At 70.4% G+C, this 51,520-nt stretch carries 53 protein-coding genes and 1 pseudogene; 32 read left to right on the top strand and 22 right to left on the bottom strand.

The annotated features are described in order from the left end of the window. Positions 1-818: sensor histidine kinase (locus V7E45_RS08665; RefSeq protein ID WP_333773508.1), on the bottom strand; the 818-nt coding region annotated here is incomplete at its 3' end. Positions 819-1,061: 243 nt separating this feature from the next. On the opposite strand from V7E45_RS08665, the gene V7E45_RS08660 reads away from it, so the two are divergent. Next, a complete protein-coding gene (locus V7E45_RS08660; protein ID WP_333773507.1) occupies positions 1,062-1,709 on the top strand; it encodes a DUF1707 SHOCT-like domain-containing protein in 648 nt (215 codons plus the stop codon). 95 nt (positions 1,710-1,804) lie between these two features. On the opposite strand, the gene V7E45_RS08655 is transcribed toward V7E45_RS08660, so the two are convergent. Further along, positions 1,805-2,725 (bottom strand): GNAT family N-acetyltransferase, encoded by a 921-nt coding sequence (locus V7E45_RS08655; protein WP_333773506.1) that lies wholly within the window; start codon positions 2,723-2,725, stop codon positions 1,805-1,807. 411 nt (positions 2,726-3,136) lie between these two features. Between V7E45_RS08655 and V7E45_RS08650 the strand changes: the two genes are divergently transcribed. Beyond that, positions 3,137-3,523 (top strand): hypothetical protein, encoded by a 387-nt coding sequence (locus V7E45_RS08650; RefSeq protein ID WP_333773505.1) that lies wholly within the window; start codon positions 3,137-3,139, stop codon positions 3,521-3,523. Positions 3,524-3,832: 309 nt separating this feature from the next. On the opposite strand, the gene V7E45_RS08645 is transcribed toward V7E45_RS08650, so the two are convergent. Next, entirely contained in the window at positions 3,833-4,723 is an 891-nt protein-coding gene (locus tag V7E45_RS08645) for a helix-turn-helix transcriptional regulator (protein ID WP_333773504.1), read from the bottom strand. 224 nt (positions 4,724-4,947) lie between these two features. Here V7E45_RS08645 and V7E45_RS08640 point away from each other — a divergent pair, with 224 nt between their 5' ends. The 10 genes from V7E45_RS08640 (at position 4,948) to V7E45_RS08595 (ending at position 17,095) form a co-directional block, all read left to right on the top strand. Further along, positions 4,948-5,271 (top strand): carboxymuconolactone decarboxylase family protein, encoded by a 324-nt coding sequence (locus V7E45_RS08640; RefSeq protein ID WP_333773503.1) that lies wholly within the window; start codon positions 4,948-4,950, stop codon positions 5,269-5,271. 31 nt (positions 5,272-5,302) lie between these two features. After that, positions 5,303-5,704, top strand: coding sequence for a (R)-mandelonitrile lyase (locus tag V7E45_RS08635; RefSeq protein WP_333773502.1), 402 nt, complete (start codon positions 5,303-5,305; stop codon positions 5,702-5,704). Between the two features lie 33 nt (positions 5,705-5,737). Next, positions 5,738-6,760: a zinc-dependent alcohol dehydrogenase family protein gene (locus V7E45_RS08630; RefSeq protein ID WP_333773501.1), complete on the top strand. Its 1,023-nt coding sequence runs from the start codon at positions 5,738-5,740 to the stop codon at positions 6,758-6,760. Between the two features lie 277 nt (positions 6,761-7,037). Further along, positions 7,038-8,552: an MFS transporter gene (locus V7E45_RS08625; RefSeq protein WP_333773500.1), complete on the top strand. Its 1,515-nt coding sequence runs from the start codon at positions 7,038-7,040 to the stop codon at positions 8,550-8,552. A gap of 423 nt (positions 8,553-8,975) precedes the next feature. Further along, on the top strand, positions 8,976-10,238 hold the full coding sequence (locus V7E45_RS08620) for a phenylacetate--CoA ligase family protein (protein WP_333773499.1): 1,263 nt from the start codon (positions 8,976-8,978) through the stop codon (positions 10,236-10,238). Continuing rightward, positions 10,235-11,518: an MFS transporter gene (locus V7E45_RS08615; protein ID WP_333773498.1), complete on the top strand. Its 1,284-nt coding sequence runs from the start codon at positions 10,235-10,237 to the stop codon at positions 11,516-11,518. Before V7E45_RS08620 ends, V7E45_RS08615 begins: the two co-directional genes overlap by 4 nt. Further along, a complete protein-coding gene (locus tag V7E45_RS08610; protein WP_333773497.1) occupies positions 11,515-12,651 on the top strand; it encodes a GNAT family N-acetyltransferase in 1,137 nt (378 codons plus the stop codon). The genes V7E45_RS08615 and V7E45_RS08610 overlap by 4 nt, the downstream gene beginning before the upstream one ends. Continuing rightward, on the top strand, positions 12,648-13,814 hold the full coding sequence (locus V7E45_RS08605; protein WP_333773496.1) for a LuxE/PaaK family acyltransferase: 1,167 nt from the start codon (positions 12,648-12,650) through the stop codon (positions 13,812-13,814). The genes V7E45_RS08610 and V7E45_RS08605 overlap by 4 nt, the downstream gene beginning before the upstream one ends. After that, the gene (locus tag V7E45_RS08600) at positions 13,811-16,345 is read left to right on the top strand and encodes an acyl-CoA reductase (protein WP_333773495.1); all 2,535 of its coding nucleotides are present in this window, start codon (positions 13,811-13,813) and stop codon (positions 16,343-16,345) included. Before V7E45_RS08605 ends, V7E45_RS08600 begins: the two co-directional genes overlap by 4 nt. 159 nt (positions 16,346-16,504) lie before the next feature. Next, complete coding sequence (locus tag V7E45_RS08595; protein WP_333773494.1) at positions 16,505-17,095, top strand: DUF4232 domain-containing protein; 591 nt, start codon at positions 16,505-16,507, stop codon at positions 17,093-17,095. A gap of 43 nt (positions 17,096-17,138) precedes the next feature. On the opposite strand, the gene V7E45_RS08590 is transcribed toward V7E45_RS08595, so the two are convergent. From V7E45_RS08590 to V7E45_RS08580, 3 genes are all read right to left on the bottom strand, one after another. Continuing rightward, a complete protein-coding gene (locus V7E45_RS08590; RefSeq protein WP_333773493.1) occupies positions 17,139-17,951 on the bottom strand; it encodes a restriction endonuclease in 813 nt (270 codons plus the stop codon). Positions 17,952-18,218: 267 nt separating this feature from the next. Beyond that, the gene (locus V7E45_RS08585; protein WP_333773492.1) at positions 18,219-18,692 is read right to left on the bottom strand and encodes a hypothetical protein; all 474 of its coding nucleotides are present in this window, start codon (positions 18,690-18,692) and stop codon (positions 18,219-18,221) included. A 206-nt stretch (positions 18,693-18,898) separates the two neighbouring features. Then, entirely contained in the window at positions 18,899-19,243 is a 345-nt protein-coding gene (locus tag V7E45_RS08580) for a hypothetical protein (protein ID WP_333773491.1), read from the bottom strand. 302 nt (positions 19,244-19,545) lie between these two features. Between V7E45_RS08580 and V7E45_RS08575 the strand changes: the two genes are divergently transcribed. After that, positions 19,546-20,112, top strand: a complete 567-nt coding sequence (locus V7E45_RS08575) for a phosphatase PAP2 family protein (protein ID WP_333773490.1) — start codon at positions 19,546-19,548, stop codon at positions 20,110-20,112. 133 nt (positions 20,113-20,245) lie between these two features. On the opposite strand, the gene V7E45_RS08570 is transcribed toward V7E45_RS08575, so the two are convergent. Continuing rightward, a complete protein-coding gene (locus V7E45_RS08570; protein WP_333773489.1) occupies positions 20,246-20,626 on the bottom strand; it encodes a hypothetical protein in 381 nt (126 codons plus the stop codon). Positions 20,627-20,864: 238 nt separating this feature from the next. After that, on the bottom strand, positions 20,865-21,488 hold the full coding sequence (locus V7E45_RS08565) for a TetR/AcrR family transcriptional regulator (RefSeq protein ID WP_333773488.1): 624 nt from the start codon (positions 21,486-21,488) through the stop codon (positions 20,865-20,867). A 204-nt stretch (positions 21,489-21,692) separates the two neighbouring features. Here V7E45_RS08565 and V7E45_RS08560 point away from each other — a divergent pair, with 204 nt between their 5' ends. Further along, on the top strand, positions 21,693-22,274 hold the full coding sequence (locus tag V7E45_RS08560) for a hypothetical protein (RefSeq protein ID WP_333773487.1): 582 nt from the start codon (positions 21,693-21,695) through the stop codon (positions 22,272-22,274). Positions 22,275-23,028: 754 nt separating this feature from the next. Here V7E45_RS08560 and pyrE read toward each other — a convergent pair. Beyond that, positions 23,029-23,559, bottom strand: coding sequence for an orotate phosphoribosyltransferase (pyrE, locus tag V7E45_RS08555; protein WP_333773486.1), 531 nt, complete (start codon positions 23,557-23,559; stop codon positions 23,029-23,031). A gap of 304 nt (positions 23,560-23,863) precedes the next feature. Here pyrE and V7E45_RS08550 point away from each other — a divergent pair, with 304 nt between their 5' ends. Next, positions 23,864-24,568: a cysteine hydrolase family protein gene (locus V7E45_RS08550; protein ID WP_333773485.1), complete on the top strand. Its 705-nt coding sequence runs from the start codon at positions 23,864-23,866 to the stop codon at positions 24,566-24,568. 339 nt (positions 24,569-24,907) lie between these two features. Here the strand turns inward: V7E45_RS08550 and V7E45_RS08545 are convergent, their stop codons facing one another. Next, positions 24,908-25,465, bottom strand: coding sequence for a GNAT family N-acetyltransferase (locus V7E45_RS08545; protein WP_333773484.1), 558 nt, complete (start codon positions 25,463-25,465; stop codon positions 24,908-24,910). 385 nt (positions 25,466-25,850) lie between these two features. Here V7E45_RS08545 and V7E45_RS08540 point away from each other — a divergent pair, with 385 nt between their 5' ends. Beyond that, entirely contained in the window at positions 25,851-26,513 is a 663-nt protein-coding gene (locus V7E45_RS08540) for a Type 1 glutamine amidotransferase-like domain-containing protein (protein ID WP_333773510.1), read from the top strand. Here the strand turns inward: V7E45_RS08540 and V7E45_RS08535 are convergent. The 7 genes from V7E45_RS08535 to V7E45_RS08505 all read right to left on the bottom strand — a co-directional run bounded on the left by V7E45_RS08535 (position 26,510) and on the right by V7E45_RS08505 (position 30,434). Next, positions 26,510-26,722 (bottom strand): hypothetical protein, encoded by a 213-nt coding sequence (locus V7E45_RS08535; protein WP_333773483.1) that lies wholly within the window; start codon positions 26,720-26,722, stop codon positions 26,510-26,512. The genes V7E45_RS08540 and V7E45_RS08535 overlap by 4 nt on opposite strands. Positions 26,723-26,799: 77 nt before the next feature. Next, the gene (locus V7E45_RS08530; RefSeq protein WP_333773482.1) at positions 26,800-27,012 is read right to left on the bottom strand and encodes a SpoIIE family protein phosphatase; all 213 of its coding nucleotides are present in this window, start codon (positions 27,010-27,012) and stop codon (positions 26,800-26,802) included. Positions 27,013-27,067: 55 nt separating this feature from the next. Continuing rightward, positions 27,068-28,114 carry an ATP-binding SpoIIE family protein phosphatase gene (locus V7E45_RS08525; RefSeq protein ID WP_333773481.1) on the bottom strand — a complete coding sequence of 349 codons (1,047 nt, stop codon included), beginning with the start codon at positions 28,112-28,114 and terminating at the stop codon, positions 27,068-27,070. Then, positions 28,102-28,521, bottom strand: a complete 420-nt coding sequence (locus V7E45_RS08520; protein WP_333773480.1) for an ATP-binding protein — start codon at positions 28,519-28,521, stop codon at positions 28,102-28,104. The genes V7E45_RS08525 and V7E45_RS08520 overlap by 13 nt, the downstream gene beginning before the upstream one ends. After that, positions 28,518-28,886: an STAS domain-containing protein gene (locus tag V7E45_RS08515; RefSeq protein WP_333773479.1), complete on the bottom strand. Its 369-nt coding sequence runs from the start codon at positions 28,884-28,886 to the stop codon at positions 28,518-28,520. Before V7E45_RS08515 ends, V7E45_RS08520 begins: the two co-directional genes overlap by 4 nt. After that, positions 28,883-29,731: an STAS domain-containing protein gene (locus tag V7E45_RS08510; protein ID WP_443055980.1), complete on the bottom strand. Its 849-nt coding sequence runs from the start codon at positions 29,729-29,731 to the stop codon at positions 28,883-28,885. The genes V7E45_RS08515 and V7E45_RS08510 overlap by 4 nt, the downstream gene beginning before the upstream one ends. A gap of 223 nt (positions 29,732-29,954) precedes the next feature. Further along, positions 29,955-30,434: an ATP-binding protein gene (locus V7E45_RS08505; RefSeq protein WP_333773478.1), complete on the bottom strand. Its 480-nt coding sequence runs from the start codon at positions 30,432-30,434 to the stop codon at positions 29,955-29,957. Positions 30,435-30,728: 294 nt separating this feature from the next. On the opposite strand from V7E45_RS08505, the gene V7E45_RS08500 reads away from it, so the two are divergent. From V7E45_RS08500 to V7E45_RS08455, 10 genes are all read left to right on the top strand, one after another. After that, positions 30,729-31,685 carry a serine hydrolase gene (locus V7E45_RS08500; RefSeq protein ID WP_333773477.1) on the top strand — a complete coding sequence of 319 codons (957 nt, stop codon included), beginning with the start codon at positions 30,729-30,731 and terminating at the stop codon, positions 31,683-31,685. A 182-nt stretch (positions 31,686-31,867) separates the two neighbouring features. Then, the gene (locus V7E45_RS08495; protein WP_333773476.1) at positions 31,868-32,656 is read left to right on the top strand and encodes a helix-turn-helix transcriptional regulator; all 789 of its coding nucleotides are present in this window, start codon (positions 31,868-31,870) and stop codon (positions 32,654-32,656) included. Positions 32,657-32,820: 164 nt separating this feature from the next. Continuing rightward, positions 32,821-33,375 carry a DoxX family protein gene (locus tag V7E45_RS08490; protein ID WP_333773475.1) on the top strand — a complete coding sequence of 185 codons (555 nt, stop codon included), beginning with the start codon at positions 32,821-32,823 and terminating at the stop codon, positions 33,373-33,375. A gap of 151 nt (positions 33,376-33,526) precedes the next feature. After that, a complete protein-coding gene (locus tag V7E45_RS08485; RefSeq protein WP_333773474.1) occupies positions 33,527-33,913 on the top strand; it encodes a nuclear transport factor 2 family protein in 387 nt (128 codons plus the stop codon). A gap of 237 nt (positions 33,914-34,150) precedes the next feature. Then, a complete protein-coding gene (locus V7E45_RS08480; protein ID WP_333773473.1) occupies positions 34,151-34,786 on the top strand; it encodes an HAD-IA family hydrolase in 636 nt (211 codons plus the stop codon). A gap of 469 nt (positions 34,787-35,255) precedes the next feature. After that, positions 35,256-35,693 (top strand): phage holin family protein, encoded by a 438-nt coding sequence (locus V7E45_RS08475; RefSeq protein WP_333773472.1) that lies wholly within the window; start codon positions 35,256-35,258, stop codon positions 35,691-35,693. Then, the gene (locus V7E45_RS08470; RefSeq protein ID WP_333773471.1) at positions 35,690-36,112 is read left to right on the top strand and encodes a DUF3618 domain-containing protein; all 423 of its coding nucleotides are present in this window, start codon (positions 35,690-35,692) and stop codon (positions 36,110-36,112) included. The genes V7E45_RS08475 and V7E45_RS08470 overlap by 4 nt, the downstream gene beginning before the upstream one ends. Before the next feature lie 507 nt (positions 36,113-36,619). After that, positions 36,620-39,013: an Orn/Lys/Arg decarboxylase N-terminal domain-containing protein gene (locus V7E45_RS08465; RefSeq protein WP_333773470.1), complete on the top strand. Its 2,394-nt coding sequence runs from the start codon at positions 36,620-36,622 to the stop codon at positions 39,011-39,013. Between the two features lie 206 nt (positions 39,014-39,219). Next, positions 39,220-39,615 (top strand): GNAT family N-acetyltransferase, encoded by a 396-nt coding sequence (locus V7E45_RS08460; RefSeq protein ID WP_333773469.1) that lies wholly within the window; start codon positions 39,220-39,222, stop codon positions 39,613-39,615. A gap of 167 nt (positions 39,616-39,782) precedes the next feature. Continuing rightward, positions 39,783-40,928, top strand: coding sequence for a serine hydrolase domain-containing protein (locus V7E45_RS08455; protein WP_333773468.1), 1,146 nt, complete (start codon positions 39,783-39,785; stop codon positions 40,926-40,928). Between the two features lie 20 nt (positions 40,929-40,948). Here V7E45_RS08455 and V7E45_RS08450 read toward each other — a convergent pair whose 3' ends face one another. Both V7E45_RS08450 and V7E45_RS08445 read right to left on the bottom strand, forming a co-directional pair. Then, positions 40,949-41,320 (bottom strand): STAS domain-containing protein, encoded by a 372-nt coding sequence (locus V7E45_RS08450; protein ID WP_333773467.1) that lies wholly within the window; start codon positions 41,318-41,320, stop codon positions 40,949-40,951. Positions 41,321-41,599: 279 nt separating this feature from the next. Further along, the gene (locus V7E45_RS08445; protein ID WP_333773466.1) at positions 41,600-42,715 is read right to left on the bottom strand and encodes an FAD-dependent oxidoreductase; all 1,116 of its coding nucleotides are present in this window, start codon (positions 42,713-42,715) and stop codon (positions 41,600-41,602) included. Positions 42,716-42,797: 82 nt separating this feature from the next. On the opposite strand from V7E45_RS08445, the gene V7E45_RS08440 reads away from it, so the two are divergent. After that, positions 42,798-43,478, top strand: a complete 681-nt coding sequence (locus V7E45_RS08440) for a TetR/AcrR family transcriptional regulator (RefSeq protein WP_333773465.1) — start codon at positions 42,798-42,800, stop codon at positions 43,476-43,478. Positions 43,479-43,507: 29 nt separating this feature from the next. Here V7E45_RS08440 and V7E45_RS08435 read toward each other — a convergent pair. The 3 genes and pseudogenes from V7E45_RS08435 to V7E45_RS08425 all read right to left on the bottom strand — a co-directional run. Further along, positions 43,508-43,629 (bottom strand): annotated as a pseudogene (locus V7E45_RS08435) (alpha/beta fold hydrolase); the annotation flags it as partial. 98 nt (positions 43,630-43,727) lie between these two features. After that, positions 43,728-44,573: an RNA polymerase sigma factor SigF gene (locus V7E45_RS08430; protein ID WP_333773464.1), complete on the bottom strand. Its 846-nt coding sequence runs from the start codon at positions 44,571-44,573 to the stop codon at positions 43,728-43,730. Positions 44,574-44,820: 247 nt separating this feature from the next. Beyond that, positions 44,821-45,885, bottom strand: a complete 1,065-nt coding sequence (locus tag V7E45_RS08425; protein WP_333773463.1) for a sodium:calcium antiporter — start codon at positions 45,883-45,885, stop codon at positions 44,821-44,823. Positions 45,886-46,164: 279 nt separating this feature from the next. Between V7E45_RS08425 and V7E45_RS08420 the strand changes: the two genes are divergently transcribed. The 5 genes from V7E45_RS08420 to V7E45_RS08400 all read left to right on the top strand — a co-directional run. Further along, positions 46,165-47,058 carry a Rieske 2Fe-2S domain-containing protein gene (locus V7E45_RS08420; protein ID WP_333773462.1) on the top strand — a complete coding sequence of 298 codons (894 nt, stop codon included), beginning with the start codon at positions 46,165-46,167 and terminating at the stop codon, positions 47,056-47,058. A 207-nt stretch (positions 47,059-47,265) separates the two neighbouring features. Next, positions 47,266-47,829 (top strand): hypothetical protein, encoded by a 564-nt coding sequence (locus tag V7E45_RS08415; protein ID WP_333773461.1) that lies wholly within the window; start codon positions 47,266-47,268, stop codon positions 47,827-47,829. 388 nt (positions 47,830-48,217) lie between these two features. Next, entirely contained in the window at positions 48,218-48,781 is a 564-nt protein-coding gene (locus tag V7E45_RS08410; RefSeq protein WP_333773460.1) for a hypothetical protein, read from the top strand. 144 nt (positions 48,782-48,925) lie between these two features. After that, positions 48,926-50,788 carry a SpoIIE family protein phosphatase gene (locus V7E45_RS08405; protein ID WP_333773459.1) on the top strand — a complete coding sequence of 621 codons (1,863 nt, stop codon included), beginning with the start codon at positions 48,926-48,928 and terminating at the stop codon, positions 50,786-50,788. A 151-nt stretch (positions 50,789-50,939) separates the two neighbouring features. Continuing rightward, positions 50,940-51,520: type III effector protein (locus tag V7E45_RS08400; protein ID WP_333773458.1), on the top strand; the 581-nt coding region annotated here is incomplete at its 3' end.

Below are 51,520 nucleotides of genomic sequence, written 5' to 3'. Positions count from 1 at the left end.
GCCCCGGCCACCTCGGCCACCCCGCTCGCTCCGGCCGCTCCGCCCGTCGTCACAGCCGTCCCGTCCGCGCCGTCGTCGGCCGCGTCGGGGCCGAACGCGCGTAGCAGCAGGCGTAGTTCGCCGAGTGCCGAGCGGGCACCTGTTTCGATGGCGCGCAATGCCTGGCGGGCCTGGTCGGGTTTCTGGATGAACACGTCGTCGGCCGCGGCCGCCTGGACGACCATCACCGACAGGGTGTGGGCGACGACGTCGTGGACCTCGCGTGCGATCCGTGCGCGTTCCTCGACCACGGCCCGGCGCGTCTCCGCTCTCGTCCGTTCCTGCTGCGCCCTGCGCCACTGGCCCGCCATCCACGCCAGAGCCACCGTCAGGAGGTAGACGGCCAGGCCGGCGGGGCCACCCGCGCGAAAGGCCAGCGGGGCCGGCAGGCACATCGCCGCCAGCGCTCGTACCGAAATCCGGCGCGGCCTGGTGGCCGACAGCACGCACAGGGTGATCTGCGCCGCGAGCAGCGCCCCGGTGAGGGTCACCGCGGGCAGCAGCGCCCACACCGCCAGCCCCGTCACCGCGTTCACGGCCAGCACGGCGGCCGGGGCACGCGTCTGCCATCTCAGGGCGCAGACCTGCGTAAGGACCAGGATCACGGCCGCGGGCAGGCGCGGGCCGTGTTCCGCCCCGGCGACGAGCACCGAGGTGCCGAGGACGGTGAGGACCACGGCGGCCGACGCCCACCACAGCCTCCGGGCCGCCCCGGCCGGCAGCCCGCCCGGCGCCTGCCCGGCGAAGGCGCCGTCCGGGTATGTGTTGCTGCCATCCACGCCCCGACCCTACCCAGGGGAGCGCGGCGAACCGGTGCTGCGTGCCCGCTGGCATCGCCCCCTTGGGGTGAAGGGGCGCCCGACCGGATTCATGTCGCGATATAGCGCTAGTCTTCTCCTCGCGTCGCCGACCGCGCCGCGCGGAGACGTTCGACAGGTCCAGGACGGCCAGGACCAGGAACAGAACCCGGTCCAGGTCCGGGTCGGGTCCGGGTTCCACCACGATCGGAGCAGGACGGAAACATGTCGGGAGAGATCTCACCCACCGGGCAGCGCCCCGGCGACGGCTCGTCGCCCGGGCTGCGTGCCTCTCACGCGGACCGTGACCGGGTGGTGGACGTGCTGCGGATCGCGGCGGGAGACGGCCTGCTGAGCGCGGACGAACTGGACGAGCGCCTGGAAGCCGCCCTGTCGGCACGGACACTGGGCGAGCTGGCCCCGCTCACCGCCGACCTGCCGCCCGCCGGTGTGATGGGTGCCGAGGTCAAGGACGTGATCCGGATCGAGCAGGTCCACAGCGGCCCCGTCGAGCGCGCGGGACGCTGGGTGGTGCCGCGCAGGCTGGAGCTCGCGGTGACGTTCTGCGAGGTGACGCTCGACTTCACCGACGCCGTGATCACGCACGACACCCTGTGTATCGACGTGGCCATGACGGGCAAGACACTGACACTGGTCACCGGACCGGGCATCGAGGTCGACACCGACGGCCTTCAGCTGGTGCACGGAAAGGTCAAGCACCGCCAGGTTCCGTCCGCTCCCGGCACGCCGGTCAGGTTGCGCGTGGAGCTGGTCGGCCAGAAGGCTCACGGCCGCGTGGTGGTTAGGCCCCCACGCCGGACCTTCGGGCAGTGGCTGCTGCGTCGGCCCGCGCGCCATTCCGCGGGCGACTGACACCGCCGTGTCGCACCGTCGGCGGGTCGGCCGCTTGAGGGCCGGCTCCCCCACCGTCCTGATCGCGTCCGTCCGCGAGTGACGGCGCGCCCACCTCACTGAGCGGGCCGCAGGCTCTTGCGGTAGACCGTGGAGCTGTGTCGAACCGTCATGCCCACACGTAGGTACAGGGCGAGCGCCCCGGTATCGGAGTGCGTCGCGAGCGTGCAGGTCCGCCGGCCCTGCCGGTGGAAGGCGCGGAAGACATGACGCAGCAGCAGGCGGGCGATGCCCTGGTTGCGGTGGTCACGGTGTACGGCGACCTCCTCGATGTAGCCATCGCCGCTCTCCGGTAGGTCCAACGATAGGGCGGCGCCGACCAGTTGGGTGCCGCTGAACGCCAACGCCGACATCGCGGGGGCGAAAGTGGGGTGTTCGACGGTGTGTTGCGCCCACTCGGAATAGGACTCGCGCCGCTGTTGCCATTCGTCGAAGGCATCCTCGATGAGTTGGTGCGCGGCATGCTCGTCACCGGAGCGAAACGGCCTCACCGTGACGCCCGCAGGCGGTTCGGGTACCGCCGGCTCGTCGGGCATGGCGAACTCCAGCAGCCATTCGGTCACCATCGGCTCGTATCCGCGCGAGCGCAGCAGTGCGACGGCATGCGTGTCGTCGTCCGGGACGGTCTGGACGATCTGCCCGCTCCCTGCCTGACGGGCCCTGGCCTCGGTCCAGTCCAGGAGCGCGGTGCCCAGACCGCGGCCCCGATGCCGGGGGTGGACGTCCACTTCGGAGCGCCGGTTCACCCAGGCACGAGCGGCCGGCCGACCCGCCTGGTCGTGGATCAGCAGGGTGTCCAGCTCGGGGATCAGTCCCGGCCGGGCGAAGACGGCAGCGATGGCCCCGGGGTCGGTCCGCACTCGTCCGTGCAATTCGCGCTCGCAGGCCGAGACGAGACGATGAATGGCGCTGATGTCATGGGCCGTCGCCGGGGCTGCCCGGTAGCCCGGAGGTAAGGCAGGCACGAGGTCTGGCATGGGCGGACCCTCCCGGGACGTCGAATCCGGCACGCTCTGGCGGTCTTTCGGCCAGGCGCAGCACCGCGACAGTGTTCCGCTCGAACCGCGGCGGATCAAAGCATTATCAAGACCGGCGCCGACGTCGGCACCTGCCCGTCGGCACTTCCCCGGTGACCGAACAACTGGTGCCGGGAACCTTCCCCGCGCCGCCACCGATGCGCGCGTGCACGCCCGTGTCCCCGAGCGGCGGTCTTGCCGTGTGCCCGCCCCATCCGCAACGCCGCGCATCTGTCAAGTCCCGACATGGAGTGTCATGACGGGCTGGGCAGGCAGCGGGCCTACTGGATGCAGCGGGGCCGCCGGACAGGACAGCCCCTCCCCACCGGCCCCGGCCGGTACCTCCCCCCTATGGATGAAGGAGCACCTCTGATGTCTGCCACCGTCACCACCCCCCGTATCTCCCACAAGCGTCGTCTGGCCCTGCTGGTGGCCACGACCGGCCTGGCGGTGGGCGGTGCCCTGATCCCGGCCGGCGCCTTCGCCGCCACCCCGGCGCACGCCGCACCCGCGACAGCGTTCCACGGCCCGCACGGCCACGGCTCCTCCACCACCAAGACCACCACGACCGAGACCACCACCAAGAACCGTCACGGCACCACGACGACCAGGACCACCGAGACGACCACGACCACCAAGACGCGGCGCGGCACCACGACCACCAAGAGCACGACAACCGAGACCACCACCAAGGGGCGGCACAAATTCCACCAGCACGACCAGGGCATAGCGGGTGGCGGCCCGGTCAACGGCCAGTAGACACGAGGGCGAAACAGTCCGGTGGCCGTGGACGGGAGCGAATCCCGTCCACGGCGCACCGGCCACTCGTGGCCGCGGGTGCGGGGGCCGTCGTACTGCTGTTCGGTGACGGGCTCGGCCCACCAGGTCCCCGGGGTGTCGTCGCCGGTGCCCTCCCACAGGGCGATGCGGTCCGTGAAGCGGTCGGGGGCGGCGCCGTGCCAGTGCTCCGCGGCGGGAGGGCAACCGACGGTCCGGCCGGCGCGGGCTTCGAAGATCCTGTTGCCGTCGCGGGTGCCGATCACGGCATCCGGCGGCCGGGGGAACGGTTCAGTGGCTGCCGGCGCGCTCCGTGTCTGCAGGTGCGGAGGCGTCTTCGGTGGCCGCCCATGTGGCCAGCAGCCGCAGTGTGTCATGGGCCGGGGTGTGCGGGGTGGCGCTGTACGCGGTCAGGGTCAGGCCGGGCTGCGCGGGCAGTTCCATGGCGTCGAAGTCCAGGGTGATCTCACCGACGGCCGGGTGGCGGAAGGCTTTGCGGCCGGTGTGGTGCAGGCGCACGTTGTGCTTGGCCCACGCGGTGCGGAACTCCTCGTTGCGGGTGACGAGCTCACCGATCAGCCCGGTCAGGTCGCTGTCGCCGGGAGCCCGTCCGGCCTCGGTGCGCAGCAGGGCCACCGTCGTGTTCACGGACTGCTCCCAGTCGGGGAAGAGATCCCGGCCGCTCGGGTTCAGGAACTGGAAGCGGGCGATGTTGACCGGGCGCGGGGCCTCATCGGTGAACAGCGGAGAGTACAGGGCGTGGCCGAGTCGGTTGACGGCGAGGATGTCGAGGCGGCCGTTGCGGATGAAGGCCGGGGAGTCGGTCATGGAGTGAAGGACGCGCAGGACACTGTCCGGGAGCGGGCCTCGGACTCGTTTGGTACGGCGGGCGGGACGTCTGGCGACGGCTCGGGCCAGGTCGTGGAGGTGGGCGCGTTCGGCCTCGTCGAGCCGCAGGGCATTGGCGACGGCGCCCAGGACTTCCTCGGAGGCTCCGGCGAGGTGGCCGCGTTCCAGGCGGACGTAGTAGTCGACGCTGACACCGGCGAGCATCGCGACTTCCTCGCGGCGCAGCCCGGGCACGCGCCGGTTGCCGCCGTACGCGGGAAGTCCGGCCTGCTGCGGTGTGATCTTGGCGCGGCGGGAGGCCAGGAAACCGCGGATGTCACCTTCGGTACTCACGCGTTCCAGGCTAGGCGGGCGGCCGCGGACGAGGGGGGTTCTGTCAGTACCTGTAACGGCCGTACCTTCCACACGCGCGTGACCTGCGGTTTCCTCGGTAGGGGCCGCTGCTGCGGCCCCCGGCGGGCACCCCGGAGGCGAGGCCCCGGGCTGCCGGGACGGGCATCCGACCACAGAGTGGGAGTGCCCGGTTCCATACCGCTCGCGACTGAAGGAGTCGCCCTATGGCGAAGCAGTCCGCGCCCCAGGAGCTGGCCGGTATCGCGCCCAAGCTCGTCGAGGTCACCAACGAGGTTCTCTTCGGCGACGTCTGGGAGCGGCCCGGGCTCTGCCCGCGGGATCGCAGCCTGGTGACCGTGAGCGTGCTGGCCGCGCTCTACCGCGGCGAACAGCTCGGCTACCACCTGCGCGTGGCCCTGGGGAACGGGCTGAGCGTGGAGGAGCTGTCCGAGGCGATCACGCACCTCGCCTTCTACGCGGGATGGCCGAACGCCATGACCGCGATCACCCTTCTCAAACAGGTCGCCGACGAGCAGGCCACCGCCTGACCAGGCGTCCTACGACAAGGAGAACCACCCTATGGAATTGTTGGACAAGCAGCCGACGATGAAGCTCCCTGCCCAGTGGTTCACCGGCGACGCGTGGGCGGACGTGATCTACCGCGGTGAGGAGCCATCCCGCGCCCGCGCGAACGCGGTGCGCTTCGCGCCCGGCGCCCGGACCGCCTGGCACAGCCATGGCCTGGGCCAGACCCTCTACATCGTGGAGGGCGTCGCCCTGATCCAGTCTCGCGGCGGCGAGATCCTCGAAGCCCGTCCGGGCGACGTGATCTGGACGCCGCCCGGCGAGGAGCACTGGCACGGTGCCGCGCCGGACCACTTCATGACGCACATCGCGCTGTGGGAGACCGATGAGGTCGACTGGCTCGAGCACATCGGCGACGACGAATACGCCGGCCCGCGCATGAGCACCCGCCGCTGATCCGAACCCGGACAACCTTTAAGGAGCACCATCATGCGCGGAGCCGTTCTTCACGCTCCCGGAGACGTGCGCTTCGAGGAGCGTGCCGACCCGGAGATCATCAATCCGACGGATGCGGTCATCCGCACCGCCGCGACCTGTGTGTGCGGCTCGGATCTGTGGGACTACCGCGGCATCAACCCGGTCGAGCAGCCGACCCCGTTCGGCCACGAGTACGTCGGCATCGTCGAGGAAGTCGGCAGCGATGTGAAGACACTGCGGCCGGGTCACTTCGTCATCGGCTCCTTCTTCGCCTCCGACAACACCTGCGCCAACTGTCGCAACGGCTACCAGAGCAACTGCCTGCACCGCGAGTTCGTGGGCGCGGGCGGCTGCCAGGCCGAGAAGATCCGCATTCCGCTCGCGGACGGCACCCTGGTCGCCACGCCCGACCAGCCGGCCGAGGAGCACATTCCCAGTCTGCTGGCCTGCTCCGACGTGATGGGCACCGGCTGGTACGCGGCGGTTGCCGCCGAGGTGCGGCCCGGCGACACGGTCGCGGTGGTCGGCGACGGCGCGGTCGGCCTGTGCGCGGTCATCGCCGCCAGGGAACTGGGAGCGGCACGGATCATCGCCATGTCCCGGCACGAGGCCAGGCAGAAGCTGGCCCGGGAGTTCGGGGCCACCGACATCGTCGCCGAACGCGGCGAGGAGGGCATCGCCCGCATCGAGGAGATGACCGGCGGGATCGGCGCCGACCGGGTCCTGGAGTGTGTGGGCACACAGGAGTCGATGCACCAGGCGCTGCGCTCGACACGGCCCGGCGGCAACGTCGGCTTCGTCGGCGTCCCGCACGGTGTGGCGGTCGACGGCACCGAACTGTTCTACTCCCACGTCGGCCTGCGCGGCGGCCCCGCCCCCGTCCGCGAGTTCCTCCCCGACCTGATCGATCGCGTGCTCACCGGCCGCATCAACCCCGGCAGGGTCTTCGACCTCACCCTGCCGCTCGAACAGGTCGCCGACGCCTACCGGGCCATGGACGAACGGCGCGCCATCAAGGCGCTCCTCAAGCCCTGAACCGACCGTTCACAGCACGCCGCGTGAGTCGACCGTGGCCGGTCGGCGCTCGCTCGGGGCGGACCTTCACGGTGGGCCTGGCGCAGACCACCGACGGTACCGAGGTCCGGGCTCGCGGCGCGGCGGCCGGAGTCGTCCGGGAGCGCCGTCGGGCGCAGGATGGATTGGGTGCGGGCTTCCCACCCGCAGGCGTCCGGGCTGCCGACCCGGGTGTGTCCCACGCCCGGTGGGGGAACTTGGCTCGCCCGGGGTGCGGCCCCCGGTGAGAGGAGCCCAGGTGACGAAGTCGGCGGCAGCGGGCGGCCGGGAACCGGGCGCCCAGGAGGCCGGGTACGAGCCGGATCCGCGCCGGTGGCGGGCCCTGTGGGTGACTCTGGTGGCCGGCTTCATGAGCCTGCTCGACGTGACGATCGTGGCGGTGGCGCTGCCCACCATCCAGCGTGACCTGCACGCTTCCCCCGCGCAGGTGCAGTGGGTGGTGTCGGGGTACGCCCTCACCTTCGCTCTCGCCCTCGTCACCGCCGGCCGGCTCGGGGACGCCCTCGACCGGCGCCGCATCTTCCTGCTGTCCCTGAGCGGCTTCGTGATCTGCAGCGCGGCCTGCGGATCGGCCCCCGACATCACACTGCTGGTCGTGGCCCGCCTCGCGCAGGGCCTGGCGGCCGGCTTCATGGCGCCCCAGAACTCCGCGCTGATCCAGCAGATGTTCCGCGGCGCCGAACGCGGCCGGGCCTTCGGATTCTTCGGCGGCACGGTGGGCATATCCGCCGCCGCCGGCCCGATCACCGGCGGCGCCATCCTGGCCCTGACCTCCGGCGACCAGGGCTGGCGGTGGATCTTCTACGTCAACCTGCCCATCGGCGTCCTGGCAGTCCTCCTGGGCCGCCGCCTGCTGCCCCACACCCGGCGCTCCGGCCGGGCACACGTCGACGTGCCCGGGGTGCTGCTCCTCGGCGCCGGGGTCCTCGCGCTGATGTACCCGCTGGTCCAGGCGGACTCAGGCGGCATCGCCAGCCTGTGGTGGCTGTTCCCGGTCGCCGCCGCGGTGCTCGCCGCCTTCGTCCATCGGCAGCGCCGGCTGGTCGCCCGGGGCGGCCAGCCGCTGCTCGACCCGCGGCTGTTCAGCACTGTGCGCGGTTACGCCGTCGGCGCGGGCGTCGGCACGCTGTACTTCATCGGCTTCAGCGGGGTCTGGCTCGTCTTCGCCCTCTTCTACCAGCACGGCCTCGGCTTCTCACCGCTCAGGTCGGGCCTGGCCGTGACCCCCTTCGCCGTCGGCTCCGCGAGCGCGGCCGTCGTCGCGGGCAGGCTGGTCGAACGCTTCGGCCGACTGCTCACCGTCTGTGGCCTCACCGGCGTGATCCTCGGCCTGGGCGGCACCGCGCTGCTGCTCCGCTACGCCCCCGTCCACACCGCTCCCTGGCTGGCCGCCCCGGTCCTGCTCCTCGGCGGCATCGGCAGCGGCTTCGTCGTCTCCCCGAACCTCACCATGACTCTGCGCGACGTTCCCGTACGCATGGCGGGCGCGGCGGGAGGCGCCCTGCAGACCGGCCAGCGGCTCGGCGCCGCGGTGGGCACCGCGGCCCTGCCGGGCCTCTTCTACCTGGTGCTCGGCAGAAGCGGCGACTATCGCGGTGCCCTCGTCGTCACCCTGGCCGCCGCCCTCGCCGGCATGGCAGCCGCCCTGTTCCTCGCTCTGTTCGACTGGGGCCGCGACCGGCACGAACGCCGCCCGCGCCGCACATGCCCGGACGAGATCGCCAACAACCCCATGCACACACGCCAGACCTGACCACCGCGACCCGAGCGAGCCAGCTTCTTCGCGCGGGCGGGCCTGTGCGAGTTCGCCAAGCTGATCCGGCACGGCGCATTCCGCCCTGGCTACCTAGGCGAGCGCCACTCCATAAGTCCTGCTTGAGTCTTCCTCAACATGCCTTTATATCCGCGCCATTGTTGTGACCACCGTCTCCGGTTCCGGCGGAACCGAAGGCTCGCCAAATGCATCCACAGGCATTCAAGCCCCTTCCATAAAGCGCCAGTTGGCGCAAGTGGTGGTCCGAATGGTGAGATACGCTTGTTCTGTGGACGCCCCGCTCACCTGCGGCGCGCTCTCTTTCTTCACATCCCTCGCGACCCGGTCCGTGTCACCGGATCTCCTCCGTCGCGCCCGTCGGCCTTTTCCCTGCCGACGGCTCACGTCTTCGAGCAGGAATTGATGCCCGTTCAACCAATCGCGGAGCTCATACGTTTCGCCCGCCGAAACTCCCCCTTCTACCGTGAGCTCTACTCCCCGCTCCCCGATGAAGTGGCTCATGTCACGGACCTTCCGGTGGTGCCGCAGGCCGAATTCTGGCGGGCCAATTCGCCCCGGGACAACCGGCTGCTGACCGCTCCACTGGACGAAGCCGTCGTGTTCCGCAGCGGCGGAACCACGGGATCGCCGAAGTTCTCCTACTACACCCGCACGGAGTGGCGGGAGTTCACCGCCACGTTCGGCGCCGGGCTGGTCCCCGCCGGACTGCGCCCTGGCCATCGGGTGGCGGACCTCTTCTACGCGGGTGACCTGTACGCGAGCTTCAGCTTCGTCCTCGACTCGCTGCACCGCTCCCCCGTCGCCAACGTCCGCCTGCCCATCGGCGGCGCGGCGCCCTGGGAATCGACCGCGGCCGCCCTGGAGGAGTTCCGGGTCCAGGTCGTCGCCGGCACACCGACCACCCTGTGCTCGCTCGCCGAGCGCCTCACCCGCGCCGGGCGGACGCTTCCGGACGTGGAGATCCTGTTCTTCGGCGGAGAATGCCTCTTCGGCGACCAACTTCCGCTGCTGAAGGCCGCGTTCCCGAAGGCCGAGCCTCGCTCCCTCGGTTATGCGAGCGTCGACGCCGGGCTCCTCGGAGCAGCCGTGCCCGGCGAGGACCCGCGGGTGCACCGGGCGTTCACCCCCGACACACTCGTCGAGATCCTCCGCGACGACAGCGACCGGCCCGTCGACGGCGACGGTGTGCCGGGGCGGCTGGTCGTCACCAGCCTGTGCCGTCGGCTCATGCCCATCCTGCGCTACCCGGCGGGCGACCGGGCGGAGTGGGTGGACCGGGACGCCGGTGTCTTCCGCATCCTCGGGCGCGCCGAGGAGGGTGTGCGGGTCGGCCCCGTCTCCCTGCACACCGAGGACGTCCACGACGTCGTCACGGCCGCCGACACCTCGGGCGAGGTGACCGGTGTCCAGCTCGTCGTGCGACGCCGGGACGGCCGGGACGGTCTCGTGCTGCGGCTCGCGGTCGCCGAACCCACTGCTGGACATGCCGGGTTGGGTGCGGCCGTCGTGGCGGGGGTGCTGGCCCAGCGCCCGTTCTACGCCGACGCCACGACCGCCGGGCACGTGAACCCGCTCGCCGTCGAGTGGGTGCGGCACCGCGACCTGGCGGTCAACTCCCGCTCCGGCAAGCTCGTCCGGGTGCTCGACGAACGGCCGCACTCGTGAGCGCGACGCCCGCGCCCGCGCGGCGCCTGCCGCTGGTCCTGCGCAACCCCTCCTTCGGGAGGGTCTGGGCCGGTCAGCTGCTCACCCAGGCCGCAGGCAGGATGTTCCAGGTCGGCGTGGTCTGGTGGCTCGTGGGGTACGCGGGCGGCCCGCACCGCGGTCTCGACTCGGGCCTCTTCCTCATGGTGAGCACCCTGCCCGCGGTGGCGCTCGCCTCCGTGGTCGCCCGCATCGTCGAACGGCACGCGCACCGCACGGTGCTGGCCGGTGCGGCGGCCGCCGCGGGCGTGGTGGCCGCGGCGGCCGCCGTCGTGGCCCACGCCGGCACGCTGCCCGTGGTCGCCGCCTACGGGGTCGGGCTGGCGCTGGCCGGGTGTCAGGCGGTGTTCGATCCGTGCCTGACCACGTCGGTGCCGGAACTCGTCGAGGACGCCGACATCGAGGCGGCCACCGGCTTCGAACTGTCCACGCAGTCCATGGCCGGCCTGTGCGGCGGCCTGCTCGGCCCGCTCGTCGTCGACGCCGGCTCGCTGGCCACCGTCGTCGCCGCCTGCGCTGCCGCGTACCTGCTCGCCGCCCTGCTGGTCGCCTCCGCGCGTTTCCCGCACCCCGCGGTGCCGGACGCACCCGCGGCCGGCGCGGCCCCAGGACGGCGCACGCTGCGCCAAGTACTGGCCGGACTGCCGTTCATCCGCCGTGTCCTGGTCTGCTTCGCCGCCGCCAACGTCTTCACCACGGCCGTCTACGTGGTGATGCCGCTGTACACCCGGGAGGTGCTGCACGCGAGCGGCTCGATGGTCGCCTCGCTGGAGGCGGCCCTCGGTGCGGGCACTCTGGTCGGGTCGTTCACCGGCGGTCGCCTGCCTGGCCGCCCGGTCGCCGTGGGCAGCGTGTGCCTGGCGGTGATGGCGGCGGCCCTCGGAGTGCCGGGCCTGTTCGCCCACCCCGCGGCGGCGGCCGGTTCGATGGCCGTGGCCGGCTGGTGCGTCGGAGTGATCGGCGTGCGGTTCGTGGCACTGTTCCAACGGCTGGTACCCGCCGACGACAAGCCTGGCTTCTTCGCCGTCATGCAGGCGCTGCTGGGCGCGACGTTCCCCGTGTCGTCACTCGTGTTCGGCGCGCTGGGCGACCATCTGAACGCCCGGACGCTGTGCCTGGCTCAGGGCGCCGGGCTCGTGCCCGTGGCGCTGGCGTTGTGGTGGCTCGGCGGCCGTGCCGACGGCGCCGCGCGGCGGGCGGCCGCCGCACCGGCGACGGTACCGGCGGGAGACGCGTCATGACCGTCGTCCTCTCCCCCGCACACGTCCAGGACATCGCGGACCTGCGGCAGTTGTACTTCGAGGTGTACGGCCACGGCTATCCGGTGCCGCTCGGCAGCGACCCGGCCGTCATGCGCCGGCTGATCACGGACGGCACCGCGCACTGGCTCACCGCCCGTGCGCCCGGTGGCGCCCTGGTCGGCTCCGCCGTCGTCGTCACCGAGCCGGGCAGCCGCATCGGCAAGCTGGTCGGCCTCGCGGTGCACCCCGGCCACCGCGGCGGCGGGCTGGCCTCCCGGCTGACCGGCGCGGTGTGCGAGGAGGCGTTCGGCACCGGCCGCCTGGACTCGGTGTACGCCACCGTCCGCGTGGTCACGGCGGGCCCTCAGCACGTCGTCGTGCGCAACGGTTTCCGGCCGCTCGGCCTGCTGCCGAACGCCGTCGAGGTCGACGGATGCGAGACGTTGGCGCTGTTCGCCCGCTACGCCGACGGCGTGCTGGAGCGGCGCGCACCCGTGGCTGCCGTGCCGGACGGGTTGTCGGCGCTGCTCGCCGCCGCCTCGACCGGTGTCGGCATCGATTACGGGAGCACGCGGGGCGCCCCGGGCCGGGGAGCGGTGCCCACGGCCGCCGGGGCCGAGCCGATCGAGCTGATCACGGCTCCCGGCTTCGTGCGGCGGCGCTTCCTTGAGCTCTTCCCGCAGCCGGGCGACCGCTTCTTCCCGCTGCACACGCCCAACGCGGTGCTGGCCGCCGCGGACGGCAGCTTCGAGGCGTACGCCGACCTCGACCCGGTCGCGGGCAGCTGCGCCCTGGTCGCCGTCCACCCCCGCCCGTCCGCTGTGGCCGGAGCCCTCGAAGGGCTGATGGTCACGCTCACCCGGGCGGGCGCCGACTACGCCGAGACACTGCTGCCGCTGGCCGACACCGAGGCCCTGGAGGTCTTCCTCGCCTCGGGCTTCGTACCCAGCGCGCTCTACCCGGCGATGCGGCGCATCCACGACCGCCTGCACGACTACGTGGTGCTCTCGCGCACCAGCCGTCAGATCGACTTCCGCACGACAGCCGTCAGCCCGCTGCTCCGGCCGTACCTCGGCGCCTACCTGAGTGCCTGGACCTCCACCTACCTGCCCCTTCACGAGGTGTCCCGATGAAGCCCCATCTCGCTCCCGTCGAGGTCCCCGACCCGGCGGCGCTCGGCCACGTACAGCAGTTGTGCGACCTGGCGGAGCCGTACGCCCATGGCGAGGCCGCCGACGAGCTGTTCGCCACGGCGATGGCCGAGACCAACGCCTGGCACGCCGGCCGCTCCCCCTTCTTCGCCGCCCTCCTCGGCGACCCGGCCGAGGCCGCGGCGCCCACCGTCGGCAGCGGGGTACGCACCCCGCTGGTGCCCGCCGCGTTCTTCAAACGCCATGAGGTGCTGTCGGTCCCGCGCGAGGAGGTGTTCCTGCACCTGACCTCCTCGGGCACCTCCGGCCAGAAGTCACAGATGTTCTTCGACGAGTGGACCATCCGCTCGGCGCAGCGCATGGTGGCCCGGATCTTCGACCACTACGGCTGGATCACCCCCGACCAGCCGGTGAACTACCTGCTGTACAGCTACGAGCCGGCACCGGCACTGAAGCTGGGCACCTCGTTCACCGACAACTACCTGTGCGACTTCGCCCCGGCCCGGCACACCACGCACGCGCTGCGGCACACCGGCACCGGCCACGAGTTCGACGTGAACGGATGCATCGCGGCACTCCACCGCTACGCCGAGGACGACGTGCCGGTGCGCATCCTGGGCTTCCCCGCGTTTCTGTACTTCACCCTGGAGCGGATGCGGGCGATGGGCCTGCCACCGCTACGGCTGCCCGAGGGTTCCCTGGTGGTGCTCGGCGGCGGCTGGAAGGGCCACGCCGACCGGCAGATCGGCAAGGACGCGTTCTACGCCGAAGTGACCGAACGCCTCGGCATCCCCGGCGACCGCGTCCGCGACACCTTCGGCTCGGTCGAGCACTGCGTGCCCTACGTCGAGTGCGCCGAGCACCGGCTGCATGTGCCCGTGTGGTCGCGCGCGGCGGTGCGGGACACCGCGACGCTGCGCCCGCTGCCGTACGGCGAACGCGGCTTCCTGCACCTGGTCAGCCCCTACATCACCTCGGTGCCCGCGCACAGCGTGGTGATGGGCGACCTCGCGTCGCTGCACCCGGGCGGGGAGTGCCCGTGCCCGCTGTCCACCGACTGGTTCACCGTGCACGGTCGTGCCGGGGTGAGCCGCAACCGCAGCTGCGCCGTCGCCGCCGCCGAACTGATGAAGGGAATGTCGTGACCACCACCTCCGTACTCCATCTCTGGCAGGGCGAGTTCGTCGACGAGGCAGAGGCCGGCCGACGGCTCGACACGCTGGCTGAGCTCGCCGGACGGGTCCTGACCCGCCCCCTGCCCACCGACGTGGTGCTCGATGCCTGCGCCGTGGTCGGCCGCGACCTGACCGATCCCACGTCCGCGCTGTACGTGCGGCTTGCCGGTCAGCTGCCCGCCGGGCAGGCCCGGGCCGTACTGGGCGAACTGGCGGCCGCGCTGACCCGGGAGGCGCTGGAGCGCAAGCTGCGGCGGGAACTGGGGGGCTTGCGCCCGGAACGGCTCACCCGGCCCGACGCCCGCGAGACGGTGTACGAGGCGTGGGCACCGGTCGGTCTGCTGGTGCACATCGCGCCCGGCAACGCCGCGGCCGTGGCACCGCTGAGCGTCGTCGAAGGGCTGCTGGCCGGCAACGTCAACGTGCTGAAGACAAGCAGCTCGGACTCGGACCTCGCCCTGGACCTGCTCGCCGCCCTCGGTGCCGCCGATCCCTCCGGGTTGATCGCCGAGCGCGTCGTCGCCCTGCGTTTCCCGTCCTCGCGCCGAGCGTGGCTTGAGGCACTGTGCGAGCAGGCGGACGCCATCGCGGTGTGGGGCGGCGAGGACGCGGTCCGCGCGGCCGACGAACTGGCCAGGCCCGGCTGCCGGGTGGTCGCCTGGGGTCACCGGATCTCCTTCGCCTACCTGACCCGGCGGGCCGCGTCCGAGGACGGCGTCCTCGACGCCCTCGCCGAGGACGTCTGCCGACTGGAACAGCAGGCCTGCTCAAGCCCGCAGGTGATCTACCTCGACACCGAGGGCACCGAGGGCACCGAGGGCACCGAGGAACTGTTCGCGTTCGCGGCCCGGTTCGCCGAGCGGCTGGCGAAGGTCTCCGGCGAGCGACCCGCGCCCGCACCCGGCCAGGCCGAGCAGGCCGAGATCACCACCGTGCAGCAGCTCGCCCTGCTCGAACAACACCTCGGCCTCACCCGCGTGTTCGCCGCCGAGGACGGTTCCTGGCGGGTCCTGGCCGACACCCGGCCCGCACTCGACGCCTCCCCGCTCCACCGCAGCGTCCTGGTGAAACCGCTGCCCCGGCACGCGGTCACCGCGACACTGCGGCCCATGCGCCGCTACCTGCAGACGGCGGCGGTCGCGGGCGACCCCGCAGAGGTGGCCGCCCTCTCCCGCGCGATGTTCGCCGCGGGTGTCACCCGCATCACCCCGGTCGGCTCCATGCTGGAAAGCTACGAGGGCGAACCGCACGACGGTGTCTACGCCTTGCAGCGCTACAGCCGCAGGATCAGCCTGCGCCCGACGGACACGGACTTCGCGACCGTCGCCTGCCCCGACGACCTGATCTCCGCGCCGGTACTGCCCCCCGCGCCCGTCGCACCGCTGCTGGGCAAGGAGGGCGTACAGCGTGCCCTCGCCACCCTGGACCCGCGCCACGCACACCTGTACTTCCGCAGTGGAGGCTCGACGGGTGCTCCGGCGCTGTCGGTGTTCACCTGCGACGACTACGACAACCAGATGCTTGCAGCGGCCGACGGACTGCTGACCGCAGGCTTCGACCCGGCCCACGACAGGGCGGCCAACCTGTTCTACTGCGGCGGCATGTACGGCAGCTTCATCAGCTTCTTCTCCATCCTGGAACGGCTGAACGCCACCCAGATCCCGATGGCCGCGGGTCCCGACCACGCCATGGTCGCCGACGCACTGATAGCCCACGGCGCGGACACCCTCTTCGGTATGCCCTCCTACCTGTGGCAGCTGCTGCACGCCGAGGGCGACCGGCTGCGCGCGTACGGCGGGATCCGGAAGGTCTTCTACGGCGGCGAGCACTTCACGGCTGAACAACGCCGCGTCCTCACCGAGGAGCTCGGAGTTCGGGTCATCCGCTCCGCGGCCTATGGCAGCACCGACCTCGGCCCCCTGGGCTACCAGTGCGCCTCCTCCGAGGGCTCCGTCCACCACGTACTGACCGACCTGCACACACTGGAGATCCTGGACCCGTACGAGGACCGGTCGGTGGCACCGGGCGAGCCGGGACGGCTCGTGTTCACCTCCCGGGCACGAGCCGGCCAGCGACTGGAACGCTACGAGATCGGAGACCTGGGCCGGGCCGTGCCGGGACCGTGCGCGTGCGGCAGCCACGTGCCCCGCCTGGAACTGCTCGGCCGCTACGGCGACGTCGTACGCGTGGGCACGTACTTCGTCAACTACCGACGCATCGTCCAAGCGGCACAGGAGCGACTCGCTTACCACGGCGAGGTACAGATGGTCGTCGAGACCGGCACCGACCGGGAACGGCTGACCGTCCGCCTCGACGAGCAGTACGCCACCGACCCCGAGAGCGCCCGGACCGCTCTCGCTCGTGAGGTGACGGAACTCGCCTCAGCCGTGGAGGAGGGGCTGCTGACCCTGACCGTGCAGACCGTAGCCAGGGACGCGTTCGAGCACACGGCGACCAGCGGGAAACTGCGCACGGTGATCGACCTGCGCCGGCGACGCTAGCCGGGGCCGGGCGCCGAGACCGGGGCGGGGGCCGGGCTGTGGCGCGATGCGGCGCGCCGCAGCCCGGCGCGAAATCGACCGAACTTTCTCCGCACCGCCGGCATCAGACCTTTGAGAAGGCCGACCGCAGGGCGACGACCAAGGGGAAGAAGGCTCATCATGACGAAGCAGCACCGCGACCACCTGCTGCGCACCGCCGAGGACACCCGCTTGCACCTGCGGGTCCACCCGCACCTCGTGCGCGCGGCACTCGCCGCGATGACCGCCGCCGGGGTGGGCGTGGCCGGCGCCGGACTCGCGCAGGCCGCCCCGGCCACCACGCCGACCTGCTCCGTCTCGGCCCTGACCGCCTCCTTCGGCCAGGGCCTGGCGGGCGGCATGAACCACCAGGGGGCGGTCCTCGAGCTGAAGAACACCGGTGCCCACACCTGCCTGCTGCGCGGCTACCCCGGTCTCGGCCTGGAGAGCTCCGCTCACCGGGCACTCCACTCGACGACCCACTGGGGCGACACCTGGTACGCGAAGAGCCCGGCCAAGTCCACGCTCACCCTCCGCAAGGGCCAGAGCGCCGAGGCGGTCATATCCTGGACGCACGCCAACACCGGCACCCCGGACGCCGTCCACGCCGCCTACCTCGAAGTCACCCCTCCCGCGGCGAGGAGTCACAAGACGCTCAAGTTCCCGCAGTGGGTCGACCACGGTGACCTCCAGGTCACCGCTCTCGCCCACCGGATCCACATCAACGACTGAGCGCGGCGCGGCCACCGCCCACGTGCTTCGGCCTCCCCGAGGCTCAGCCCTCGTACGGTGTCTCCCAGGGACGGGGACCTGTGCCCAGATGCCATGCGGTGAGGGCCTCTGCGTCCATGCACAAGATGCCGCACTGCTCTGCGTACTCCAGGGCCGGCGCCGTGAATTCGGCTGTGGTGACGAGGACGGCGACGTCGGCCTCGTGGACCGTGAAACAGGTACCACCGAAACGCTGCAGGTCCTGCGAGCCGACCCTGTTGCCCTCGCCGTACCGCTTGCACTGCACCACCAGGCGGTGCCCGGTGGGGGTCAGAGCCAGCACATCGGCCCCCAAGTCCCCCGCGCCGCCGACCACTTCCACCTCCGTGCACCCGTCCCGGGCACACAGCTCGGCTATCGCCCGCTCGAACTCCTCCGGATCAAGTACCGCATAGTCCATGGCCGGCGGGACGACGGCCGCATCGAGCAGGAGAGTCTTCTCCTCGGGCACGCCACCCGGTGCCGGTGTCATGGGCGGGCCGGCCGGCTCCAGCGGAGCGGTGGCCACGGCCGGCTCCCGCAGTACGTCGGCCGCCGTCTGGGCCGCGTCCTCCAGGGCCTCGGTCGCGCGCCGCAAAGCTCTGCGAGCCGACCACCGTTGGCGGCCCCGGTGACAGGCCACCACCGCGGCAGAGGCCAGCAACAGCAGAATGATCGCCCACACGGGACGGCGCTGTGCCGCCTGCGCGGCGGTGCGGGCGACCAGTCCCCCAAGGCTCAGCAGCAGAGCGAGAAGGACGAAGAACAGAGCCGTCGTACGCAGATCGAAATGGCGAGGACGGCGCACAGGACGCAGCGGGCGAGTAGGCACAGTCACGGCGGTGGTTCCTCCCAAGCGGACTTCCGGTGAAGATCACTTGGAGGCTTGTGCCCCGCGCGGGACGGTTCACCGTGACACCGGCTGGGACGATGTCCCGGAACACGGATGGAGTGCGCGGAGGTGGCCGCGAAGGCGCTCAAGAACGCGAAACGTGGGGCGCGGACGGCTGCCGGGGGCGTGGGGTCGAGCGGCCCCGGTCGCGGGCGCGGGTGCGGGTATGGACGCCGTGCGGTGGGCCCGTCGGCCCACCGCCCGAACGGGGCGTCAGATACGGCCGCCGGTCAGCCGGGTGATCGGACCGTGGCTGTGACGGCCGGAACGGCGGCCCGCCACGTAGGAGACGGCCGTCAGCGCGGTCATACCCGCACCGACACCGGCGGCGATCAGCTTGCGGTGAGCGATCACCGCGAGAGCCGTCTTCGCCGTGGCAGCGACCTGTCCGGTGGCCGCCTTGGCCGTGGCCGCGACCTGGCCGGTCGTAGCCACGAGCGTCTGGCGGCCCGCCTCGACGGAACGGGCCATGCCCTGGGCCGCCGAGCCGACCGTGTCGGCGGAGCGCTCGGCCCCGGCGACGGCTGCCGACTTCGCCGCCGACGCGGTGTCATCCGCCTTGCCCGCCGCGTTCTTCGCGGCCCCGGATGCGGGAGCGGTCGCCTTGTCCGCAGCACGCCGTGCCTTCGCGGCAGCCTCTCGGGATGCCGCCTGCTTGTTGTTCGTTCCGGTCTTCGGTTCAGTCATGGACTTCGCGTTGCCCCTCCCCGAGCCTGCAAACACGTTCGGCCACACCACCTACGAACCCTGCGGTTCCGCCTTGACAGGCGGGCCACTTCTGTCGCCGTCCCCCGCTCCAGGCGGGTGGGACGGGCAGGGGCAGCGGTGAAGGGCAGCGTCAGCAGGAAGGCGAGCTCAGTGACGGGTGCGGTCCATCCGACCGTCGCCGAGGGTCAGTTGGCGGGGCGGAACCGCAGCGCCGACCAGGTGTCGTCGACGGCGATCTGCCGTACCGGGCGGACGCCCCGCTCGGACAGCGCAGCCGCCAGACGGTCACGGTTCAGATCCGTCCCCAGCTTCCCGCCCTTGGGATAGGCGACCCAGGTGAGAGCATCACGCTGCGCGGCGGCGAGAGCCGCCTGCGCGCCCGCACCGCAGAGATCGGAGGAGGTGGTCACGAAGACGACCACCACATCGGAAGTGGCGGCTTCGCCCACGGACTCCACCCCCAGGTCCAAGCCGTCGGGCCTGTCCAGCACCACGACACGCTGACCGGGCTTGATCTGTAGCTTGCTCATCACGGACATCCCCTGATGCTGCCAGTCCACGCGCTTCACCGCACTCCGGAGTGTCCGTTCCTTCCGCCGCCGCCTGCCGGACGGAGCGGCACCACCCGTGTCTCCGCCTGAGGTTGGTCGCCACTCGCGCGTGGCATGCCGCACGGCGCCTCGTCGCCGGCACGCCGTGCACCCGGAACCGAAGGAAGCCGCCAGGAACAGGCACCGCGACTGCACCCCCTCTCCGTCTCCTCCTCCCTCCCGGGTGGGCGCAGCCCCCCTGTCGACTGTCCGGTGGCGTCCAGCCCGGGAGCATGGAGTGGTTGTCTACGGGATACCTGCAGCTCATGGGAGTGCTGGCCTTGTTGCAGGCAACTGATCGGCGTCTGACCCAGCGGATGGCGGCTCGGCAGTCGCCCGGGGTGCACCACACGCTGTCGGCGGTGGAAGCGTGCGCCGAGGGCACGAAACTGTGGTGCTCGGCAGCCGCGGTGATGGCCGCGACCGGCGGTCGGCGGGGCCGGCGCGCGGCGGGAGCGGGCGTGGCGGCGCTGGCGCTGGCGCAGCTGGTGGCAAACGGGGTCTGCAAGCAGCTGGCCGCGCGGCCGCGGCCACCCAAGGAATGGATCCCCCACGGCAAGGTCGACGACCGCCCCGCCTCATCGTCCTTCCCCTCCGGACACACGGCAGCCGCCACCGCCTTCACCGCCGCCGTGCTCCCCATCTGGCCGACAGCGGGCCTGTTGTGCACGGTCCCGGCCGCCCTGGTCGCCATCGAACGCGTACACAACGGCGCCCACTACCCCAGCGACGTCGCCGCCGGCGCCGTGATCGGCCTGGCCGGCGCCTGGCTCGTCCGGCACGGCCCCGGCTGGGCGCTACGCCCGTGACTACCGGGAACCGCCCTGCTGGGCAGCGTGCACGGGTGACAGCGGCCGGCCGCGAGGACTGGTGCTGCGGATGGGGGCACGGTGCGGCGGCGGGCACGCGGTCGGAACGGCAGTCGTCCAGCCGGTGATGACGTCAAGCTGACGGTACAGCCGCCGTCGACCTGTTCATCGCCCCGGCAACCGCGCGGTGCAACGGGACCGCGGACAACACGACGAACACTCCGAAGACGGTGATGGGCAACAGCCAGAGCAACTGCGCGGGGCCGTCCCTCAACCAGTGCCGGTTGCCCCACCAGTTCCCGCTGACGTCCAACGCCATCACCGCACTTGCCAGCCAGATCCCCTCCCGCCGCACAAGCCCGACCAGCACAGCGGCAAGCGGATCGAGGATCACCAAGCCGACGAAGAACACCTGCAGAAAGGCTTGATGAAACGACGCGTAGGCGTGGATGCCGCCGCGCACCAGATCGGCGATGTGAGAAGCGGTGCCCTCGGCGAAACCGATCACGTACACCGCGAGAACCCATCTCGCCCACAAGGGCTGAGCACCCCACCGTTCCCACACCTTGGACCCCACCCTGCCACCCTAGAGGCCGGGTTCGTGGCATGCCTTCGCATCCAAGCCCCTTCCGGAGCCCACCGACGCTTCGCTGAGCGGCTCGCCCAGGGTGATTACCCGGCACCAGCCGGCCGACCACGACGACAAGAGAAGCGTCTGCGTGGGACGCTGGGCCGGCTGACCCGCGTAAGGGTCATGCGGGCAGGGCGGCCGGGGCCTCCGGTCCAGGCGTCGGCGTCGTATTCGACTGCAAAATGCCTTCGACGCCATGCAGGAAGGTCTCACAGATCAGCACCGGGTCGAAGAGGCAGCCCGCTGCCATGGCGCCGTCCCGGAGCATGACGAAGTGCCGACCTGCCGCGTCGGCCGGAGCACAGCCGGCGTCTTCCATTAGCTGCGTGGCGGTTTCGAGGAACCATTGCCGATGGGCCAGCACGGCCTGGTGGACGGGGTGCGCCGGGTCGGGATACTCGGCCGCCGCGTTCAGGAAGGCGCATCCGCGGAACCCCGAGGACCGGATGCCCTCGGCGATGGACCGGCTCACGGCCCGCACCGTGTCGGACGCCGGCAGGCGCTGTGCCTGGATGGCAGCCACCTGCCCGCGGATGCCCTGATCGGCCCGCTGAAGGTAGGAAAGGATCAGGTCGTCCTTCCCCTTGAAGTGCCGATACAGGGTGGCGCGGGTGACCTGAGCCTCCGCGATGATCCGGTCCACGCCAACAGAGTGGATGCCCTCGGCGTAGAAGATCCGGGTCGCCGTGTCGAGCAGCCGCATCCGCGCCTCGGACACGCTCCCACCCTGTGTGCCTGCACTCATGGCGTCGACTGTAACAGCTGACAAGGGAGAACGTTCGGTCTTGACAGGGCGAAGGGGGTGCCCCTTAGATGAGATGGCAGAACGAACGTTCTCCCTCCTCCTCGGTCGCACCTGACCCGTGCGGCGGTGGTCGCAGTACACCTGTCAGACCACAGCCCCGATTTCCCACCCACGCCCGCATCCGCCGTCACCGAAAGGCCCCTCATGGACTCCTCCATCGCCGCCGCCCCGGCCCCCACCGCGAGCGACACCGCAGCGCTGCGCCGCCTGTACCTCCTGCGCTTCGCGTTCGCCGTAGTGTGGGCCGCCCTTGTGCTCGCCTCCGCTCACACCCTCGACCCCCTCAGCGCGACGTTGCTGGTGATCTACCCGTCGTTCGATGTGGTGTGCGCGGTCATCGACGCCAGGTCCGCCAAGGCGAACCGCGGCCCAGTGCGCGGCCTGTACGCGAACATGGCGATCAGCACCCTCACCGCCGCGGGTCTGATCGCCGCCGCCACCTCAGGCATACCGGCAGTGCTCAGGGTCTGGGGCGCCTGGGCCATCACCGCGGGACTCGTTCAACTGATCATCGGTGTCCTGCGGCGCGGCATGGCTGGACACTGGCCGATGATCGCCAGCGGTGCCATCTCCACTCTCGCCGGGGCCTCCTTCATAGCCCAGGCGGCCAAGAGCGACGCCTCCCTGAGCGCTCTGGCCGGCTACGCCTTCCTGGGCGGCGTCTTCTTCCTCATCTCCGCACTCCGTCTGGGACAGGCCGACAAGTCCAACCGAATCGCCTCTTGAGATGCCACCGACGCGTTGGCGTACGCGGAACCCGAACCCGGGGCCGCGCAAGTGGGTTAAGGCGGCTAATTCCGCCGGTGATTCTGCACGGTCCGCCCCCGAACTACCCCTGACCGCCGCCGCGCCGGTGAGCCCCGCTGCCCGCCGTGCTGTCCTGCGTCCCGTCCAGCGCACCACTGTTCAGGCTTGATACCGGGGCGGACCGCACACTGTTCATGCCCGACCCACAGCTCAGCTGACCTCCGTGACCGGCCGCGCAACAGGTCCTGCGGGCGCCCCTCCCCGAACGGAGGGGCGTTCCCCGTTGTAGGACATGCCCGACCAGCGCACACCCCGCAGATCGAAGCTAAGTCCACGGTGATCTGACGTTCTGGGTCGCGGGTGATCAGGTCGACGCCATGGCCGAGCAAGACCGGCCGCATCTGGGCTACTGCGGCTCGTTGCTCGGCCCCAACGGCTGGGCCGGCGACGCAGCGGCAGCCTTGAGTTCGCGCACCGTCCCATAGGAGCAACCGCTCTCTTGGCAGCCCGACCGTCAGCGAGGCCTCACCGTTCGGCCGGCGGGGCCCTCTCCGCTGACGACGAAGGTGCCCAGGACGGAGGCAAAGAGCCCTCGAGACGGTCATCGTCCGGGGAGTGCCACCCTCCTGCGCGCAGCCTGCATTTCGCCTACGGGGGCTCGGGTGCGCGGCGGCCTCGGCTTGCAAGACCTCGGTCCTGGTCTTGCAACCGCCGGTGCAGGCAAGGTCCGGCGTCAGGACGCGGCAGCTGCCCGCAGGTCTTCGGCCGTCAGCAAGGCCTTCAGGCGGATGCCCTCTGCCCGTAGAGCTTCGGCACCGCCCTGCTGTCGGTCGATCACGCACAGGGCCCCATCCACCCGGGCCCCCAGGGTCCGGAGGTCCGCAGTCGAGAGCACGATCTGCCCACCGCTGGTGACGACGTCCTCGACGATCAGCACCTTCCGGCCCGCTACCTCCGCACCCTCGGCCAGACGGCATGTGCCGTACGGCTTGGCCTGCTTACGCACGAACGCGCAAGGAAGGCCCGTGTGTCGGCCAAGTGCGGTCACTACCGGGATGCCGCCCATCTCCAGGCCGGCCAGGACCTGCGTGTCCGACGGCACCAAAGCGGCCATCCGCCGGGCGATTTCATCCAGCAGGACGGGATCCGCCTCGAACCGGTACTTGTCGAAGTACTCCGTGGCAGTACGGCCCGACCGGAGCGTGAACTCGCCGGTCAGGTGAGAGGCGGCATGGATTCGGAGAGCAAGATCAGAATGAGTCACAGGCAATCACTCTCCCAGCCACCTCACTTGACCGACACACCGGCTCCCCGCAGGACTTCGCTGCACGGCCTGCTGGACATGGACCAGTCGCGACCAACCCGGACGAATCCAGCAGCACGTCCATGGAACAGGTGGTTCCCAGCGCGTCCGGCCAGGCGAGGCGTGCCCTGAGTCGCGAGTCCAGACGGCGCGGTTGGCAGCCGTGCAGCAAGTCGGCTGGGAATCCCGGCATTGCGAGTCCCAGCATGCTGCTACTCTCGCACCTCGAAACGAGGTATATCGGATTCGGTGTGAGAAGGACTGGATGTCGTATACCGAGGAATGGGTGACCGCGCGGGCACGGGACGCCTACGAGCACGGCCGGGCATCCTTCGACGTACGGCCGAAGCGGACGGCGCTACTTGTCGTCGACATGCAGGATGAGTTCGTACAGCCCGGCTGGAGCCCCTACTGGGTGCCGGCTGCGACCCGGATGGCGCCAAGACTGCGTCGGCTGGTCGAGAGGTGCCGATCCGCCTCGGTACCGGTGATCTGGACCATCTTCGACGACACACATCTCGGACTGGACCGACCGAAAGCCCTGCGTTACCTCCCGCACGCCGACGCCGACTGGCGTCGCCCGGGTCCTGCCGAGGTGTGGGACCAGATGGGTCGTCAGCCCGACGAGGCCCTGATCCGCAAGCCCTCCTACGGCGCGTTCTACGACACCCCGCTCGACACGATGCTCCGCAACCTCGGCCGCGACACAGTCATTGTCAGGGGAACACTCACCAACTACTGCTGTGGCACCACGGCCCGGCAGGCGTACGAGCGCGGCTACAAGGTCGTGTTCGGTGCAGATGTCACGGCCACCGACGACGAGTCCCGGCAGGAGCCAGAACTCGCCGTCCTGCGCAAAGGCTTCGCACTCGTCTTGACCGCGGAGGAGATCACGAACCAACTGGCCACAGCCGACGCCCGCCCACAAGAGGAGGCCGATACAGCGGATGTCGGCTGTAGTGGGCATTGATTCGGGATCAGGTCGTCGGCACTCTGAATCGGATGATCAAGCGAATCGTGGTGGCGGGGGCTGCCGGATCCGGCAGGAGCACGTTGGCCAGAGCCCTGGGGGAAGCTCTGGGAGCACCGGTCACGGACCTGGATCTGTTGTTCTGGGGACCGGCCTGGAGCCGTGTCGACCTCGGCCTGTTCCGTATGAGGACACAACAGGCGCGCTGGTCGGTCAGAGCTGCTCGACCGACCTGAGTTCGGCCACGTGCGCTTGGTCCATCTGCAGAGCGGGCAGGCCGTGGCCGCCCGGTGGGCCAGCTGTGTCGAACGGGGGTCGGTGGCCCGCGTGCCCAGCAGCTTACGGTTCGCAGATCGAGTGCAGCCGGGCGAACTCGTCAGCGAGCATGCCAACTATGACCAGATCACGGTGCCGGCCATCGAGGAACACGTGATCACGAAGGCGGCCCTCCTCAGTGAAGCCGAGCCGTCGGTGGAGTGACAGCGACGCTTCGTTGTGGGCGAAGATCCTGGCCTGGCACCTGTGATAGCGCCGTTCGGCGAACATGAAACGGAGCAACAGCAGGATGGCTTCACCCGCGTAGCCCTTGCGCCGGTGGTCGGCACCGATCGTCACACCGTACTCGAACCAGCCGGCACGAGAATCAGCAAGATGCGAGCCGACAGCACCGACTGTTGCGCCCGTGTCCACGGCTTCTATCGCCAGCTGGAAGCAGTCACCGTCCGCTTTGGCAACGGCTTGCTCCTGCGCCCAAGCGCGATAGCCCTCGGCGGAGCGAGGCGGCTGCGGCAGGTCTCCCAGTCCCTCCTCGTCCGCGGTGAAGCGCATGAACGCCGTCCAGTCGTTGGGCTCGATACCGCGAAGGCGCACCCGTTTGCCGGTCCAGAGCGATGTCATCCCCTATTTGATCACGCTGTCGCTAGGCAGTTCCAGGCTTGCTACCACCGAGACAAACTGAGCTCTTGCGGGCTGTCTCCGGTGAAAGGCTCTCCCACTCGACCGCGGCGTTCGCGGGATACAGGGGCCCACAGGAACGTTCTTGGGCGCTCTACGCGGGCTGAAGCCCTTGACCGCAGTCGCCGACCCGTCATCGGGCCCGATGAAGTGATCTGCCCAGTCATCCACTGCAGCATCGTGCCTGGCCCCCAGGCCACGCGACCAGCAGGATCCGCAGGACAGTCTTAGGCCATGCACGCCACCCTACGCCAAACGGCAGGCTACCGTGATGCGTCGGCGAACTGCGGATTGTCGACGCGCGCGCTCGACGCCTTGGGAGGACATGATGAAGCTTCTCCTCACAGACTCCGGCATCAAGAACGCGAGCATTCGGCATGCGCTGGTCGACCTGCTGGGCAAGCCGATCGCCGAGTCCCGCGCCCTGTGCATCCCCACCGCCGGGTATGGGGCCCCCGACGCCGATCCGGGCGGCGCATGGCGATTCATCAGCGGACGATCGCCCTGCCCCATGACCGACTTGGGGTGGAAGTCGGTGGGCGTGTTGGAACTCACCGCGCTGCCCAGCATCGACAGGGCCCGTTGGGTCTCTTGGGTCCGGGAGGCCGACGTCCTGCTGGTCAATGGCGGTGACGCGCTCTACCTGTGCCACTGGATGCGGGAGTCCGGGCTGGCTGAACTCCTGCCGTCGCTGGCCGACATGGTCTACGTGGGGCTCAGCGCCGGAAGCATGGTGCTGACCCCCCGCATCGGGCAGGAATTCGTGGGCTGGACGCCGCCCAACGGCGGCGACAGTACGCTGGGCCTGGTCGATTTTTCGATCTTCCCGCACCTGGATCATCCGGCTTGCCCGGAGAACACCATGGCCGCGGCAGAACAATGGGCGGCCGAGATCACGGGTCCGGCGTACGCCATCGATGAGCAGACCGCCATCAAGGTGGCCGACGGCGCCGTCGAAGTAGTCTCCGAAGGCCGCTGGAAGCCGTTCTAGACGTCGCTTCTCTTGGTGTGACCGTTCGCTGAACTGTGCATGATGGGCTCGGTTACGCGGTTACCGCTGGGGACCAGAGCCTCTTCGCGCGCCGTCGCCATCACCGACCCACCCTCCATCGCGCCCACCTGATTGACGGCGGAGAGGCGGAATTCACTGACCTTCAGGCCCTTGGGGATCCGGGTGAAGCGAGCCTTGCTGACCGCCACCGGACCTGTGCGGAGTTGGCCGAGCCGCCTTTCGGCACCCGGATGCGAGCCATGACCGCCTTCCGGCGCGGGCCGCGTCACGGGCTGACCGCGTTCACGCGGACCGCCATCAGCGCCACGTCGTCGCTGCCGTCCGGGAGCAGGCGGTCGAGGAGTTTGGCACAGACCCCTTCCGGGTCCGCGGCGCCCACTTCGCCAACCAGCCCGGCGAGGGCACTCAGGGAGTGCTCGAGGTCTTCGTGCCGGTGTCCGACCAGCCCGTCCGTGACGAGGGGGCGCAGTGTGATCACGTCGCCCCCTGGCGGAGCGCGATCGTGAGCACCTCGTGCACGGATGGCCGAGGGGTCATGTCGGCCGGTGCAGGGCAACGACGATCCCGGCGTCGTCCCTGCGTACCGCGGTCTGGTTCAGAAGCTGGCCGACGACCATGGAGGGGGCCTGGGTGAAGAGACCGGGGAAGTCTCGGGGCCGCCACCGGTCGCTGAGGCCGTCGGAGTGCATGACGAGGGCGGTACCGGGCGGGAACGGCATCGCTTGACTGCGCGCGCGAGGCAGTTGCACACCGGCGATACCGGGTGTCGAGAGCAGTCCGTTGCGGCTGTCACCGTGCGCGAGCAGCGCGGTGATGTTGCCGACGCCGCTGAGGTGTACGCGCTGGTCGGTCAGATCGACCAGGGCGATCGCGACCGCCGCTCCGCGGCTTCCCCTGAGTCCCTCGTGCACATCGCGCAGCACGGCCTCCGGGCTGATGTGCCGGCACTCGCGGAACGCCGCCCGGGCCTGGTCCGCGGCCCGGGCCGCGAGGGGTCCGTGCCCCAGTCCGTCGCACATCATCAGCAGCAGCGCCTGTGCGGAGGGACCGTCCACGGCGCGTACGGCCCAGGTGTCGCCGCACAGCTGCTCGCCGCTGATCGGGCGGGTCAGGCCGCCCGTCGCCACGACCTCGGGTTCGGCAGCCCGTCCGTCCGTCCAGAACTGCGCGCAGACCACCGTGCCACGGCCGGGCAGGGAGTGGATGCCGGAGAAGTCGGCGAGCCGCTCGATGGCGCCCATCCCGATGCCGAGGGTGCCGTAGGCGGACGTGCCGTCGCGCAGCGCACGCGGCACGTCGGCGATCCCGGGGCCGTTGTCGAGCGAGAGGCACTCGACGCCGGCGCGGCCGCGGGCCCGCACCACGCGCAGGGCGAGGGAGCCGTCGTCGGCGTGCTTGAGGAGGTTGGTGGCCATCTCCGTCACGCACAGCTCGACGCGGGAGACGCGTTCCTCGGACAGCCCGACAGCACGAGCCAACTGCCCCGCCTGCCGGCGTGCCGCGGCGGCCAGGGCGATGTCCGCGCGCAGCCAGTGGACATCGCCGGCCTCGGCGACGAGGCCTGTGTTCACCGGCCCCACTTCACAATGCGCACCGTGGTGCCTCCCTCGCCGGACTCGATGTCGAACTCGTCGACGAGGCGCTTGGCACCGCTGAGACCGAGGCCCAGGCCGTTGCCGGACGTCCAGCCGTCCTGCATCGCCGCTTCGACGTCCGGTATGCCGGGTCCCTTGTCCTGGAACTCGACGTAGACGCCGGAGCGGCTGTCGTCGGCGACGTTGGCCGCGCGCACCACGCCTCCGCCACCGTAGATGAGCATGTTGCGCCCCAGCTCGCTGGCCGCCGTGACCAGTTTGGTCTGGTGGACCAGCGACAGTCCCCCTCGCTGGGCCAGGGTGCGGACCACCTGACGAGCGTTGACGACGTCGCTGCTGGTGGTCACGGCGACGGTCTCGGCCGCGGCGAGGGACGGTCCGTAGTCCCTCATGCGCGGCCTGCGTTGAGGCGCCGCAGCAGTTTGAGTCCGCGTTCCAGGTTCAGGGCGGTGCGGACACCGTTCAGGGACAGTCCGAGCTCGACGAGGGTCATGGCGACCGCGGGCCGCATGCCGACGACGATCGTCTCGGCTCCGAGCATGCGCGAGATCGACGCGTTGGTGGCCAGCATGCGTCCGACGAAGGAATCGACGATCTCCAGGGCGGAGATGTCGATGACGACGCCTTTCGCACCGGTGTCGACGATGCGGTTCGACAGGTCTTCCTGGAGGTCCAGCACCGTCTGGTCCTCCAGGTCGAACTGGATGGAGACCAGGAGGATCTCACCGATCTTGAGGACGGGAACGCGGTCGGTCACAGCAGGCCCCGCACGTCGTCCTCGGCGTCCTTGGCGACTTCCTTCAGCGCCTGACGCAGCGCGTCCGCCAGGGAGGAGTTCGTCGGGATGTCACCGAACTCGATGCCGAGCGCCACGATGGTCTGGGCGATCTGCGGCCGGATGCCGGAGATGATGCACTGCGCGCCCATCATGCGGGCGGCGACCACGGTCTTCAGCAGGTGCTGCGCGACCTGGGTGTCCACGGTCGGCACACCGGTGATGTCGATGATGGCGTGCGTGGAGTCGCTGTCGACCAGGGTCTGCAGCAGCTTCTCCATGACGACCTGGGTGCGGGCCGAGTCCAGGGTCCCCACCAGCGGGACGCCGACGACGCCGTCCCACAGCTTCACTACGGGAGTGGAGAGTTCGAGGAGCTGCTCGGCCTGGGCCGAGATGATCTCCTCACGGGTTCGTATGAACGCCTCGGTGGTGAGCAGGCCGAGGTCGTCCAGCAACCGGGCGAACTGGAGATAGGCACGCGCACCCTGCTCGTCGGCGGCGAGGGTCGGCTCCAGCACCTCCTTGAGAGCGAAGACGCTCCGGGCCGTCTCCGTAGGGCTGAAGCCCTGCCGGGCACGACTGCGGGAGAGCTCGATCAGCAGGCTCCGCGTCTCACCGAACTGCTCGGCCCGACTGTTCAGACCGCCTTCGGTGACGGCCTTGAGGATGGCGTCGTACAACTCGCCCAGTTCCAGGCCCAGCTCGGCGGTGCTCAGCCTGCCCAGTAGGTCGTCACCGACCAACCTGGTCCATTGGACCAGGAACGTGTCCCGGTGCGTGGCCAGGGTTTCGACCAGATGGCGCGTATTGCTGTCAGTGGCCACGAGATTCCCTCGAACAAGTGATTGAATATGCCACGCAGACAATACGTCAGTCGCGCCTACTCGCTGTTCACGTATTCCACCAAAGCGGCACTTCCTTCATCGGGAGGCCACATATCTGCCGCGCCGGAGAACAGGCAGCACAAGCCGACTCTCGTCGCGCGTGCACAAGGGGCGCGCGTATCAGCATGCTTGGGCTGACCGCAGGGGGTGTTCAGGGGATGCTCTACAGAGGCGGGCGCCCAGAGACAGCGCCGCCGGGGTCGTCCGCAAGGGCGATGCGGGCGGTGATGCGTTTGCCGACGAGCTCGCGCTGCACCTCGAAGCCTTGGGCGACGGCCATCACGATCTCCAGACCGTGCTGTCCGACCCGGCCCGCGTCAGCGGCCCGGGCGATGGGAAGGGTCGGGTCGGAATCCCACACTACGACCTCGACGACATCGCCAACGATGCGCAGGTCCAGCAGCACCGGGCCGGGGGCGTACTTGCGGGCGTTGGTGACCAGTTCACTGACCACCAACTGGGTCAGGTCCATGGCACGCTGCGAGACAGGCAGGCCGTGATCGGACTGGACCCGGGCAAGAAAGCCGGCAGCCACCTGACGGGACTCGGCGATGACCCCGCCGTCACCCTCCAAAGCCAGGGTGATCTGTAGGTCCTGATCGCCCGAAGTGGTGCCTTCTTTACCCACGAGCACTGGTTCCATCGAGCCGCCTTCCGTCGCCCTTCCGCCCACCCGCGTACCCGGGCAACCGCGGGCGACACCTGACACGCCTACGTGATCTGCATCTCACCAGGCCCTTCCGTACGGTTCGCGCCCACGCAGCGCCCGACAAGCCCGCGGGGCGGCCTCATCATCCGATCAGTGCGCGGGTTGGCCGTGCCACTCGATGCACCGGTCGTCGGCCAGAACGAGCGGGTCGGCGGGCCGGGATGCGGGGTGCGGTTCGCCGTGCGCGAATCGTCACCGGTGTGGGCGGGGGCGGGGCATCGTGGCCGGATGATCGAGGAGACGCTTCAGCAGGTGTTCGCGGAGGCCGGATGCGAGGGCAGTGTGGCTGTCCTGGACATCGACGGTGAGGGCCGGGTGGTGTGCGGAGACGGCGAATCGATGGTCGCCGCGTCCACGTTCAAGATCGTGGTGGCGTTGGAGCTGTTCTGTCAGGCCGCCGAGGGAAGCCTGGATGTCACCCAGCGTGTCCGGCTCTCGCCGGCACAGGCCACGCCGGGCGGCCAGGGGTTCTGCATCTTCGAGGACGAGGCTGAGGTCTCTCTGCGGGATGTCGCCCGGATGATGCTCACCATCAGCGACAACACCGCGACCGACCTGTTGATCCACCGGGTGTCGCTGTCCCGCATCCGCGCCCGCCTGGCCCGCCTGGGTCTGGACCGCATCCGGCTGGCCGGCACCATCCGTCAGGAATTCGATGCCATCGGCCGCGACACGGGCTACGCGGGATGGACCGAGATGACCCGTGCGATGAGTGAAGCCGGCTCACCGGCGGAGGCCGCGCACATATGGGAGCGCGCCCTGTCCGCTCCGTCCCTGCGGCCTGGCCGCATCACCAGCGCGACGGCCGGACAGATGGCGGCCCTGCTGAAGCTGATCTGGCTCGACCAGGCGGGCCCCGCTGCCGCCTGCCAGGAGGTGCGGACCCTGCTCGGCCAGCAGCGGCTGATCCGGAAGATCGCCACCGGTTTCGGGGAGGAGATCCGGGTGGCAGCCAAATCAGGCACCGTCCCCGGCTGCGCAAGCAACGACGCGGGGGTGGTGCAGTACCCGGACGGTTCCCGCTACGCGGTGGCGGTGTTCACCAGACCGGCCGGAGCAGGGTCCAGGGCCCCGCATACTCCCCAGGCCGATTCCGTGATCGGTACCGTGGCCCGGCTCGCGGTCGAGCACCTGCACCGACAGCAGGAGAAGACGGCATCCGGGAACACGGGCACCAGGGCATGACAGTGGTGAGGGGCGGCCCACCTTTCCGGTCAGCGGTGAGTTCGCCCACGACGGCCCTCGTCCCGGCCTTACGCCAGTTACGCGTACAGACCTTGGCCTTATTCAGGAAGGTCATCAAGACATGCAGGCCATGACGGGTGAGGGACACTTGTGCCCACCCGGATGGGGGTTAGTGTGGTCGTGTGGCTTCCGATCCGGGCGTGCGGGCCGACAGCGCGGACAGCGCCGACGACTCCCACGTCGCCGTCCACCCCGACAGTGCCATCAACTCGGTCAGCGTGCTGAGCGAGGACTCGCGCCGGCGCATGTTCACCTTCATCCGGCGCGCTGGCCGAGCCGTCACCCGGGACGAGGCCGCCGCCAGCGTCGGCATCTCCCGCAAGCTCGCCGCCTTCCACCTCGACAAGCTCGTCGAGGCCGGGCTGCTGCGCACGCGCTACGGCAGGCCGGGCGGGATCCGCAAGGTCGGCCGGCAGCCCAAGGTCTACGAGCCCACCGACGCCCAGATCACCGTGAACATCCCCGACCGGCGCCACGAGCTCCTGGCCGACCTGCTCCTGGACGCCGTCCTGACCGAGCAGGCGGACGAGAACGCCACACAGGCGGCCATGCGAACGGCTGAGCGACGCGGCCGGCAGTTGGGCGAGGCCGCACGTGAGGAGACCCGCCCTGGCCGCCTGGGCCCCGAGCGCGGGCTGACCGTCTGCGAGCGGCTGCTGGACCGGTACGGCTACGAACCCGTCCGGGAAACCCCCACCCGGCTCAGGCTGCGCAACTGCCCCTTCCACCCGCTGGCCGGGAAGGCCCCGGAACTCGTGTGCGGGATGAACAAGGCGTTCCTCAGCGGCTACATCGACGGCCTCGAGGTCAGCGGCGTCGAGGCCGTCCTGGCCCCGGAGCCCGGGGAATGCTGCGTTCGCCTCAGCCCGAGCGAGCACGATCATGACGGCCGGACGGTCCAGGACCGCTGAGGCGAGGCCTGCCACCGCCCCGCTGTACGGCACCGCCATCGGCGGGGGGACGCAGAAAGGCATGCGGTACGGCACGGCGCCGCGCGAGGGGGTCCGCCCGCCATGCGTGCTCGTCACCTGCCCGAACAGGGGGGATCCCGGCCCTTGAAACCGGAGCTACCACCATGTCGCCCAAGCACACATTGAACCGTCCTGTCCGTCCGACGCGGTCCGCCGCACATACCGCCACCGCCCCCGGGGCCGCCGCCGACTGCGGCCTCCTGCTGATCAGACTCACCTTCGGCCTGCTGATGGCCGGTCATGGCGCTCAGAAGGTCTTCGGACTGTTCGGGGGCCACGGGCTGGCGGCGACCGGAAAGGGGTTCGCGGCGCTCGGCTTCCACCCCGGCAAACTGTTCGCCGTGGTCGGCGGCATGTCCGAGCTGCTCGGCGGCCTGGGTCTGGCCCTGGGCCTGCTGACCCCGCTGGCAGCCGCCGCACTGATCGGCGTCATGATCAACGCGATGGCCACGGTCACGGGTGCTCACGGCCTGTGGGAGAGCGAGGGCGGCGTTGAGTACAGCGTCTGTATCGCCGTCGTCGCCCTGGCCATCGCCGCAATCGGGCCCGGTCGACTGGCAGTCGACCGCTTCTTCCCCTGGGGTGCGGGCGGCTTCAAGCAGGCAGGTCTCGCCCTCGGCCTCGGCGGCCTGGCCGCCGCGGTCACCTTGAGTCTTTGACATCTCCCGGTCATCTGGTCCCCCACCAGCGGCGCCCGCGGGCCGGGAGCACGCCTGGCCACGGGGTCGTTCGGGAGATGCTGAAGCCGGGCTGTGCGCCGGGTGGTAACTCAGGTGTGACGGGCTTGGCCACCTGAGCAAAAATGCCCGCATGAGCCGAGAGACGAATGAGGTACGCGAAGCGATAGCAGGCGAGCTGCGCCTCATGGACCCGAAGGTGCGCGCATCACGCTCGCTTGCCCGGCAACTACTGGACCCGGACTTCGTAGAGGTCGGAGCTTCGGGGCGGCGGTGGACCTATGACGAGATGCTTGCCTCGATGCCCGAGATGGACGGTGCGGCGGAAGGCGGTCCGCGCTACGAGCCGTCAGAGTTCACCGGTGTCCTGCTGGCCCCCGGTCTGGTGCACCTGACTTACGAGACCACGCTGAATGGAAGCCGGGCACGGCGCAGTTCGCTCTGGCGCAAGCAGGGTGCAGACGCAACCTGGCAGATGTACTACCACCAGGCCACGCCCATCCCGGCCGACAGCGAGTAACAGCAAGTCTCGGACGGTGATCGTTCGCTGTCCCTTCCACGACATGGCGCCGGCGGCGCCGTTCGACCTTGGCCAGACGGTCGCCACCGCGATGTCCCACGGTCGGAACGCGTGCGTTGATACGCCGGCAAGATCGCTTGACCTTGCCCCAGCGGGAAGGATCACAGTTTCTATGGATCACATGGCCGGTGGAGGGTGTGCTCGCCGGCCAACCGAGACGTAGAGGGGGGAGTTCGCATGATCGCGACCTGCATCATTCTCGACATCGGCGGCGTGCTGGAGATCACGCCGAGAACGGGGTGGGGGCAACGGTGGGAGGAGCGGCTGGAGCTGCCGCGGGGCGCTGTGAACGAGCGGATGCGCGACGTTTGGCGTGCGGGAAGCGTCGGGAGCATCAGCGAACGAGACGTGCACGAGCAGGTGGCAGCACGTTTGGGTCTCGACGCGGGCCAGGTCGAAGCGTTTATGGCTGATCTCTGGACGGAGTACCTGGGGACGCCGAACGCAGAACTGATCGACTACGTGCGAGGATTGCGGGGGACCTGCCGACTGGGCATCTTGAGCAACAGCTTCGTCGGTGCACGGCAACGGGAATGCGCGCTCTACCACTTCGACGAGTTGGTCGAGCAGATCGTCTATTCGCACGAGATCGGTATCGGCAAGCCCGACCTGCGGTCCTTCGAGGCCGCGTGCGCCGGCTTGGGCGTTGTTGCGGAGAACTGCCTTTTCATCGACGATGTCGCCGTCAACATCGAAGCCGCCGAAGCGGCGGGCATGCAGGGCCACCTGTTCGAGGACAACGCCCGGACCATCACACGCATCGAAGCTCACCTGGCGAACGACTCGGGCGTCGAGCAGGCGCTGCTGCGATAGGCAACGCCTTGCGACCGACGGTGAACCGGCGTTCCGCCGGGCCGTGTCGGCCTCCGCCGGGTGAGCCGAGCCGCACGGCGTGACGTTGGACCGGCTCGGCATGGACGGTGAGCTGAACTGGTCAGCCTCCTCCGGCTTGCGGCCACGCCGGCACATCCTCCGGGGAACCTCTGCTGACGCCGGGTCCAGCGGAACGGCGAGAGTGGTCACGAGACCAGCGCGATGGTCACGGTTTCTTGCAGCCACAGACGACAAACGATGCGAGAGCCTGATGTCCCAACCCTGTGGGAGCGCGCCGACAGGAGTGGGCGGTGCGGTCGGTAGATGACGGCCCGGTGGCACCACAGGTGACCAGTTCGAGATCGGCCGCCCTGAACTGGTCGATCGGGGGTACTCACGCCGTCACCGGAGGACGCAACGGCGTCCTGCGGCCGAAGAGAGGGAAGCCGAGTGACGGGAGGTGATCGCCATGTCGTCGGGTACGCAGCCGCACGACCCGAGCCGGCCGGCACCACAGGCGCAGGCGCAAGAGCCGGTGAGTGAGTTGGTGCAGCGTGCCTCGCAGCAGCTCAGCGAGCTGGTGCGTGGAGAACTGCGCTTGGCGCAGGCGGAGATGAAGGAGAAGGGCAAGCGCTACGGCAAGGGGGGCGGGCTGTTCGGCGGTGCCGGACTGGTCGGGTTCCTGATGTTGCAGGCCCTGGTGGCCACCGTCATCGCCGCACTCGCCGTGGTACTTCCGGTGTGGGCCGCGGCCCTCATCGTGACCGCCGTCCTCGGCGTTGTCGCCGCCGTGATGGCGCTGACCGGGAAGAAGGAAGTCTCCCAGGCCGCCCCGCCCGCGCCCGCGGAGACGATCGAGAACGTGAAGGCCGACGTGGCCGAGATCAAGGAGAGTGCCCACCGATGACCCAGCCGCCCCACGACGAGCCCACCGCGCAGAGCCCGGAGGAACTGCGCGAACAAATCGAGAACACCCGTCACGAACTCGGCGACACGGTCCAGGCGCTCGCGGCCAAGACCGACGTCAAGGCCCGCGCACAGGAGAAGGCCGCCGAGATCAAGGACCAGGCAGCGCTCAAGGCCGGGGAGCTGAAGGAACAGGCCGCGCTCAAGGCTGAGCAGGTCAAGGTCAAGGCCACCGAAGCCGCGTCACGCGTGCAGGACAAGCTGCCCGACCCGGTCCGGCACAAGGCCACCCAAGCCGCCGGGCAGGCCCGGGTGGCCACCGCCCAGGGGCTCCACGCGGCACGCAGCAACCGTCAACTGCTCCTCGCGACCGCCGCCGCAGGCACGCTCATTTGGCTGATCCGCCGGAAGAAGCGGTGACAGTGCGAAGGCCGCCGAGACCGTCCATAAGCTGGTAGGACCCGTGCCGGACGCCACCTGCGGCATCCTTACAAAAGCCCTCTTCGAACAGGGGTGGAGACGTCCATCCATGGTGAGGACGACTCCGACGTCACCCCCTTTCAGGACCACGGCTCGGGCGAACTCCCCTTCCCCGCAACCGTGCAGGGCGCTCGTCTCGCCGGCGTCACAGCAGCCGTCGACCGCGTCGGCGCCGTCGGCACACGCCACGTCACCGGCCTACGCCCCGGCTGACCGGGAGAACACGGCGCGGAGGGGGCCGGTACCCACTCGGGTACCGGCCCCTCCCCCGTCTTCGTAGGAGCCGAGCCTCTGTCGTCGCCCACAAAAGTCGGCGCGCCCGCCGGTCAATGCGGTACCCCTGCGTTTCGGTCCTTCCGGTGGTTTGCCGTTCCCGGTGCCGGTGCCCGCAGTGGAGCGCCTCGGACACTGATCGGGGCGGCACCGGGCCGCTGGAAAGGGGGCCGCATGCCCGACGGCAGGATGCTGATCGCGGTACGGGAGCACTTCCGCGAGGAGGGGGCCGCGCCCGAACAACTCCGCGCGATCCGTGCGGCGGTCGAGGCGAAGGGGCTGGAAGTCCGCTGGGCCGTGACAGCCGAGGACGCGCAGGCGGTACTGCGGACGGAGGCAGGACTGGCGGCGGCCCTGGTCGCCTGGGATCTGCCTCCTGGTACGGCCGCCGGCCAGCCGGGCGGGGACGAGAGCGGCGGGGCCTCGGTGCTGCGGTCCATCGGCCGACGGTTCCAGGACCTTCCGGTGTTCCTGGTGATGGCCGACGAGGGTGTGCGGGATCTGCCGTTGTGGGTGTCGGAGATGGTCGTCGGCTACGTCTGGCCGTTGGAGGACACCCCGGGCTTCATCGCCGGCCGGATCTCGACGGCGGCTCGCACCTACCGCGAGGAGGTGCTGCCGCCGTTCTTCCGGGCCCTGCGCCGCTTCGACGACTCCCACGAGTACTCCTGGCACACCCCGGCGCACGCGGGCGGTGTGGCGTTCCTGAAGTCACCGGCGGGCCGCGCCTTCCACGACTACTTCGGCGAGCGGCTGCTGCGCAGCGATCTGTCGATCTCGGTGGACGAGCTGGGCTCGCTGTTCGAGCACACCGGCCCGATCGGGGAGGCGGAGCGCAATGCGGCCCGTGTCTTCGGCGCCGACCTGACGTACTTCGTGCTGCACGGGGACTCCACCTGCAACCGCCTGGTGGGCCACTTCAGCGTCACGCGGGATGAGTTGGCGCTGGTGGACCGCAACTGTCACAAGTCGGTACTGCACGGCTTGGTGGTGTCCGGGGCCCGCCCCGTCTACCTGGTTCCGACCCGCAACGGCTACGGTCTGGCCGGCCCGCTGCCGCCCGCCGAGCTGGCACCGGAGGCAGTGGCCGCCCGGATCGCCGCGCACCCGTTGGCCGAGGGGGCGCTCTCGGCGGAGCCTCAGTACGCGGTCTTCACCAACTCCACGTACGACGGCCTGTGTTACGACGCCGTCCCGACGGCGCGGGCGCTCGCGGCGAGCTCCCCGCGGGTGCACTTCGACGAGGCTTGGTTCGCGTACGCACGCTTCCATCCACTGTACGCGGGGCGCTACGGCATGGCGGTGCATGAGTCGTCGTTCCCCGGGCCCGACCGGCCGACGGTGTTCGCGACCCAGTCGACGCACAAGCTGCTCGCCGCACTCTCGCAGTCGGCGATGGTGCACGTACGACCCGCGCCGCGGGCGCCGGTGGAACACGAGCGGTTCAACGAGGTGCTGATGATGCACGGCACCACCTCACCGCTGTACCCGATGATCGCCTCCCTGGACGTGGCGACCGCGATGATGGACGGGCCGCAGGGAGAGTGGCTGGTCGACGAGGCGGTGACGGAGGCCGTCCGGTTCCGTCAGGAGATGGTCCGCCTGCGCCACCGTATCGAGGTCGCCGGTGACCGTCCGCCGTGGTTCTTCGGCGTGTGGCAGCCTCCGACGGTCACCGACCCCGCGACCGGTACGGAACTCCCCTTCGACGAGGCCCCCTCGGAGCTGCTGCGCACCGAGCCGTCCTGCTGGACGCTCGCCCCCGGCGCCGACTGGCACGGCTTCCCGGGGCTGACCGAGGGGCACTGCATGCTGGACCCGGTGAAGGTCACCCTGACCTGCCCCGGCATCACCGCCACCGGGGAGATGGCGGACGAGGGCATCCCCGCGCGGGTACTGACGGCCTACCTGGCGACCAGGAACATCGTGGTGGAGAAGACCGACAGCTACACCACGCTCGTCCTGTTCTCCATGGGCATCACCAAGGGCAAGTGGGGCACGCTGCTGGACGCGCTGATGGACTTCAAGGCCCTGTACGACAGCGACGCGCCGCTGGAGCGGGTGCTGCCGCAGGCCACCGCCGCGCACCCGAAACGGTACGCGGGACTGACCCTGCGCGAGCTGTGCCGACAAATGCACGGGCAGCTGCGCTCGGCACGGCTGGTGGAGCTGCTGGACACCGCGTTCCAGCAGTTGCCGGAGCCCGTGTTCCCGCCGCAGCACTGCTACCAGCGGCTGGTGCGGGGCGGTACCGAGCGGGTACGCATCGCCCAGGCGGCCGGCCGGATCGCGGCGGCCATGGTCACCGTCACACCGCCAGGCATCCCGGTACTGATGCCCGGAGAGAACGTCGGCGCCCCCGACGGCCCGCTCCTGCGCTACCTCACCGCGCTGGAGTCCTTCGACCGCCGCTTCCCGGGATTCCGCAGTGAGACGCACGGCGTCACCATCGACGCCGACACCGGCGACTACCAGATCGAGTGCCTGAGCCCTGACCAGGACGACCACCGCATCGCACCCCCCGCGCAACGCCACGCGCCACAGTCGGCGAACGCCGTGCAGCCCTAGGGCCTGTTGCGAAAGTGGCCTCGTCGCCCGGAGGGCGGTCGCGCGGCGTCCGGTGCGTGCTCTCGGCGTGCCGCCCGGAAGTCCTCGTACTGGGCGTACTCGGGCTTCCGGGCGGTGCGGCGAGAGTGCGTGCCGGGCGTCGCACGGCAGAGGACCACTTTCGCAACAGGCCCTAGCGGACTCGGCACGGACATACGATCGGAGACGTGACGATCCAGTACCAGTGGCGAGGTGACTTCGAGAACTCCGCCCTCAACGCGCTACACGCCGACGGTTTCGGTCACCCTGTCGCCCGGACCGACTGGCGGGAACGACTGCGGCGCCACAGCCTCGGCTGGGTCTGCGCATGGGAGGACGGCAGTCTGATCGGCTTCGTCAACGTCGCCTGGGACGGCGGAGCTCATGCCTTCATCCTCGACACGGTGGTCGCGCTGCATCACCGGTCGAAAGGAGTCGGAGCCGCGCTTCTCTCCACCGCGGCCGAAGAAGCTCGTATCGCGAAGTGCGAGTGGCTTCACGTCGACTTCGAAGAACACTTGCGTTCCTTCTATTTCCATGGATGTGGCTTCAGAGAGACGGCAGCCGGACTGATCGCCTTGTGACGCGGTGACGCCAGGTGACGTGGGCCGCCCGTCAGCGGTGCAGGGAGACGGAGAGTCCCCGAGGAGCGCCGGGGTGGGGCCGGTCGGGGCGATGAGTTCCCGGATCGCCGGCAGTCTGTCCTCAGGAGACAGCATCCCGCCCGCGCCGGTTCGGAAGAGGCCTGCTGATGAGCGAACTGCACAAGACCTTGCGACGCTACGTCGACAACGGGACGGTCCCCGGGGCCGTGGGGTTGGTGGCCCGAGGGGACGACGTCGAAGTGGTGGCCGTCGGGTCGCTGGACGCCGACGGCACCGCCCCGATGACCCGCGAGTCCCTCTTCCGCATCGCCTCGATCACCAAGCCGATCGTCGCCGCCGCGCTGCTGGCGCTGATCGAGGACGGCACCGTCGGCCTGGCCGACCCTGTGGCCGAGTGGCTGCCCGAGTTGGAGAAGCCGGTCGTGGTGCGCACGCCCGGCGGACCGGTCGACGACGTGGTTCCGGCCGTACGCCCGATCACCGTCGAGCACCTGCTGAGCTCACGGCCGGGCTGGGGTTTCCCCGACGACTTCACGCTCCCCGCCGTCCGCGCGCTCTTCGAGGTGCAGCGAGACGGTCGCGCCCCGCAGTCCATGCCCGACCAGGACACCTGGCTGGCGGCCATGTCCCGGGTCCCGCTGCTGCACCAGCCGGGCGACGCCTGGTTGTACAACACGGCCTCCGACCTGCAGGGGGTACTGATCGCGCGGGCCTCGGGCCGCGCGCTGCCCGACTATCTGGCCGAACGGCTGCTGGAGCCACTGGGGATGAAGGACACCGGCTTCGTCGTACCGCCGGGCAAGCAGGACCGTCTCACGTCCGCCTACCGCCCCGACGGCGCGGGCGCGCTGGTGCGGACGGACACCCCGGACGGCGCGTTCACGAAGGCCCCGCGCTTCGCCTCCGGCGCCGGCGGGCTGGTGTCCACGGCCGACGACTGGCTGGCGTTCGCCCGGCTGCTCCTGAACGGCGGCGAGGCGAACGGCCGCCGCCTCCTCACGCCTGCCGCGGTGAGCCGGATGACCACCAACCATCTCACCGCGGCCCAGCGCGACGCGGGCGCGCTCTTCCTTGAGGGCCAGGGCTGGGGCTACGGCGGCCAGGTCGACGTCACGCCCGCCGACCCCTGGAACGTCCCCGGCCGCTACGGCTGGGTCGGCGGCACCGGCACGGCGGCCCATATGGTCCCGCACACCGGGACGGTGACGATCCTGCTCACCCAGGTGGCGATGGAGAATCCCACCCCGCCACCGCTGATGCGGGACTTCTGGCGCTGCACGGCAGGAGCCTGAAGCGGGCCCGTCCGGGCCCGTCAGGAGGCGGCGTGATGCGCGGGCAGGAGGACGGCCGCGGCGCGCGGACCGGGTGGACGGGGTGTGGTCACGCGGAACTGCGGGCGGGTACCGGTGAGGTCCAGGACGTGCTGAGGCTGGGCCTGCAAACCGGAAAGTTCCAGGTGCCCGCCGTGTGTGTCGGCGTTCCGGTTCAGGGTCTGCAGCAGGCAGAGGCCGCTGGCGTCCATGAACGCCACGCCCGCCATGTCCAGGCACAGTATGCGGTCACGGACGTTCACGGTGTCCGTGATACGGGTGACCTGCGAGCAGGCATCGAGGTCGAGGTCACCGACCACCGTGATCACGGTCCGGTCGGCGAGCTCGCTGACGCGTACATCGACAGAGGGCATGGAGGAAAACACCGCCGTTCGGGATCAAAGCCCATCACGGTCGGCTCCCACTGCCGGAAGTAGGCCGTCAAACGCGCGGCACACCGGTGCCGCTCACACTGTGCAAGACCACCCGCACCAGCCACCGCCCTTTCCGTGTGTCCACTGCACGGGGGCGCGGGGTCTCCCACCAGACCAGGCTGGTTCTCATCAAGCGTGGCACACCGAGGCTGCCGGCACCAGGCCTGCCGGCCCCGGTCGGGGAAAGAGGCCGGGGAGAGGGAAACGCCTTGTCGGGGTTCAGATTCCGTCAGGTTGGAAGAACGCGAGCATCTTCTGGGCGGCGTCCGGCGACATCAGCAAGTCCTGCATCTCGGCGGACATCCGCGCGGCGGCACTGGTGCGTTCGAACATCTCACGTTCGTACTCTTCGACGGCGATGGGAAGATCGTCCGGGTGCGCGGCCAGCGCCAGGCCGAGCAGGGCGCCGTCGAGCAGGGCCATGTTGGCGCCCTGCCCCACCGGCGGCATCAGGTGCGCGGCATCGCCGAGCAGCGTGACACCTGGCGTAGAAGGCCAGGTCAGACCGGCTGGGAGAGCGGTGATCGACCGCGGCACGACGGTGTCGTCGCAGGCCGCGATCAGCGCGGTGATCCGTGGGTTCCAGCCGGGCAGCAGGTCGATCAGCCGCGCCCGCGCGGCGGCCGGGTCGTCGAACGGGATCCCGCTGGCGGCGATCCAGTCCTCGGGGGTGTTGTAGAAACTGAGGCCGATGCGGACGCGGCCGTCGCCGTTGCGCTGCGCCGCCAGGGACAGTCCGTCCCCGAGCACCCAGTAGTTGCCGCGTCCGACCATTGCCGCGAGGTCGGGGTGAGTGCGGTCGATGTCGGGAATTCCGACTTCGACAATGTTCTGGCCGATGTGCGCCGGGCGGGCGTCGGTGAGCAGCGTGCGGACCCGGGACTGCGCGCCGTCCGCGCCGACCAGCAGGTCGCATGTCGCGCTGCTGCCGTCGGCGAAGTGCAGCAGGCCGTCGTGGGCGGACTTGAAAGCGCGCCCCCAGCGCACCGTGTCCTCGGGGAGGGAATCCAGCAACAGGTCGCGCAGATCGGCGCGGTCGACCTCGGGGCGCTCGAGCGGGGCGTCGTCGGGCGTGTCCTCCTGGAGCAGCAGGGTTCCGTCCGGTTCGAGAAGACGCATGTCCTGCCCCGCGCCCCGGGCGATCTCGTAGAACTGGTCGATCAGACCGGCCTCGCGCAGCGCCCGCTGGCCGGAGTGGATGTCGAGCATGCCGCCCTGATCGCGCGCGTCGCGTGATGGTTCGCGTTCGTATATGACGGCGTCCATGCCGTTGACATGCAGCACGCGGGCAAGAGCCAGGCCGCCGAGACCGGCTCCGACGATGGCGATGTCCATGTTCCCTCTCCCCCGGTACACCCTTCGATACAACGTCTCGGACGATACAGCGTATCGGCCCATACGCTGTATCGTTGGCGCCATGTTGGTGTGGGAAAGGCCCGAGCCGCCGGATCGGCCGGTGCCGGCCTCGTTGAGCCGGGAGCGGATCGTGCGGGCGGCGATCAAACTGGCCGACGCGGACGGCCTGGAGGCGGTGTCACTGCGCAAGGTCGCCGCCGAGCTGGACGTCCGTCCGATGCGGCTGTACGGCTACATCGCCGGCAAGGAGGAGCTGCTCGACCTGATGGTCGACGCCGTCCACGCCGAGATCCGGCCGGTCGGCGACGGCTGGCGGGAGGTGCTCCGGTCGCATGCCGAAGCCACTCGGCACGCCGTTCAGGGGCACGAATGGCTCGCCGATCTCCTGGGTGGCCGCCCTCAGCTCGGGCCGCACGCCCTGGCCACCGGGGAGTCCGTGATGGCCGCACTCGGCGGGGTCGACGTGGACGACGTCATGCCGGTGGTCGCCGCGGTCAACGCGTACGTGATCGGCGCGGTGCGCCGGGAGATCGCCGAGCGACGCGCCGAGCGGGCCACCGGGATGGACGAGAAGCATTGGCAAGCCACGCTCGGGCCCTACCTGCAGCGGACCTTGGCCACCGGCCGCTTCCCCGCACTGGCCACGGTGGTGCACGAGGCCACCGATCTGGACGCCGACCACACCTTCGGGATCGGCCTCGACTGCCTGCTCGACGGAATCGAGGCCCGCATCTCACGATGACCTGCGATCGAAGAACCGAAGTGGGGTCCGGCCAGCGCAGGAACCGTCAGCCGCCACATGTTCTGGTCACATCCGAAGCCATGCGCCAGCACCACCACAGGCCCCTCGGCGTTGCCGGTCAGGTCACATTGTTCCTGCGGCCGACGTCCATGCGCGCAGTGTCTCAATCCGCCGCCCGCGGCTCCGACACGCCCCCGGGACCGCCCCCGCCATGCCGAGAACATTCACACGGCCGCCCCGATCGGACTTTCAGCCGGTGGTCAGCAGTTGCTCGCGCAGGCGGTTCAGGCACCGGGACAGGAGCCGGGAGACGTGCATCTGGGAGACGCCCAGGCGCTCACCGATCTGCCCCTGGGTGAGCTCCTCCACGAACCGCATGTGGATGATCTGCCGATCCCGCTCTTCCAGGGCGGCGATCAGCGGAGCCAGCGCATGGAAGTCCTCCACCAGCTCCAGCGCGCCGTCTTCCACGCCGATGAAGTCCTGCAGCGCGGCCTCACCATCCTGGCTACCGCCGATGGCGGCGTCGAGGGAGGTGGAGTTGTAGCCGTTGGAGGCCAGGCGGGCCTCGCGGACCTCGTCCTCGGGCAGGCTCATCAGCTCCGACAGCTCCTTGACCGTCGGATCGCGGTCCAGGCGGCTGCGCAGCTCCTCGGTGGCGCGGGCGAGCTGGACCCGGGCCTCCTGGAGCCGGCGGGGCACGTGCACGGCCCAGGTGGTGTCACGGAAGAAGCGCTTGATCTCGCCCACGATGTACGGAATGGCGAAGGACGTGAACTCCGCCTCCCGGGACAGCTCGAACCGGTCGATCGCCTTGATCAGACCGATCATGCCGACCTGGACGATGTCCTCCATCTCCTCCGGGCCGCGGCTGCGGAACCGGCCGGCCGCGTAGCGGACCAGGGACATGTTCATCTCGATCAGCGTGTTCCGCGCGTAGCTGTACTCGGCCGTGCCTTCTTCCAGCACCGCCAGCTGCTCGAAGAACAGCCGCGACAGCTGCCGGGCGTCCTTCGGCGCCACTCGGGAAGGGTCGGCGACCTCCGGCAGCTCCGACATCCGCGTGTCTGCGGCCAGCGTGCTCATGAGCGCCATGAAGGTCCCCTCCCGGATCCGGATTCGTGCCACGGGCCGCCGAGTCCGACGGCCGGTGCGGCGGCGTGTACCCCCTCATGTTCCACCCATGCCCGCCACCGCACGAATGTGGGTGCCGGAGCTGACGCAAGGCCGGCCCGCGGGCGTCCGAACGGCCCCCAGGGAGGTCGGAAGGCACGCCGCGACGACGCCATGGCGACGGGGGCGGCCTCGGCGTCGCTCCGGCTGGTGCCCCGCAGGGGACCTGTCAGCCGGCGATGGTGGCCAGTCCGGCGATGCCGATGACGTAGATCACCACCGCTGTGATGCTGTCGATGCCCATGCGGGCGTACTGGCGGCGCGGCCTGAAGATCAGCCCCGCCATGTAGACCACGGTCAGGATGATGCCGAGGGCGGTGAGGTAGATGTCGGTGTCGTGCGCGGCCGGCAGGACCGGCTTGCCGGAGATGACGGTCGCGAGCAGGAACAGCACGGGCAGGAAGGCGTTGCCGCCGAAGATGTCGCTGACGGCGAGTTGGTAGTCGCCCAGCTTCGTGGAGGTCAGGCCGGTGCTGACCTCCGGCAGCGAGGTGGCCGCCGCCAGCACGGTCGCGCCGAACAACACGCCGCTCAGGCCCTGTCGGCCGAAGGACTCCTCGCCGCTGCGTTCGATCACGACGCCGGCGACAAGGGTGGCCGGCGCGGAGAAGCCGAACACCAGCCCGGTACGGACGGTGCTCACGCCCTTTTCGCCGGCGGCCTTCTCCTTCTTGCCCTTGGAGTGACCGCGCGGTTCGGGCTGGCTGTCCGGGGCGTCGCCGCCCTCCCGCCACGGCAGCCCCCGCCCTGCCCGGTCCAGCAGCACCAGTCCCACCAGCCAGAGGATCGCGATCGCCACCGAGGCGGGTGCCAGCCGAGCGGCGTGCAGGTCCGGGGAGAGCTGGGTGCCCATCACGACCACGGCCAGGACGACCACCACCAAGGCGCCCTCCAGGACGAGTTGGAGACTGGCCGCCAGACGGGTCAACGGGGCGCGCGGGCGGACGCCGGCAGCGTCCAGGACGGCCAGGACGATCGTCTGGAGGGCGATGCCGCCGAGGAGGTTGCCCACCGCGACGTCGAGTTGGCCGGCCATCGCCGCACTCGCCGTGATCGCGATCTCGGGAAGGTTGGTCGCGATGGCCAGGAGAACGAGTCCGCCGAGCGCGCTGCCGAGGTGGAGCCTTTCGGCGAGTACGTCGGTCGTGTCCGACAGCTTGACACCCGCGAACCAGATGACAGCCGCACTGGCGACGAACAACGCCAGCAGCACCGGCGAACCCAGAGATCCCATGGCGCCGGGAGTACCCTCTGCTCCGGGGAGGAACGCAACACCGCCGGCCCGGCCGAGACTTGGTGCAGTCCCTGACGCGCGGGACGACGTGGTCGGTGCGGTCGAAGTACCTCGGCGGCGCGGTGGTCCCCGGGTCGATCAGGCCGCCCATACCCTACGGTCCGCTACGCATGGTTGGGTTTCCCTTACGCAAGGCTATCGCCCCAGGTGGCCGGGCGGCACCCTTGCCGTCGGACGCGGGACCGTTTGTCATCCACGCGGGCGGGGACCCGGCTGCTCATGAGCACAGCACCCCCTCGTCGCCGGACAGGTCAGAACCGAGTCCTGTGGCTGCTGGACCGCCTGGAGCGGGAGCCGCGTGCGGATGCGGTGATAGACACGCTCGGTAGCGGCGTACGGTCCCTGCCGCTGGGACGCGGCCGCGACTTTCTGCACGGCAGGTGGCTGGGCCACCCGCTGCATCCGCTGATGGTCCAGGTGCCGATCGGCGCCTGGTTCTCGGCGGCACTGCTGGACCTGCGCCCCGGCCGATCGCGCGAGGCCGGCCTGTTGATCGGAGTCGGGTTGGCCGCGACGGTCCCCGCGGCGCTGACGGGGGCGGTCGACTGGGCGGAACTGCGCCCCCAGCAGCAGCGCGTCGGCCTGGCGCACGCCCTGGCGAACACGGTGGCCGCCGGTCTGTACGCCACCTCACTGGCCTGCCGCGTCAAGGGACGCGGCGCACCGGGCCGTGCGCTCGGCTTCCTGGGTCTGACGGCGGTCGGAATCGGTGGCATGCTGGGCGGCCACCTGGCCTACCGGCAGGCGTCCGGCGCCAACCACGCGGAAGAGGTCCCCCACGTCGTCCCGGAGGGCTGGCACCGTGTCGGGGCCCTGGCCGAGTTCCCGGAAGGCCGGCCGGAGCGACGCAGCGTGGACGACGTACCGGTACTGGTGGTGCGTGGATCCGACGGGGCCGTGCACGCCCTGGCCGACCGGTGCAGTCACCTGGCGGGACCGCTGTCCGAGGGCACCGTCGCCGACGGATGCGTGGAGTGCCCCTGGCACGGCAGCGTCTTCCGGCTGTCGGACGGCTGGAACGTACGCGGCCCGGCAACGGCACCACAGCCCGCCTTCGACACCCGGGTCGTCGACGGTCAGGTGGAGGTACGGCTGCGCGACGGCGAGCACTGACGGCTCAGCGGTGAGACCGACCGGCGACGGACCGCGGCGAAGTAGCGCTCCCGGGCCCTGCATTGCCCTGCCCAGCCTCGCCTTGCCCAACACATTCACCCGAGTGGCGCAAGCGATGGAAGCGGGTCAGCCTGTGAAGAACGGTTCGTCTCGACAGTGCGCTGCCGTCGCAGCGTTCACTCGCCCCTCGCTCCGGGGAGGAGTCTCATGTCCGTACCGATACGTCGCCTGGTCGTAGCGTCCGTTCTGTGCTGCGCCTTGCTGGCGGGTTCGACGGCGTATGCCGCCCCCCAGCATCCCGTGCGGAGCGCGACCGCCACCGCCGTCGCCGATCCCACTCCCAGTCCGAGCACGACCGCGGAGAAGCGCAGGTTCGCCAAGACGCGCTTCGTCGCGGACGCCGCGCTGGCCGCCGGCGCGACCTACCAGTGGATCGTCAAGCCGTACAAGGCAGGCAAGTTCAAGAAGGGCGCCCACGGCCGCAGGCTCGCTCTCGTCAAGGCCGGTCTCGCCGGCGCGTTCACCTACAACCGGCTCAAGGCGGCCGTCCGCAACGCCAAGGCCGACCCCACCCTCTCGAAGGCCCTCGCCCCACTCACCGCCGGCATCGAGTCCCTGAAGCAACTGCCGTCCAAACTGCGCAAGGGCAACACCGATGACACGGTCAGCAGCTACAACGACGTCATCAACAAGGTGAAGGACGCCGGCAAGAGCGCGGGCGCCGAAGTCAAGGACAAGGTGCCCAGTGCCTCGCAGCTGACCGGCTCCTGAGCCACCAGCCTCCGGCACGCGACTCCCGCGCCGGACGCCGAGACGTGCGTCCGGCGCGGCAGGAGTGAGCCGCCTCACAGATGTGATGCCTCATCACCAAGCTGTACCTGCCCCTATCTTGATGATTCGTAAGCCCCTTCCCCGAAGACACAGACGTGCCTCGCCCAGGGGACGCACACGCTGGATAGCGGGAACCCTGTCCCCCCACCCTGAGCTCACGATGCTCGACGGCGCGTACGCCCTGGCCGCCGCTCCCGCGAGCCACGGCGGTACGGCTCGCAAGAAGCCCGCGCGAACGTGGTCGTGGAGGCCAGCCGTACCGGCTGCGAGCGGTACGTCCAGATCAGACAGCGGCCCGACTCCGTCCCCCCTACTCCCAGGAGCACCGTTGTCCCCCACCTCACCGTCCGCCCGTGCCCGCGCCCACCTCGGGCTGGCGGCGGCCCTGATCCTGCCGGCCGCCTTCCTCGGCGCGTGTTCCGCAGTGGACGGCGGCGACGGCTGCCACGGCACGGCAGCCGAACTCAAGCACGTGGCCGCCGAGCCCGTGCTCGACTCGGCGCCCGCCGGCGCCACCGCACCTGGCAACTACCGCGGCGTCGGCGTGACCACCGGCTGCGACGACGACAGCAGCGGCAAGGCGTGGCTGCACGCGGACCGCCTCTACGCCTTCCCGGGCAAGCGCGACGACGTCATCGCCCACTACACAGAGACAGCGTCAGCGGCCGGCTGGCACCCCGAGCACGACCCCGATCCCAGGGCCCCGGACGCCACAGTCGAGGGCGCCTGCTGGACCCGGACCGCCAAGGGCCGGCACCTGCTGCTCACCGTCGACTTCCGCACCGGGGGCTACTCACCCGCCCCCGAGGTCATCAAGGGCGTCGCCTACGAGGTCTCGGTCGGCACCGCCTCGGACGGCAGCGGCGGCGGCGAGGCGTCCTGCTGGCACTAGGGCCAGTCGCGCGAGTGGCCTTGGACGACACGCGCGGGGCCCCTGACCGGACCGGATCACGGGCACCGCACCACGCGGATCCCAGGGTTGCGGTGCGTGCGTGGGTCTGTTTTCTGAGAGCCTGGTCACGAGGAGTGGTAGCCCATGACCGGTTCGGGCGGTGAGCGGAATCCCGGCTTCGCGAGTGATGTCCTGCGTGATATGGGTGCCGGCGTCTTCACCCTGGACCCGTCCGGGCTGATCACGTACGTCAATCCGTGGGCGGAACGCCTGCTGCGCCGGACGGCGGCGGAGATGCTGGGGCACGACGCGCATGATCTACTCCATCGCAGCCCTGACGGAGGTCGCGTCCCCCGTGAGCGGTGCCTGATGCGCACTCCCCTGGCCGGCAGCCGGGACGCCGTGGAGGGAAGCGAGGAGTACTTCCTGCGCGGTGACGGCGTCCTGCTGCCGATCATCTGGTCGGCGACGGCGCTCATGCCGGGAGAAACCCCCGGCGGGGTGGTGATCGTCTTCAGCGACTTCAGCCTGCACCGGGACGCCGAGGAGCGGGCGATCGCCCACACCGCCGCTCTGGAGGCGCTCACCAACCGGTTGAATCTCCTGGCTGAGGTCTCGTCGGTGCTGATGTCCACCATGGACGCCACGGATGCGGCACGCGCGCTGCTTCCCCTGCTGGTGCCGGAACTCGGGCACTGGGCCGCCGTCGACCTCGTCGACGCGCACTCCGGCGTCCCGCAGCGTGTCGCGGTGCGCAGCCTCGCTCATCCGGGGCGCGCCAGGGAGCTGACGGGACCGCTGCAGGCGGCGCAGCAGCGGCCGGAGATCATCCGCGGCGAGCAGCCGGTCCTGTTGGATGCCGGCGACCTGGTGGACGCGGGGTCACCGATGGCGGCCGGACACCGCATCCTGTTCGAACGGCTCGGTGGCCGCTGGGCCACCGCCGTACCGATCCGTTCCCGCCGTCGCTACTACGGCGTGCTGACCGTGGCGCGGGCCGAGGGCTCCGGTCCGCCGGCCGAGGGCGAGATGCGGCTGCTCGCGGACATCGGGCGCCGGCTCGCGCTGGTGCTGGACAACAGCCAGCTCTACGAGGAGCAGCGGAACGTCGCGGAGACCATGCAGCGCCAGTTGCTTGCCCCCCTGCCGCAGGTCGATCGCCTGCGCATGGCCGCCCGCTATCTGCCGGCACAGCGCGCCATGGAGATCGGAGGGGACTGGTACGACGCCTTCCTGCTCGCCGACGGCGTCATGGCCCTGGTGATCGGGGACGTGGTGGGCCACGATCTGCAGGCCGCTGTCCACATGGCCGAGGTGCGCAACATGCTGCGCGCGCTGGCCTGGACCCATGTGGAGCCACCCAGCATGATCATGCGGCGGCTGGACGAGGCGGTGACCCACACCAGCGACGCGCCGATGGCCACGCTGATCTTCGCCCGCCTCGAAGGTCCCGAAGGAGGGCCCTGGCAGCTGCACTGGGCCAATGCCGGCCACCCCCCGCCGCTGCTGATCACACCTGAGGGAGACACCCGCTTCCTGACCCGCGGGCACGGGCCGCTGATCGGTATGAGCGCCACCATGCACCTGGGCCTGAGCTGGCCGGACGCGCACGAGGACCTTCCCGCACGGTCGACCGTGCTGTTCTACACGGACGGCCTCGTCGAGAACCGGGAACGTCCCATCGAGGCCGGCATGTCCAGACTCCGCCACCACGCCTCCGCCCTGGCCAGGCGATTGCGCACCGGGACCGTCGACGACTTCTGCGACCGGCTTCTGCAGCGCCTCGACCCCCGCGGTGACGACACCGCCCTGCTGGCCCTGCGCCTGCCGCCCGCCGGAGCCGGCACCCTCGGCGACCACAGCCCGCCACCACCACCCCAGAGCGCCCACAGCCCGGCCGCCCCGGAGAGAGCCGCCCCCGGCTCACTCCAGGAACGAGCCCCCGTGCAAGACACCACCCGGGACGCCCGCGAAGCGCTGGACCCTCCGCGCAGTCCCGACGTATAGGCGCTCGCGCGGGTCGCGTGACGGCGGGGCGCGTCCGAACGTCCGGGTTCGGCGAAAGTTGCCGACACCCTCATGGGATCGTTGTACCCTGTCATCGAATGGATGACGAAATGGGAGGTCATCCAGGTGATGACGAAGTCGAGGAGGTGCCATGACGACTGCGGATCGACCGGACAGGGACGACCGACCGGAAACTGCTCCCACCGACGCTCAGGGCCCGGCGTCGTTCTTCGCCGCCGCGGCAGCCCTGGAAGCCATAGACGACGCCCTGCAGACCGCCCGGCAGCAGGCGCCCGGTGCTTCCGCCGCGTCCGGTGTCGGCCCGGAGCGGGCCCTGGCTTCGTTGCTGCTGCTGCGTCACGTCCGTGAACAGCTCGCCGGGTGGGAGACCGGTCTCATCGAGACCGCCCGTGACGCGGGTGCCAGCTGGGCCGACCTCGCCGAGCCGCTCGGTGTCGCCAGCCGTCAGGCCGCCGAACGTCGCTACTTGCGCAACCGGCCCGGCCCCGCTGGAACCACCGGCGAACAGCGCGTCCAGGCCACGCGCGAACATCGTGCCGCACAGCGCAGCACCAGCGCCTGGGCCCGGAGCAACGCCGCCGACCTGCGCCGCCTCGCCGGCCAGATCACCGCGCTCACCGACCTCCCCGCCGCCGCGCGTCGCCCGGTGAGCGAACTCGACGCGGCCCTCGGCCAGGACGATCCCGCCGCCCTGATCCCTCCCTTGAACGC

This window comes from Streptomyces sp. IBSBF 3136 (genome assembly GCF_036815105.1).
Taxonomy (GTDB): domain Bacteria; phylum Actinomycetota; class Actinomycetes; order Streptomycetales; family Streptomycetaceae; genus Streptomyces.
The sequence above is the reverse complement of the archived record's forward strand: the minus strand, read 5'-3'. Positions and strand labels throughout refer to the sequence as shown.

Excerpts from the sequence above, each read along its gene's own strand:
- V7E45_RS08660 (WP_333773507.1), top strand. The coding sequence starts at position 1,062 with ATGTCGGGAGAGATCTCACCCACCGGGCAGCGCCCCGGCGACGGCTCG.
- V7E45_RS08655 (WP_333773506.1), bottom strand. The coding sequence starts at position 2,725 with ATGCCAGACCTCGTGCCTGCCTTACCTCCGGGCTACCGGGCAGCCCCG.
- V7E45_RS08650 (WP_333773505.1), top strand. The coding sequence starts at position 3,137 with ATGTCTGCCACCGTCACCACCCCCCGTATCTCCCACAAGCGTCGTCTG.
- V7E45_RS08640 (WP_333773503.1), top strand. The coding sequence starts at position 4,948 with ATGGCGAAGCAGTCCGCGCCCCAGGAGCTGGCCGGTATCGCGCCCAAG.
- V7E45_RS08635 (WP_333773502.1), top strand. The coding sequence starts at position 5,303 with ATGGAATTGTTGGACAAGCAGCCGACGATGAAGCTCCCTGCCCAGTGG.
- V7E45_RS08630 (WP_333773501.1), top strand. The coding sequence starts at position 5,738 with ATGCGCGGAGCCGTTCTTCACGCTCCCGGAGACGTGCGCTTCGAGGAG.
- V7E45_RS08620 (WP_333773499.1), top strand. The coding sequence starts at position 8,976 with ATGCCCGTTCAACCAATCGCGGAGCTCATACGTTTCGCCCGCCGAAAC.
- V7E45_RS08610 (WP_333773497.1), top strand. The coding sequence starts at position 11,515 with ATGACCGTCGTCCTCTCCCCCGCACACGTCCAGGACATCGCGGACCTG.
- V7E45_RS08605 (WP_333773496.1), top strand. The coding sequence starts at position 12,648 with ATGAAGCCCCATCTCGCTCCCGTCGAGGTCCCCGACCCGGCGGCGCTC.
- V7E45_RS08595 (WP_333773494.1), top strand. The coding sequence starts at position 16,505 with ATGACGAAGCAGCACCGCGACCACCTGCTGCGCACCGCCGAGGACACC.
- V7E45_RS08585 (WP_333773492.1), bottom strand. The coding sequence starts at position 18,692 with ATGACTGAACCGAAGACCGGAACGAACAACAAGCAGGCGGCATCCCGA.
- V7E45_RS08580 (WP_333773491.1), bottom strand. The coding sequence starts at position 19,243 with ATGAGCAAGCTACAGATCAAGCCCGGTCAGCGTGTCGTGGTGCTGGAC.
- V7E45_RS08565 (WP_333773488.1), bottom strand. The coding sequence starts at position 21,488 with ATGAGTGCAGGCACACAGGGTGGGAGCGTGTCCGAGGCGCGGATGCGG.
- V7E45_RS08560 (WP_333773487.1), top strand. The coding sequence starts at position 21,693 with ATGGACTCCTCCATCGCCGCCGCCCCGGCCCCCACCGCGAGCGACACC.
- V7E45_RS08550 (WP_333773485.1), top strand. The coding sequence starts at position 23,864 with ATGTCGTATACCGAGGAATGGGTGACCGCGCGGGCACGGGACGCCTAC.
- V7E45_RS08545 (WP_333773484.1), bottom strand. The coding sequence starts at position 25,465 with ATGACATCGCTCTGGACCGGCAAACGGGTGCGCCTTCGCGGTATCGAG.
- V7E45_RS08540 (WP_333773510.1), top strand. The coding sequence starts at position 25,851 with ATGAAGCTTCTCCTCACAGACTCCGGCATCAAGAACGCGAGCATTCGG.
- V7E45_RS08520 (WP_333773480.1), bottom strand. The coding sequence starts at position 28,521 with ATGAGGGACTACGGACCGTCCCTCGCCGCGGCCGAGACCGTCGCCGTG.
- V7E45_RS08505 (WP_333773478.1), bottom strand. The coding sequence starts at position 30,434 with ATGGAACCAGTGCTCGTGGGTAAAGAAGGCACCACTTCGGGCGATCAG.
- V7E45_RS08500 (WP_333773477.1), top strand. The coding sequence starts at position 30,729 with ATGATCGAGGAGACGCTTCAGCAGGTGTTCGCGGAGGCCGGATGCGAG.
- V7E45_RS08490 (WP_333773475.1), top strand. The coding sequence starts at position 32,821 with ATGTCGCCCAAGCACACATTGAACCGTCCTGTCCGTCCGACGCGGTCC.
- V7E45_RS08485 (WP_333773474.1), top strand. The coding sequence starts at position 33,527 with ATGAGCCGAGAGACGAATGAGGTACGCGAAGCGATAGCAGGCGAGCTG.
- V7E45_RS08480 (WP_333773473.1), top strand. The coding sequence starts at position 34,151 with ATGATCGCGACCTGCATCATTCTCGACATCGGCGGCGTGCTGGAGATC.
- V7E45_RS08475 (WP_333773472.1), top strand. The coding sequence starts at position 35,256 with ATGTCGTCGGGTACGCAGCCGCACGACCCGAGCCGGCCGGCACCACAG.
- V7E45_RS08470 (WP_333773471.1), top strand. The coding sequence starts at position 35,690 with ATGACCCAGCCGCCCCACGACGAGCCCACCGCGCAGAGCCCGGAGGAA.
- V7E45_RS08465 (WP_333773470.1), top strand. The coding sequence starts at position 36,620 with ATGCCCGACGGCAGGATGCTGATCGCGGTACGGGAGCACTTCCGCGAG.
- V7E45_RS08455 (WP_333773468.1), top strand. The coding sequence starts at position 39,783 with ATGAGCGAACTGCACAAGACCTTGCGACGCTACGTCGACAACGGGACG.
- V7E45_RS08450 (WP_333773467.1), bottom strand. The coding sequence starts at position 41,320 with ATGCCCTCTGTCGATGTACGCGTCAGCGAGCTCGCCGACCGGACCGTG.
- V7E45_RS08445 (WP_333773466.1), bottom strand. The coding sequence starts at position 42,715 with ATGGACATCGCCATCGTCGGAGCCGGTCTCGGCGGCCTGGCTCTTGCC.
- V7E45_RS08440 (WP_333773465.1), top strand. The coding sequence starts at position 42,798 with ATGTTGGTGTGGGAAAGGCCCGAGCCGCCGGATCGGCCGGTGCCGGCC.
- V7E45_RS08430 (WP_333773464.1), bottom strand. The coding sequence starts at position 44,573 with ATGGCGCTCATGAGCACGCTGGCCGCAGACACGCGGATGTCGGAGCTG.
- V7E45_RS08425 (WP_333773463.1), bottom strand. The coding sequence starts at position 45,885 with ATGGGATCTCTGGGTTCGCCGGTGCTGCTGGCGTTGTTCGTCGCCAGT.
- V7E45_RS08420 (WP_333773462.1), top strand. The coding sequence starts at position 46,165 with ATGAGCACAGCACCCCCTCGTCGCCGGACAGGTCAGAACCGAGTCCTG.
- V7E45_RS08415 (WP_333773461.1), top strand. The coding sequence starts at position 47,266 with ATGTCCGTACCGATACGTCGCCTGGTCGTAGCGTCCGTTCTGTGCTGC.
- V7E45_RS08405 (WP_333773459.1), top strand. The coding sequence starts at position 48,926 with ATGACCGGTTCGGGCGGTGAGCGGAATCCCGGCTTCGCGAGTGATGTC.